Below are 57,671 nucleotides of genomic sequence, written 5' to 3'. Positions count from 1 at the left end.
CGCCAAATAACTTGTCCATGCCGCGGGTTAGCGCATCTTTTTTCTCGCCATGGCCTTTTAACAGCAATGCCGACAATGCCGGGCTCAGCGTTAACGAGTTAATCGCCGAGATAAAGGTGGAAATGGTAATCGTTAGCGCAAACTGTTTGTAAAACTGCCCGGTTAAACCCGACATAAAGGCAGTAGGAATAAACACCGCCGCCAGTACCAGCGTAGTGGCAACGATAGGCCCGGTGACTTCTTTCATCGCTTTTTGCGTTGCGGCGATCGGCGATAAACCTTCACTGATATTGCGCTCAACGTTTTCCACCACCACTATGGCGTCATCCACTACGATACCGATGGCCAATACCAAACCAAACAGCGATAAGGCGTTTAACGAGAAGCCCAGCATATGCATAAAGGCAAAAGTACCGACCAGTGACACCGGCACTGCCACCAACGGAATAATAGAAGCGCGCCAGGTTTGTAAAAACAGCACTACCACCAGCACCACTAACAGCACGGCTTCGAGCAGGGTTTTTACTACCGCTTCAATAGAGCCGCGCACAAATACTGTCGGGTCGTACACGATGTCGTAGGTTAAACCTTCCGGGAAGCTTTTTGACAATTCGGCCATTTTCGCCCGTACATTGTCAGAAATTTGGATGGCATTAGAACCGGAGGCCTGAAAAATAGGAATAGCCACGGCGTCTTTATTATTCAGCAAGGAACGCAGCGCATAGGTAGAAGCACCCAGCTCTACGCGGGCAACATCTTTTAACCGGCTGATTTCGCCGTTGCCACCCACCTTAATAATAATATCTTCAAACTCTTCTACCGCGGCAAGGCGGCCTTTCACGTTGATCAATAATTGAAAATCAGCGTCACCGCTTGGCTGCGCGCCCAAACTACCGGCTGCGGCCTGCTGGTTTTGCTCGCGAATGGCAGCAGTAATTTGCGCCGGCGATAAGCCCAGCGCCGCCACTTTATTCGGGTCCAGCCAAATACGCATACTGTAATCGCCGGCGCCGAATAACCGCACCGCACCAACACCTTCAATCCGTGCCAGCTCATCTTTTACGTTTAGCGAGGCATAGTTAGACAGGTACAGCATGTCGTAACGCTGGTCCGGCGAGGTTAAATGCACCACCATGGTGAGATCCGGTGATGATTTCTCGGTAACCACGCCTAAACGTTGCACTTCCTGCGGCAGCCGTGGCATAGCGCGGTCTACCCGTGCCTGCACCTGGGTTTGCGCTAAGTCAACGTCAGTGCCAATGGCAAAAGTAACGGTTAATGTCATGCGGCCATCAGAGGTGGCCTGAGAAGACATATACAACATGTCTTCCACGCCATTAATTTCCTGCTCCAGTGGCGAGGCCACCGTTTCAGCAATGACTTTCGGGTTAGCGCCAGGATAGTTCGCGGTAACCACCACTGTTGGTGGCACCACTTCCGGGTATTCAGTAATCGGCAGTTGCCATACTGCTATCGCACCGGTAATAAAAAACAGCAGTGAGATAACAGCGGCGAATATCGGCCGACGGATAAAAAATTGTGAGAACATGATGCTTCCTTAACCGCGTCCCGGCGTTTTGCCGGCTTTGACTGTTGCTGTTGCGCTGTCTGCCTGAGCCGTCAGCGCAGTGCTGGTTTGATCCAGCAGTTGTTGCTCTTTACGTAAGCTGGCTAATTGTTCTGCACTGGCCATATCGACCAGTTTGGGTTCAATCTGCATATTCGGCATCACGCGTTGCAGGCCGTTAACGACAATTTTGTCGCTCGCCGCCAGGCCGTCGGTAACAATGCGTAAGCCGTTAACTTTTTCACCCAGCTTCACCGCACGGTACTCCAGCTGATTATTGCTGTTTACCAGCAGCACAAACTTGTTGTTCAGATCAGTACCTATGGCTTTTTCATCAATCAAAATGCCGTCGTATGAATCGCTGCCCACTATTCTGATGCGGGCAAATAGCCCTGGTAACAGGTTGTTGTCACTGTTGGCAAAACTGGCGCGAATACGGATAGTGCCGGTTTGCGCATCAATGCGGTTGTCAACAAAGTCGACACTGCCAACATGCGGGTAGCTGTTGTCGTCGGCCAGCGCCATATACACCGGGTTAGCTGCAGCGTCACGGGTATCAGCGCGTTTACCGGCTTCGCTCAACCGGGCGTACTTCAGGTAGCTTTGCTCGTCTACATCAAAGTAGGCGTACATTTTTTCCGTCGACACCAGACTGGTTAACTGGCTTTGACCGGCATTAACAAAGTTACCGGCGGTAACCTGCGCATAAGACACGCGGCCGCTGATGGGTGCGGTAATGCGGGTGTAGCTTAAATCCAGTTCAGCGCGCTGCAGTGCCGCTTGCACCGAGGCTACCGTAGCGGCAGTTTGCTGCTTACGTGCCAACCGGCTGTCCAGTATTTCGGCGGAAATGGCGCGTGCACTGCTGAGCTTTTCTGCGCGGTTGTATTCGTTGTCTGCCTGTACTGCGGCGCTTTGCGCACTTTGCAGTTCAGCTTTCAGCCGTGCCACTTCGGCAGCAAACGGCCGTGGGTCAATTTGCACCAACAAATCGCCTTTGCTTACCAGCGCACCTTCGCTAAAGTGCACCTGCTCGATATAACCGGAAACACGCGGCACCAGATTGACAGTTTGCGGCGCCTGCAAGCGGCCGGTAAACTCATCCCATTCAGTAATACGTTCATGAACAACCTGCGCCACACTTACCGCAGGGGCCGCCGGCGCTTGCGCCTGGCCTGCTGCTTCCGGATTGCCGCAAGCAGCCAGCACCAGGGCAGCTACGCTTGCTAACATAAAAGTTCTTACCGTGTTTTTCCTGCTCATGACGCTGCTCTCCACGTTTTTGCTAAAAGTTGCTAAAAAAACTTGTTTATTCTGTACCGCCCGGTAAATATATAGGACGACAAAAAACTGTCAACCGATTTCTGTACCGATCGGTAAATTAATTTAATTCTACGACAGAAGAATTTGTTCTAAGGCTGAAACAGCACTATTGCAGTGCCGACGACTTCACTAAGCCAGACGATTTCACTAAGCTAACAGAGGCTACTGTCAAGCTATGTCAGCATTGTACGGCGCCACACTACCGGGTTTAATGCCGGATACCGGCGCATTCTTGCCTGAAACTCCGAAGCTGCGGCGTGGCCACAGCTTTACTGAACCATCGCAAGCGCTTAAGGGTCTTAGCTGATGTCAGTGGCAAGATATCTGTACTCAGCGGTAAATAACCCTTACTGGACAAGGGGTCTTTTGCTGTTTACTATATGAGCAAGTTTTAATGCAGGAGCTGAACAATGTCAGCAGTAAATTGTACTCCAAATGTTGGCCGCCCCCGCGCTTTCGATATCGACACCGCGCTGGAAAAAGCGTTGGAAGTGTTTTGGCGCAAAGGCTATGACGGCACATCCTTATCCGATCTGACTGAAGCCATGGGCATTAATAAACCCAGCTTGTATGCCGCCTTTGGTAACAAAGAGCAGCTGTTTTTAAAAGCCATTGAAATGTATGAGAGCCGGCCCTGCTCGTTCTTTTTGCCGGCGCTGGAAAAACCCACCGCCTATCAGGTAGCCGAGCATATGCTGCATGGCGCAGCAATGAACATGGCCGACACTAACCATCCGCAAGGCTGTGTCGTAGTGCAGGGCGCGCTGTCGTGTAGTGAAGCAGCAGCCACGGTAAAAGAGGCGCTGATTAACCGCCGCGTAGAAGGCGAACAAAAACTCTGTGCCCGGTTTGAGCGGGCAAAACAGGAAGGCGATTTGCCCGCCAGTGCCGATGCTGAAACCCTCGCCCGGTACCTGGGTACGGTATTGCAAGGCATGGCCGTTCAGGCTAATAACGGCGCAAGCTCTGAGCAATTACGCCAGGTGGCCGAAATGACGCTGCAGGCTTTTCCGCGCGCCGGCTAAGCCGGTGCCGCCTGCCTTAAACTCCATACTTATTGCCTGATCCTCCAAAGCAGTGCTGCAGTAATAGGCAAAGCCACAGCGGCTGCCTATACTGCGCTTATCCACTGTGCCAGGGGCCATTATGACCGACGAACGCGAACTTCTGCGCCAGCAAATGCTGCAGCCTTTACTGACTGAACTCACCACCACCGGTGTCAGCAATTCTGTGATTCCGGGTGTGCGGCTGTTTCGCAGCAATGCGCCTACCTCTGCCACCCCCACCATATACGAGCCAACGCTTTGCCTGTTACTGCAAGGGAGTAAGCAGTTGCTGCTGGGTGACGAGCTGTTGTTGTACAGCCAACTGCAATACCTGCTGGTACCTGTGATGCTGCCGGTCAGCGGAAAAATTTTAAAGGCCAGCAGCGCCGAGCCCTATATTGGTATGAGCATTAACCTCGACTTACGCGAACTGACAGACTTAGTGATCGATCTGGGCGATAAAGTACCACGCCAACCGGCGCCGGCGCGCGGCATCAGTGTTGGCGACGCAGACCCGGCCTTACTGTCGGTGTTTCAGCGCATATTACAGCTATTGCGTCAGCCGGACGATATAGCGGTGTTGCTGCCATTGTTAAAACGTGAGCTGTTGTACCGTCTGCTGCTTGGCCCGGTAGGCGGCCATCTGCGCGAATTTACCCTGCTCGACAGCCAGGCCAACCGCATCAGCAAAGTCATAGAGTTGTTGCGTGAGCGCTACAATCAGCCGCTGCGGATCAAAGAACTGGCTGATGCAGCGCATTTAAGTGAATCGGCGTTGTTTCAGAGCTTTAAGGCCGTTACCTCTATGTCGCCGTTGCAGTTTCAAAAGCAACTGCGGCTAAATGAAGCACGGCGTATTATGCTGTACGAAGGTTTAGAAGCCGCCACCGCCAGCTATAAGGTAGGCTATGAAAGCCCGTCGCAGTTTAGCCGCGAGTACAGCCGCTTATTTGGCGCGCCACCGAAAGCCGATGTGGCGCGTTTTCGCCAGACGCTGTAAATTTTCTGTTCAGGCTACTGTTTTAACGGCGCACAAGGCTTTATGATCAGCGCCTCTGTTGCTGCCGGTCGCACCCACTATGCCATCCACTATGAAAAATACTCTGCTTTATCTGGTTACGGTTTTAATCTGGGGCTCAACCTGGTTCGCCATTGAGTTTCAGCTGGGTGAAGTGGCAGTAGAAGTGTCCTTACTGTACCGTTTTGCGCTGTCGGCTGTGCTGATGTGGCTGTATTGTGTATGGCGCCGCTTGCCAATGCGCTTTAGTGCCAAAGATCATGGCTTTATTGCGCTGCTGGCGCTGTTTAACTTTGCGCTGAACTACATTCTGATTTATCAGGCGCAGCAGTATTTAACCTCCGCCATGACCGCCATTGCCTTTACCACTATGTTGCTGATGAATATCGTTAATACCCGGCTGTTTTTCGGCAAGCCGGTGGCCAAGCGCATTTATTTCGGTGCCTTAATGGGCATTGCCGGCATAGTCGTGCTGTTTTACCCCGACTTAGACGGGCTGGATTTCACCAATGCCAGCTTAATTGGCTTAGTGCTGGTGCTGGGCAGCGCCCTTAGCGCATCGCTGGGCAATATGGCCAGTGTACGTAACTCACGCGCCGGTTTGCCCATTACCCAGGTTAACGCCTGGGGTATGCTGTATGGCGCCATTGGCCTGACATTGCTGGTACTGCTTAGCGGCACCCCGTTTACCTTCAGCAGCTCACCGGCTTACATCATTTCGTTGCTGTACTTAGCGGTGTTTGGCTCGGTTATCGCCTTTGCTACCTATTTTGCCTTGTTAAAAGGCATGGGGCCGGAAAAAGCCAGCTACACCATAGTGCTGTTTCCGCTGGTAGCAGTGGTGCTAAGTACCTTGTTTGAAGACTTTGCCTGGAGCGGCTACACCTTCGCCGGCTTTGCTCTGGTGCTGGCCGGTAATGCGCTGGTGTTAACCCCCTTTGCTAAAATTAAAGCGCTGCTGTTTAAAAGCAAGGTTCAGCCTCAAGTGCTGGCGCCGTAACCGCACGCGGTATTTAGCGGCGCTGACATCAGGTTGCGCCGCTGAATAGCCGGGCGCTGCCTATTTAGTGCAGCTGCGCCAACAAGGTTTCTTCTTCCATTTGCTTGATCATAAAACCGACCCGCTCGAAAAAAGCCCCGCGGCCGTGATCCGGGATCGGCTCGGCCAAAGGGATATCCGCCGTCATTGGGTTCACCGGCCGGTTGTTAACATGCAGCTCATAATGTAAGTGGGCACCTGTCACGCGGCCGCTGGCGCCGGATAGCGCAATGCGCTGGCCACGCTCTACCCGCTGGCCTTTACGCACCAGGCTCTTACTCAGGTGCAAATAGCGGCTTTTGTATTGGCCATGGTGCTGAATTTCAACGTAACGCCCGGCAAACGGATGCTTTTCTACCCGGATCACCGTGCCTTCAGCTGCGGCCAGTACCGCTGTGCCAATAGGAGTAGCGAAATCGGTGCCATTGTGTGGCTGCACCCTGCCGCTAACCGGGTGCAAACGGCGCGGATTAAAACTATCACTGATGCGAAACTTACGCTCTAATGGCAGCCGCATAAAAGCGCGTTCTAAACTTTCGCCATTAGCATCATAATACTGGCCGTTGTCATGCAAAAATGCACTCAGCTGTTGCCGCTGGTTAAACAGCCGTACGCCGTCAATACGGCTTTGGCCGGTGGCTTCAGCCCCGACATAATTGTCGCTACGCACCACCTGAAAACGGGCGCCGGCACGAATGTCGCGGGAAAAATTAAGCCGATCCCGAAACAACTGATGCACCGTAGCAATTTCGACATCGCTCAGGCCGGCCTGTTTTGCCGAAGCATAAAAGCTGCCGCTGATAGCGCCAACCAGGGTGGTACTGTGCCACTCACCTGCATTTAACAGTTCTTGGTAACTAAACTCGCCGCCGTCTTCGCGTTGATACAGCACCCGGTTGCCGGCATGCACAAACAGTTCCATGGCCTGTAGTTGCTGGTTGTCGTCCAGCTGAAATGTCAGCCGGTGCCCGGGCCGCAATACATCCAGCGCCAATAATGATTGATCAGCGGCCATCACTTGCTGCATTTGCTGCTGGCTAAAGCCCTGGCCGGAAAAAATGCCACTTAAGCTATCGCCCGGTGCAATGGCGTAGTGCCGTACCCGATCATCTTGGGATGGCACTTTCAGCCCTGCCACCAGTACGTGCTGCCATTGTTGGATCTGGTGCTTTACGTTATCTGCCTGCTGCCACCCTTCTGTTATCAAAATGGGCAATACTACGGCAGAGGCCGGTGTGGTGTTATGTCGCGGGCCAGGCCACAACATAATAACGCCAGACAGCAGCAAAAGTAGCAGCATCGCGCGGCGGTGCATCAGAGGAAGACTCGCAGCAAGCTGCGATACAGTTATGGCCATGGGGTAGTATTCCATCCTGGTTTAATAGTGGTTTAACCGGCTTGTGTTGCTAACCGCAGAAGAAGGCCGCCTGTGCTACTGCAGTTGCAAGTAAGGTGCTGGATCTTGTTGCCGGCCATGTAACAGTATTTCAAAGTGCAGATGTGGCCCGGTTACCCGGCCTGTAGTGCCCACTGTTCCTATTGGCTCGCCGGCTTGCACAGTCTGGCCGGCAACAATATGAAAATCATTCAGATGGGCGTACAGCGTTTGATAGCCATGACCATGGTCAATTAACACCACCTTGCCATACCTGCTGTTCAGGCTGCTATCATCGGCAATTAACACTTTGCCTTTTTGGCTTGCGCTAATAGTTGTCCCCGCTGCAGCACCAAAATCCACGCCCTGATGCGGCCGGTTTTGCCGGAACGGATGTTTTTCCGCATAAAAAGACGTTACCGGCTGCTTGCCAACAGGCAACAGCCATTGTTGCGGCGGCTCGCTGTAACTAAGCGCAGAGCTGCTCAGCTGCAGTGAAAACACAGCGCCGGCAAACAGCATACTGATACGCCATCTTTGTCCGCCAGACAGCCGCGGCGCGGGTTGAAATAACTGCAGCAAACGTTGCCGGTAAAAGTTCATGTCGGCATTGTCATGAATAAACCCTGCTGTTAGCGCGGATAAATGCCCGGCCTGGCTCTGCTTTAAACTACTCAGTAATGTCTGAGCATACAGGGCCGCCAGCTCCGGTTGTTTTGCTAACACCACTTGATCAACCGCCAGTTCAATACTGCGGATAAACGCTTGCTCTAGTTGCCGCAGCGCCGGGCTAAACCAAAAAAAGGCGACCAGAATGCGCATTATTAATAATTGCTGCGGATCACGCCTGTGCAGGTGCACCAGTTCATGCGCTAACAAGAGGTGACGTTGCTGTACTGACAGTTGCCAGATATAGGCTGGCAGCACCAATACCAGGCGGCTCCAGCCGGCAATAAAAGGCGAGATAGCAGCCTGAGTTTGGCGGATCTCAATATGTTGCGGTACCAATGCCAACTGCGTCGGGCTTAACAAGGTTGCCGCGTTTAGTGGCTCGGTCAGCGTTATCAGCTGTTGTAACCGCTGCCATTGCTGCGCCACCCGCCACAACTGCCACAGGCTGATCATTAATACCAACCCTATTAGCATGCGCCAAAACGACTGCATAACCGCCAGCGGCCGGCTAAGGTTGGGGTGTGCCGGTTGTGCGGCCAGGGTTTGCATTGAATAAACGGTATCTTGTAGCAAGGCAGACGGAATAGTCCAGTACTGGCCCAACTGCGGTAGTGGCAGCAACGGCAAAAAACATAAACCCAGCACACACCAGTAAAACGTTGGCCATTGCTGCAAGCCCGGAATTCTTTTCAGTAACACCTTGCAGACCAGCCACAGCAGCGCAGCCCAGACACTACACAGTAGCAGCGATATCAATAGTTGCTGCGCCATCTCAGGCGTCCTTATCGTGTAATGGTTTGGCTGCGGCTAACTGCTGCAGCAGCTTTTCTAAATCGGCTATTTCACTGGCATTGATCACTTTGCTGTTGGCAAACATCGCCACCGGTAACGGGCCTTTTATTTCAAACACCCGGTTGGCAAAATCCTGCACATAAGCGGCCAGCGTCGGCATTTTGTCCAGCAAAGCGCGATAACGGTTTTTATTGCCCTGGCTGTCACAGGCGATAAAGCCTTTAGCGCACATGCGTTCCAGGGTTTTGCGGGTAGAGGAATAACCCCAACCCAGCATAGGTGCCAGGTCATCATGCAGCTCGCGCGCTGTCAGCGGTTGCTTTAACCAAAGTAACTTAAGAATTTCCAGTTCCGGCGCCGTAGGTTGCTGCATAAGATTGCTGTAAGCTAAAAATCAATACGCCTAGGGTGCGACAAATGTCGCAGTTTATTTTCCGGCTGGCTGTGTCGTCAGTTAAGCAGTTAGTTTCAACCCCACTACTCCGGCCAAAATCAGCCCGAAGCACAACAGCTGCGTGGCGCTGATGCTCTGGCCGAAAAAGTAATGCTTAATAACGCTGATAGACAACACACCCACCGCCAGCCAAACTAAATAGGCATGGCTGGCCGGTATCTGTTTCAGTGATATGCCAAACAGCACCAGGCTGCTGGTCATACACAGTACCGCGAAGATCACATACGGAATTTTGCTGAACGACGCCGACTTTTCAATGCCGATAAGCCAACCGGCCTCCAGCACGCCAGCAATAATTAACAGTAACCAGTACACAGATACACCCCATCTTATCCAGGGGCCGTCCCCGATAGAGATAGAGCGGTGAGGTCGTCCTCACATCAGCAGAATGGTAAAACCGGCGCAGTTTGGCAAAGTTTACCCCTAACTTCAAGCTTTGAACTGCAGAAGCAGGCCGGATTAAGTTAACGTCGTTCTAAAACTCTTGCCGTACGCGCAAAAACCGCGCAAAACGCGGTAAGCCATGTTTGGTCAGGCCGTTATAGCGGTAAGTCACCACAGCACCAATTTGTGGCGGTGCCCGGCGCAATTCGTCGGTTAAACCACTGCCAATGGCAAACTCTTTACCTTCCGGCGTTTTAACCACTAAAGCCCCCACCATACCCTGATATTTACCCTTACCCGGCCGGTAACCAATCACTTGTGCTTCGGTATCCTGATAGGTTTTTAGTTTGAGTAAATCACTGCTGCGGCCGGTTTTATATAACGCATCCTGATGATGCAACATTAAGCCCTCGGCACCATTGCTTTCCAGCTCGCTAAGTTTGGCCTGCAATGCTGCCTGATCAACAACACGGAACTGCGGTACCAGGGTTAAATAATGGCTGTTGTGCTGCTGCACCAGGGTTTGCATCGCGCGGATACGCTCAGTAAAACTGCCCGCGGCATCCGGTAATTCAAACAGGTAATAACGGATATGCTGCCATTCGCTATCCACCGGCGTAGTTTTACTGACAATACTTAAGGTATCAGCAAACTTATTCCGCCCCAGCCACAGCTCGCCATCCAGCTTTTGGCCGGGGAAATCCGCCACAAACCACTTTGGTGCCGCAATAACATTACCGCCGCGCGAAATTAACTGCTTACCATCCCAAAAGGCGCGCACACCATCGAGCTTCTCACTGACCCAATACTGCTGTACCTCAATATTGTCGGAGTACAGCTGCGCCAGTAACAACTCAGGTTTAGTCGCCGCTGTTATATAAAAACAGCAGAGCAACAACAATGCACTTAACACTTTAATCATTATTTGGCATCTTTTTGTTTAAAACAAAAAGTATAGTGACCCGCCCTGTTTCAGCAAGTTAGTGGCTAAGCTACTGAAAATGCTCAGACAGTGCCTGCAAAAAGCGGTATTCATTTAATCCGGCGCGGTTAAGCGGTTTGGCTTGTGCGCTCCACATCGCTACCACCAGCTTTGCATCCGGGTCGACAAACAGATACTGTCCAAAAATACCCTCTGCGGCATAACTTCTGCCGTGCAGCGGCCAAAACATATAGCCGTAATCAACTGCCTTGCCGCCGATAACCTGGCGACGGCTGGCTTCCGCCATCCAGCCTTGCGGCAATACCCGCTCGCTGCTATTTGCCGTGCTGTTGCGATCTGCGCTGGTGCTGTTATTTGCGGCGTTAATTACGCCGTCATTCAGCCAAAATAAGCCCAGGCGGGCGTAATCACGCAAGGTGGCCGATAAACCGCTGCCACCTATTTCCAGGCCATCGGGCGCTTGCAGCCACCAGTTGGCATCGGCTTCCATGCCCAGCTTCGACCAGATTTTTTCTGACAAATACTGTGCTACCGGCTTACCGCTAGCGGCTTGCACCAAAGCCCCTGCCAGTTGAGTTTCACCGGTACTGTAGTTCCACACTGTGCCGGGCTTGGCGGCGCGCGGCAATGCTGCCATCAGAGCCAGAATAGCGCCCGGCTGCTGGCTTATTTGCGCCTCCAGCATGCGCCGTCTGTCTGATGCGGCATCAGTGTAAGTTTCGTTCCAGGCCACGCCGGAGCTCATCTGCAGCAGCTGTTTAACCGTTACGCCATCATAAACGGTGCCCTTAAAGCGCGGCAGATAGTTCACAATAGGGTCATCAATACTGTTGATATGGCCGTCGTGTATCGCAGCGCCAATTAAGGTGGCGGTAATGGATTTAACCACCGACATCGACATCCAGCGCGTATGTTCGTTATTACCCAGCAGGTATTTTTCAAACACAACTTCGCCGTGGTGGATAATCAGCAGGCCGCTAACGCGGTTCATCGACAGCACGTCGTATAAATCATAGCTCTTGCCATCAACCTGGTAAGAGAATTCCCGCAATGGCTGTTTACTCAGCGGCAAAGTACTTACCGTCTTGCCACGCGCTACGCTGCGGGTGGGGAACAGCCGGTCGATATTGCGAAAAGTATTCACCTGGATATCCGGGTACAGTTTGCCATCGTACAGCTGGCGTACTGTGCCGATGTCCTCATTGGCATGGCGATAGGGTGTTTGCGCTGTGTTGTCTGGTTGCGCTAAGCCGGCAGGGCTGTTTAATGCCAACAATATGGCTACGGTGAAGGCTGTTCTAAATTGACAGAAATACATAGGGCCTGATTCCTTTTTCAGATAGTGTTAACCGTAGCACTACAAAGGCGATTTAAAAAATGCCTAACCCCTTTGCTTTGTTAATTAAGGATCGCTCTTAAATAGCCGGCGCCAAGTTGCTGCATTTGCTGTTCAACCCAAGCTACGCGCTGGCGCAGGTAAGGCGTTAAATTGCGGGCGTCGCGGCTGCGCGGGCCAGGCAGTAACACCGCCAGTCGCGCGGCTTCATTAACGGTGAGCCTGCCGGCCGGTTTGCCAAAATAATGCCGGCTGGCCGCTTCCACGCCGTAAATGCCTTTGCCAAATTCAGCGATATTTACATACACCTCTAAAATACGTTTTTTGCCCCAAATCGCTTCCAAACTTACGGCAAACATCGCTTCCAGGCCTTTACGCACCAGGCTGCGGCCCGGCCACAGCAGCAGGTTTTTCGCCGTTTGCTGGCTAATGGTACTGGCACCGCGCAAGCCATCGCCATCATCAAATCGCTCAAGCGCGTTGCGAATTTCGGCCATATCAACACCAAAATGCTCAGGAAAACGCTGATCTTCCGAGGCCACCATTGCAAGCGCCACATGGGATGGCAGCGTATCAATGCTGACCCACTGTTGCGTAACCGGATAAGGGCTTTGCAGCATAAAGGCAGATGTTGGCGGCGGTACAAAACGCAGCACCAGTAAAAGAGCCGATAGCGATAGCAGCAGTAGCAGCACAGAGCGCCAGATGACAAACCAGGTCCAACCGAAAAAACCGCGCTCACGCTGTGTCATTTAGTCTCTCTTGTCAGATTTAAGCCGTTGTCGAACGGCCTGGAGTATAGGAAATTGCGCGGCCATAACAATTGGCTCTGCTTCTTGGCGCCTCAGCTTGGCGGCACGTCCTCGATCAATTCCCTGTGCACACATACTGCCGTACTCTTGGGACGAACCGGCTTGCCTCTGCCCTCAAGGTGCGCCCGCGTAAAGGCTGCCCCGAACAGCAGGATCATGGAAGAATAGTTTACCCAAAGCAGCAGCAGTGCCAGCGAACCGGCGGCGCCATAGGCCGATGCCGTCGCAGTATAGGCCAGGTAGATGGCGATCAGGGAACGGCCGGCCGTAAACAACACTGCGGTGATAAAGGCACCGGGCAGCACGTCCCGCCAGGACAGCACTACGTCGGGCAGTATCTTGAACATTGCCGCGAACAATAACGTGATCACCAGCAGCGACAGCACTAATTCCATCCCCACCATCGTCCATCCCGGAACCGGCAGCCATTCCTCAGCGAATGCCATTATGCTGCGCAAGGCTACAGACAATAACAGCGAAACCAACAGAATAAAGCCGATGGCCAGGATGATGGTCAGCGACAGCAAACGGCTCTTGATAAAGATCCACAGGTTGCTTCTGGCTGGACGAGGCGCAACATCCCAGATCTGATTCAGCGACTGCTGCATTTGCGCAAAAACCGTGGTGGCACCCACTATGGTGGCAATAATCCCAATCAACGCCGGCCAGATGCCACTCTGGTCAATCTGCGAATTGCTCACTGCCGTCTGCACCACCCCAGCAGCTTCCGCACCCAGCGCTCCTTCGAGCTGCGCAAACAGTTGCCCCTGAACCGCGCTCTCGCCTATCACCAGCCCGACCAGCGCAACAACCACTACCAGAATCGGCGCAATAGAAAAAACCGTGAAGAACGCCAGCGCGGCGGCGTAAATAAAAGCCTGGCTGGCCAACCAATGCCGCAGCGCGGCGCCCAAAATACTCAGCCAATGCCTCACCACAGCGGGGAGTTTGTTGTAAATCTTGCTAACCATAGTCGAAAATACCTCTGCCTTGCAGTCAATGTCGCGCTGTTACACCCAGTATAGGCGTTATAGGATAGCAAGGAATTTGCAGCTTAAATGTTACTTATCCTGTTGCTCAGGTATCGATGGCCGCAAGTAAGTCCGCTTTGCCTGATAATGTATTGCGAAATAAGCCGCCAGCATTGAGGTTAAAAACAGCCGGCAGACACCCGGCTAACTTCGCTGTCGGCTACATTAAAAAACAGCACATGGCCTGCCGCGACTTCGGCCACGGCGAAAAAGGTAATAAATGCCGAGTCTGTCCGTTCCGGGATCTGCTCTGTCAGCTGATAAAAGCGCATTTCACGGTTATCTTTGGTTATCACCCTGAGCTTTTTTACCTGCATAAACTCTGTATTTATGTATTCCCCGCCGCCGGGGTTGTACGGCAGTTGCATAAACTCTATCTGCTGATAGCCACTGGCATCGGCAAAATACAGGTTACCTACTTCATCAGTCTGCATGCTGTAACTCTCACCCATCTGCCACCGGCAACCGATAAAATCTACGGCGTTATGCTTAAGCACTGGCGCAGCAGGCAGCGGCTGTGACAACAACACAAACAAGATTAAAACCAGATACCGCATAACACTCCTACTCTTAAACTTGTCCGCGGATTACAAATTACTAGGGGCAGCTAAAATTAAACCGAAGTTTATCAGCTATTTAATGTTTTTTAGCTAACTTCTTTTCTCCACCTACCTGCACCTGGTTGTAAAGCGGATTAAAGCCCGCTAATGTTTGCCGCATTAAATTTGCCGCGGCGGAGTCTCTGCAATATCCCGCCCAACACTAAGGCGCCGGTTATGACCCTGGTTAAAGGTTTTCGCTATTTTTCATTTGTCAGTTTGGCTGCCGTGCTGGCCGGTTGCAGCACAGCAACGCTAACGCCGCCCGCCCCACCAGCCAGTGACTGGGTAAACAGCTGTACCGACTGGGATAAGTGGGACAAAGCCGGGCCGCCGTATCAAATTTATGGCAACAGTTACTATGTCGGTACCTGTGGCATCAGCGCTATTCTGATCACCGGTGCTGACGGCCATATTCTGATCGATGGCGCCACCGCAGCCGGTGCAGAGGTCATCGCCGCTAATATCCGTACGCTTGGCTTTTCACTAAGTGATGTAAAACTGCTGCTGCAAAGCCATGAGCACTTTGACCATGTTGCCGGTTTAGCGCAGTTGCAGCAACTAAGCGGCGCAAAGCTGCTGGCATCGCCTGCCGCAGCGCCGGTGTTAAGCAGCGGCGTGGTAGCTGCGGCCGATCCGCAAGCCGGCATGCACGAGCCATTTGCAGCCGCCAGAGTGGATGGCCTGGTTACAGCAGGCCAGCAGGTTACCTTAGGCAAGCTAAGCCTGATGCCGGTAGCAACGCCCGGGCATACTCCGGGCGCATTAAGCTGGCAGTGGACCAGTTGCGAAGCGCAGCAGTGTCAGGTGCTGGTGTATGCCGACAGCTTATCGCCGGTTAGCAGCGACAGCTATCGTTTTAGCCAGCATCTTAGTTACTTAAAAGCTTACCGCGCAGGGCTGGATAAACTGGCAGCGCTGGAGTGCCAAATTCTGCTTACGCCCCACCCGTCGGCCAGTGATATGCGCACGCGGCTACAAAGCAGTACGGGTTTAACCGATGCCAACGGCTGTGTGATGTATTCACAAGCAGTAAAGCAGCGGCTGCAAAAGCGTTTAACAGAAGAAACAGCACAGTAAGGTCGTAGCTGCGGCCCCATATTCTGCTGCATTACCCTATGTTTCTATCACTACAGGTTCATAGCGGGTATTTGCCCTGCCTTAAGGCAAGGGTTACACTGCTTTGCATAAGCTACACAGCTTGAACAGCGGAGCCCGGGTTGAATTTATCGCCGATACTACAGTTACTGCAACAACGCCTGCCCAATGTCATGGCGGTGTACGCTTTTGGCAGCCAGATAAACGGTACTGCCAACAAAAGCAGTGATTTAGATTTAGCTGTGCTGGTGCCAGGCTACGCCGATGTAATTGAGCTGTGGGACATTAGCAGTGATATTGCCGAACTGGCCAACTGCGAGGTCGATTTACTCGACTTTCGCGCCGCCTCTACCGTGATGCAATACCAAATTCTGACAAAGGGCGAGTGCTTATTTGCTATCGACAGCAGTGTCGGCGTTTATGAAGCCATGGTGTTATCACAAATGACCGCACTCAACGAAGCGCGGGCCGGCTTATTGCAGGATATCAGAGAAGAAGGTGCCGTTTATGGCCGTAAGTAATTCCACCCTGCCTGATGACGTACTACTGAATAAAGTCGCTACTATTGAGCGCTGCGTTTTGCGCGCACGGGATGAATACCAAAAAGACCCGCCAACCTTCGCTACCGATTTTACCCGTCAGGATGCAGCTATTCTGAATATTCAACGTGCTTGTGAAGCAGCACTGGATATGGGCCAACACCTGATCCGCAAGCACAAACTGGGTATACCGCAAAGTTCGCGTGATGTGTTTGCACTGCTCGCCACAGCCGATTTTTTACCAGCTGAATTAGCAGAAAAGATGAAGAAAATGGTCGGTTTCAGAAATATCGCGGTACACGAGTATCAGCGCTTACAGCTGGCGGTTACCGAGTATGTGATTACGCAGCGGTTAGATGACTTTAACCAGTACTGCCAGTTGCTGCTAGGCAAGGACCAATGACACTGCCCCTATTGATTCCTATTTTTTTTGCAAACCACTGAAATATAGCGAATTATCCCGATATACCTTTAATTGTCTCCGACCCCTTTTTCGTTTAATTGTCTCCGACCCCTTTTTCGTTTTTCGTATACTCCCTGTATGCCTAACGCCAGCCAGCATGCGCGGCTACGGAATAGAGACGAAGCCGCAATGTAGTAGACGTCGCCGTGACTGGCCTTGTTACATTCCCCACGTGCAGACCTCCAATTGATTGCGGCAGAAAGAGGTGTGATTGAATTCGAAAATAACACCCACGTCCGACGACTTACCTACCCACCCTATATCGAAGTGTTCTTGCGCCTCACAGTAATTCTGGAGAAGGTCAAGATTAAGAACGAACTCGGCAAGCGTTAAAGAATAATATGGCCCATCTGTATCAATAAAGAACCATCCTGGAATAATTGCCGGCTCGATACTAGCTTTGATAAAGCTGGTCATTTCAGCCATCGTGTCGAAGTACTTAAGATCCCAACCCTCAACTATGCCTCTAGTGGTAGTTTGTTGGTCCGCCTCCATATCCCATGTAGAGAAAGCTGCGTACTTTAGGCACTGCACGTCGTGACTGAATTCTACTTTCGAAAGCAAGCAAGAAAGCATAGGATCGACTGAGTCCAAAAGCTCGCGCCTCGCTCGCTTGTTCTTCACTTCTCGTAGCTTAGTTTCCAGCTTACTCATAATCTCTCAAGGGATGTAACAATTTAATAGAAGGTTCTCTGCCCGCAAGTTGCAGATAAAAAACTCAGAAGCAAAATTTTGTTTTAAACAGCTATTTAGTGCAGGCTTTCCTGTAAGACATAAATTATCAGGTCAGATAAAAACTAACCCTGATACCTCAGCATAATTTAATTTTGCTCTGACTCTATTGGTGTTAACAGCCAGCCGATCTCGGTAGCCTGGCACTTTCGTTTTAGCCCACCGGGCACTTCACGTTTTTCCAGGCAGTTAAGACTATAAACACTGCTGTAGAGTTTATGCATTTCCAGGCTATCAACAGAAAACGGCGGCCCTGCCAGCTGCGCTTGATCATACTCAAAGCAAATAACCAGTTGCGGCGCACCCTGGCTGATGGTTATCAGGTGTTGTGCATAGCGCTGTCGCATAGCGTCAGGCAAGGCTACCAGGGCAGCGCGGTCATATATAGCGGCAACCGCGCCCAGAGTGCTTTCTGACAACTGAAAAATATCGCCGACAAACACCTGCAGCTGTTCAGCTTGATAATGCAGCAAGTTACCCGCGCGACTAACGGTGGGTGTTAGCCCCAGCTCAGCAAACAGTTCTTGCACAGCCATTTCGCTTAACTCGGCGCCAACCACCGAATAACCCTGTGCCAGTAGCCAGTGTATATCGAGGCTTTTACCGCACAACGGCAGAAAAACAGTAGCGCCGGGTGCGAGTGCCAGCTGATTAAACCAACTTATCAACAAAGGATTGGCGGCTGCCTGATGAAAGGCAATTTCTCTTTTTTGCCACTTTTCCTGCCAGAAATCCGGGTCCACGCGCCCTCCTTTTAGTTTGCTGTGGATAGATGGGGCCAGTAACGTTGATATTTCTGTTAGCCACTTTTGCCTACAGCAAATCAATGTCACTGACCCTATTGATTTATATGCCCTTCACCAGCACCGACGTTTTTCTTGATCCTACAGACCTCTTATCAGGGTCATAGAAGGTTTCTACCAACTCGAACCCGGCTTTTCGCATCATGCCAGCGGAGGCCAAATTTTCTTCGTGTCGCTCAATATAGACTTTACGGCACTGTTCTTCACGCGCGATACCTACACACTTATTCAATAGCTTGCTGCCAATTCCCTTACCACTAAGCGTTAGGCTAACTACCACATCACCGATATAGGCAATTGATGATAACTCAGAGTATTTACTTAATTTCGCAGGACATGCGCTTTTTAAAATCAGCACAGCAAAACCCAGGATTGCGTTTTCCCCGGCCAGAACGGCTAATGCTTTTTTTTCGCGAATGAGGTCGAATTGTTGGTTAATACTCTCCTCCGTGATGTAATTCCACTCGTTAGCACCCTCTGTCAGCAGAAGCTCTCTCATTTGTTTAAAATCATCGTCATTCAGAGGTCTGCAATGTATTTTCATGTTCCACCAGTTTTATTTTGTGGCAAGTTGCGGCGTACAGCGTCTGGCATTAATCAACTTTAATAACTCCACCGTAGCTGTGGCGTCATCCAGCGCGCGGTGGTGATTGGTTAGTTTAATCTCAAACTCTTCGCACAGCTTACCCAGGCTATAAGATGCCAGCCCCGGGTAATAACGACGCATATTAACTACGGTACACAGCTGCGGCATATCAAAGGGCTGTTCAAGCCTGGCAAATTCGGCGCGGATAAAGCCGTAATCAAACTTGGCGTTGTGCGCGACAAACACCGCGCCTTGCAGGAATTCGGCGAGCTTGCCGGCTATATCGGCAAAGCTCGGTGCATCAGCCACCATGGCGCTGTTGATACCGGTTAGCCGGGTAATAAAAGACGGAATATAACGGCCCGGGTTTAACAGCGTACTAAAGGTGCCCAGCACTTCACCGGCCTGCACTTTAACCGCACCGATTTCGATAACGCGATCTGTGCCGGCTTTGCCGCCGGTGGTTTCGACATCCAGCACTACATATAAACGGTTGGGGTCGACTATCCACTGCAGTTTTTCTATCCGCGCGTTAAAGCCGGCATTTTGCAGCGCTAACAGCCGCGCTAACTGATGGCGCTGTATTTTATCGCCCGGTGCTTTTACTTCGATAAACGCAAGTTGCTGGTCTTTAATCAGCAGTAAATCCGGGTAGCCACTGCTATGGCGGGAAAAATCCTGCGCCATGGCGCGCAGTATTGGCGCTAAGCTACTTACGCCATTTGTTTCAGGCGCATATTGCAGCAGTGGCAGTAACTGCTGTGCCAAATCACTATGCCAGTAAAACAAGCTATTGGCTTTGCCGTAATGCGTAGTTAAGGCGCTCAGCAGCGTGCTGGCGGCAGTTGGCGCTGCCAGTTGGTTTAGCTTGTGCTCTATCTCGCTTTCAAACTGCTGATAAAAGCCGCCGCTGGCTAAATTGCGTGGCCGCCGTTCAAACGGGTTATGCAGGGCGCTGTCGCTATGCTCAAACAGCTCATGCCAAAACCACAGGCCAAACAGTGCCAGCCAGAGGTTATTCTCGGCGTGAAATACCGTATAACCCCGGGCGGCATAATGCGCCATTAAGCCTTGCTCAGCTTTACCCAAATACAGCTCGTCGACACCGACCAACGGCGCGTCATGTAGTAATTGCGTAAGCTGCGAGCGGCGCTTATGCCCGGGTTTAGCGCCACTGCTGTGATCTGCAAATTTGCGCCGGTAAAAATCTTCGGCAAACAGCCATTCTTCATCGCAGCCGGGGTCATCCAATAACTGTTGTAGATATTGCCGGCACAGTTGCTCGTCGCCTGTTTGGGCGTAAAGCCGGGCAAGCCGCTCACTGGCCGGAAAGCCATTGCTGTGCTGATAAAAGCAGATCGCAACATCATTAAGTTGGTATTGTTCGGCCAGTTTACCAAGGCTGTAACAGCGCTCGCTGCGCTTGAGTAACAAGGCGTTATCGTCCGGCACCGGCCAGGCAGCCACAGCGTCCTGCCACTGGCTAAGCAGCGCTGCGGCGTTATCCGGCTGTTTTTTTAACTGCTTGCCCAGCTCAATAATCACCGGCTTGGCTTTGGCCAGTTGATACGCCAGCTGTGCCTGCGCCGGTTCAGTGAAGCGCGGGCTAAACTGCTGTTTAAACTGGCCGGTCTGGCGGATGCCTAAGTCACGCAGGGTAAATAACGACAAATTGGCTTCGATACGGCCAAAATAGAGGAAATAAATATAGTTAAGTGCATCCTGGCGGCGCAGCGCGACATAGCGCTGCGGCAGTTTACTAATCAGCGCCAGCCAGTTTACCGGCAGCTTTAACGCCGTGCCCAGTAACTGCGGTTTGGTTTGGCTTTTTCTCGCGCTGACCGCATCGGGCAAGCCCTGCTGTACCAGCTCGGCTTGTGCCAGCTGCAGCAATTGCCACAGCGTGTCTTTGGTTAGTCGTAACCAAAAATCGGCCAGATCAGCCTCTGTTAACGGCGCGATAAAACCGGCTTGGGTTAACTCATCCAGCAGCGGCGTAGTGGCGCCGATTTCAGCATAATGAAGCTCAGTATCAGCAAATACGCTGCCTTTGCGGTTAAGCATGCGCACCAGCAGTTGCCGGCCAGGCTCACTTAGCGCATTAAAATCGCGGATAAAGCCGCTGCTATCGGCGCTTAATACGCCCTGATAATGCTGCGTAACAAACTGCAGCAGCTCGTTAAAGTGCTGCAGGTAGTAACCGCTGTCGAGTTCCGCGCGAGGCTGAGGCATCCGTCAGCCGCTAAGCCATCACGGTGCTGATCAAATAACCGGTATAGCCGATAAACACTGCCAGCAACAGGCCGCCTTCTACACGGTTAATCCGGCCCTGCTTTTTATAGCCGTAGCCCATAACAAACAGCGCTGCCGTCAGTACGGCCATCAGCGTCCAGTCGCGGGTTAACACCACCGAATCCACTGCCATCGGCTCTATCATGGCGGCAATACCGACTACCGCCAGCGTATTAAACAGGTTGGAGCCGATAATATTACCCAGCGCAATATCGTGCTCGCCTTTTTTAATCGCAATCAGCGATGAGGCCAGCTCCGGCAGCGAAGTACCAATGGCCACTACGGTTAAGCCGATCACCAGGTCGCTTACACCCAAGCCCTGAGCAATAAACACCGCACCGTATACCAGCATACGTGAGGCAATAATTAACAATACCAGCCCCACCACTAACCAGATAATGGCCTGCTTTAACGTCATTTTTGGCTGAGCGGCCAGGTCTTCGTCCATTTCAGTGGCCAGCGCATCCTGCGGGTTACGCATACCCTGCCAGATTGACCAGGCCATCAGCGCAAAAAACAGCCCCAGCAAACACCAGGCGTCGAAGCTGTTTAACTGATGATCAAACAGCAACCAGCCGGCAAATAAGGTAACCAGCATTAAAATCGGCAGCTCTTTGCGCAGTACCTGCGAGTGCACGGCAATGGGGCTAAGCAGCGCTACCAGACCAAGAATAAGCGCAATATTAGTAATGTTAGAGCCGTAGGCATTACCCAGCGCCAGCGCCGGATTACCATCAGCCGCGGCCATCGCCGACACCACCATTTCCGGTGCTGAAGTACCAAAACCAACAATGATCATACCAATTAACAGTGGCGGCATACCGGCGTAACGGGCGGTGGCGGCGGCACCATCGACAAAACGGTCAGCACTCCATACCAACAGTGCCAAACCGGCAATTAATGCGACTACGGCCAATAACATAGGGTAATTCCTGTCTGCGTGATTTTACTCTGCTCAGCATAGCATGCGGCTATTTTGCCGCGAAGCGGCCGCACGGCCTTTTTGAAACTAAAGTTGAACCGGGTTAAGCTGCGGCAATATTGCTGACGGAGCTCCCTATGACCACCTTAATTACCATTTTAGCTCTGCTGTTTGCCGCGCTGTTTATTCTGGTTACGCTGGCAGAAAAATATGGCAGCCGCGACGAGGAAAAAACCGCTAAACTCAGCCGCTACATTATGCCACTGGTGGCCTTACTGGTGCTGGCACAGGTGATTAAGTTTGCCTTTTTCTCTGATTAAGCCTGTTTCCGGCGCAGCACCGCGACCAGCAAGGCCGGTAAAAATGTCAGGCTGATCAGGGTAGAAAACAGCAAACCGCAGAGCACAATAATACCCACGCCGCGATACAGCTCGGTACCCTCGCCCGGAATCAGTACCAGCGGTGCCAGGCCAAAAATGGTGGTGGCAGTCGACATTAATATTGGCCGCAGCCTGGTGGCCACCGCCTGCAATACCGCATCGGTTACCGCCATATGGCCGGCTTGCAGGTTACGCCGGCTTTGGTCGACGATTAAAATCGGGTTATTCACCACAGTACCAAGCAAGATTAAAAACCCCAGCATGGTGATCATATCAAACGGCTGATGAAAACCGCCCAAACCAACCAGCGCCAGCGCACTGCTGATACCATTAACCGTAGCCAGGCCCACTAAGGCGCCGGCCAACCCCAGCGGCACCGTAGCCAGAATAAACAACGGATAGCCCCAGTGGCTGAAAATGGCCACCAACAGCAGGTAAATCAGTACGATAGCAATAATAAAATTGCTGCCCAGTGCCGCCCGGGTTTCATCCAGTTGATCCGAGGCGCCGGTAATGTCCAGCGTAACGTCGCTGCCTATAGCGCCGTCGCGTTGCAACTGCGGCACCAGTTGCTGCTGTACTATGGCCACAGCCGTTTCCAGCGCCACCGAGCGCGGCGGAATAATATACAGCGTCACGGTACGGCGGCCATCTACGCGGCGCAGGGTGTCACTGTCGGCCACTTCTGCCAGCTCTGCCAGGCTGCTGAGCGGCAACACAGCACCATTGGGGGTTAACACCGGCGTATGTGCCAACTGCGCCAGGCTTTGCTGCGCGCCGGCATTACTGAACAGAAAAATATCCACTTTGTCATCAGCAAGGAAAAACTCATCGACAAAGGCACCGTCACTTAGCGCTGATACGGCAAAGCCAAAGTCGGCGGCACTGAAATCCAGCTCGGCCAGACGTTGCCAGCGCGGGCGGATCTCGACCAATGGCTGATCCAGTGATAACGACGCCGGCTGCGAGCTTAACTGTGGCTTGTCAAACAGTTGGCCTGCCGCCACGTAAGCGGCATCGGCGGTGGCATACAGGCTGGCTAAATCCGGTCCGGAAATATCCAGCGCCACCGCGCGGGTACCGCCATCATTGCTGCTGATAATAGAGCCGCGCGACGAGAACGCCCGCATGCCCGGATACTGGCGGAATAATGCGGTCATCGCGTCCATCATGGCGCTGATATCCTGCGGCCGATTCGGTTCGCTCAGCACACGGATCCGCCCCACCGACACGCTGAGCGAGTAATACTTAAGCGACGGCATGGCAGTTTCACCACGGTCAAACTGCGCCGGGTCGGCATCTACCTGTGCCGTTAAATACGCCTTAATTTCTTCGGCGATAGCGGCCATTTCCGACAAGTTATAGCCAGGCGGCGCTATCATCGACGAAAACGCTTTCGGCTCTTCGCCCTCGGGCAAATATTCGGCCGGTGGCAACAGGTACCAGCCGGCGCCGAGGGTTAATAACACAGTAAGCGCCAGCGTTAGCCGCCGCGCAGCGCCTTTGCTGATAATGGCCTGTACCAGGCGTAAAATGGCGCCGGGCGGCGCAGCTGTGTTGTGGTTATCCGGGCTGTCATTCTGCATGCTCTGATTGTGCAAGCTGTCATGCTGCATAGCGGCGCTTTGGCCAAAGCCCAGTTTGGCAATGGCGGCCGGCACCACAAATACCGCCACTAACATAGAGGCGATAATGGCCGCGGCAATGGCAATAGCAATATCGGAATACAGTTGCCCGGCTTCCTGCTCGACAAACAAAATCGGCATAAACACCAGCACCGTAGTAAGGGTAGAGGCCAATACTGCCGGCCACACATCACGCACCCCGGCAATGGCGCCTTCTATACGGTCCAGCCCGCGGCGGCGCGCCTGCTCTATGCTTTCCAGCACCACTATGGTGTTGTCCATTGTCATGCCGATGGCAAAGGCAATGCCGGCCAGCGAAATAACATTAATAGTACGGCCAAACGCCAGCAAACCTAAAAACGCCGCTATGGTACAAATGGGTACGCCAATAACGCCGACCAGGGTAGCGCGGCCGGAGCGCAAAAACAGATACATTACTAACGTGGCCAGCATGGCGCCCAGTGCCAGGTTGGTCCAGACATTGGCAATAGAGTCTTCGACGTAGCGCACGTCGTCACTGATCAGCGTCAGCTTCAGGCCGTTACCGGCCAGCATATCCTGATTCATCTGCGCCACGACCAGCATCATCTGCTGCTTAATGTCGATAACATTGGAGCCGGGCTCACGCCGCACCGATAAGCCCAGGGTGCGCTCGCCATCGGCAAACGACAAATCGCGTACCTCAAAGTGATCCAGCACCAGACTGGCGACGTCTTTCAGCCGCACCTGGCTATCGCCCTGCTGGGTCAGGATCAGATTTTCCAGCTCGTCGATATGGTCAAAACGGCCGACCATTCTAAGCAGATAACGCCGTTTGCCGCTGTCGATATCACCGGCCGAGGTATCACGGTTACGGGCGCGGATAGCATCGCGCACATCCGTCAGACTAATGCCGCGCTGGGCCAGTTTGGCCGGGTCGACAAGGATCTGAATTTGCCGCTCGGCGCCGCCGCTGACGCCAACTTCAGACACCCCGGGAACCCGCTCCATGCGCGGCCGGACATAGTCTTCGGCGTAATCACGCAGCATATCCATATCCAGCTTAAGCGGGTTCCCTTGCACCGGCATCAGGCGAAAATACATAAAGGCATTATTAGAGAACGAGCTGCTGAATAAACGCGGTTGGTCGACGTTTTCCGGATAAGCCGGTACCTGGCTTAGCGCATTGCTGACGCGGATCAAGGCTTCGGTAACATCTACACCGAACGGGAACTCCAGCTCTATTTCTGCCGAGCCGGTGCCGGCGCGCGATACCATACGTTTTAAATTCGGCAAGGTGCGCAGGTAGCGCTCCTGCTCAATCAGAATTTCTTTTTCCACATCCTGCGGCGTGGCGCCGGGCCAACCGGTAACCACACTGATGGTACGTACTTCCAGGTCAGGGATCATCTGCACCGGAATGCGCAGCGCCGCCACTATGCCCAGCACGCAAATAATCAATACCGCTACGGTAAGAATGGTGCCACGGCGAATACCGGCTTCCAGCATGGCTTACTCCTTATTGCTGCGCGTTGCGCCGCTGTCTTCGTTCAGCACCCGCACCGCCTGGCCGTCACGCAGAGTTTCATTACCTCGTACCACCACCGGTTGCTGTTTTGGTAAGCCGGATAAAATTTCCACGCCCTGCTCATTGCTGCGGCCCAGGGTGACATTGTGGCGCCAGGCTTTATCGTCGCGCACGGCAAAGACACTGAAGTTACCATCCGGGTGGCGCAGTAACGCATCCGGCGGCACCACTAAAGCGCTGGCGTCATCGCGTTCAAAGTACAGGGTGGCGCGGGCAGATGTGCCCGGCAACAGCGTTACGCTGCTGTCTTGTATGGCCAGTCTGGCCAGGAAGCTGCGCGCTGCGGCATCGCCCACCGGCACAGTGGCCAGCAGGTTGGCGCTGAGCTTCTCGCCCGGCAGTAAATCAGACTGTACTGCGATGCGGCGCAAAGTAGGTAAGGCGGCGAAATATTCCTGCGGCACCTGCACATCCAGCAGCAGCGGGCTTAAACTAACCAGTTGCAACACCGGAGTGCCCAGCGCAATCCACTCACCGACATCGGTGTAGCGCCTGGCAATAACGCCGGCAAAGGGCGCGGTAAGGGTATGCCGGGCGAGCACTTCCTGTTGCTGTGCCGCCGCAGCCTGTGCCTGTTGCAATGCAGCGTCGGCTTGCGCCAGTCCGGCACGGCGCAGCGCCAGCTCCGTTTGCGGAAACAGTTGCTGTTTAGTCAGTTGTTCGGCTTCGCCAACCAGCCGTAGTTGCTCGCTTTGCAGTACCTGCGCCGCAGCTAATGCAGCCTTGCGCTGCGCCAGTTCATGTTGCGCCAGGCTGGTGTCCAGTTGCAGCAACGGCTGGCCTTTGCTTACCGTGCTGCCGGCGTCAACTAACAGTTCGGCCACTAAGCCGGCGGTGCGGCTGGATAAACCGGCATCTTGCTGTGCGGTAAGGCTGCCACTAAGCACCAATTGCTGCGATAAGCCTTTCTCCTGCGGCATAGTTACCCGTACCGGCACCGGCTGTTGTGCCTGCAATGCCATTGCAACCATAGTGCCCAATAAAGCTGCTGCTATCCGCCAACGCATAATACTTCCCTAACTAAATAAGAACTGTTCTTGTTAAGCTAAGGAGTATGACGCAAAGCGCGCTGTAGATCACTTTTTTCTGTGTTATTACCAGCTTAGCGGGTTAAGCCGGTAAAAGCGGCTTAGTTGCTGATACAGCTGCGGGTGCTGCTGCGACAATTGTTGCGGCTGTTCAAAGAACACTTCGCTGATAACAGCAAAAAATTCAGCCGGGTTGGTGGCGCCATAGTGATCAAACAAACCGCTCTGGCTATTTTGCGCCTGGCGTTGCAGCGCAGTAAACTCTGCCGCCATAACACCGGACCATTGCTGATAATCGCTGCTGCGCTCCAGCAAGGGCGCACCGTTGGCAATGCCTTTTTCCTGATCCAGCTGATGGGCAAATTCATGGATCACTACATTGCGGCCATCACGGGGGTTAGCGGCCCCCTCCAGCGTATCGGCCCAACTTAAGATCACTTTGCCCAGGCCCCAGGACTCACCGGATAACACGCGGCGCTGCTCATGCATTACGCCGGCGGCATCGGCCTGATTGCCGCTGACAATAAAGGCAGACGGATACAACAGAATTTGTTGCAGTTTCGGGTAGTAATAATCCGGCCGGTTCAGCAGTAACAGGCAAGCCTGGGCTGCTATGGTTACGCGCATTTCATCGGTTACCGTTAAGCCATCACAGCCGATAAACTGCTTTTCGGCAATAAATACCTGGATATGTTTTTTCAGCTGCAGCTGTAAATCGGCCGGTAAGGCACGAAAGTACGGCAAGCGGCGTTTTAAAATATCGCGCCAGGCGGCCGGGAACGGCTTAGCCATTAGCTGCCGGCGTTTATAACGTTGCCGATAAGGTGCAGATAACACCAGCGCGATGATCGCTGCGCCCAATAACAGGGTAATAAAGATAGCCAAGCTTCACCTCAGGCGTTAAGCGCAGTATGCTGCCAACAGTATGGTTTGAACTTAATGCGGTGCCTACAGGCGTTTTTCAAGCACGCTGTGCAGCGGCCGGTGTAACAACCGAACTTTGCCGCCCCACTCTGCTCTAACGGCAGTAATCATTAAAGGAAGTGCGATGTTTCAGTTATTTAAAACGCTGCTGGATAAAGTAAACGACGGCCTGGCTGCAGCGCCGGCCGGCCAAACCACCTATGGCCTGAGCGAAGCTGAGCTGGCCTGCGTGTCGTTAATGTTGATGGTGGCACATGCCGACTTTGCCAGTGCAGAGGAGGAACTGGCGTTAGCGCGGCAGTATGTAAAGCGTGAGTTTGCTTTGTCTGACGCCGATGCCGGCGCTGTGGTAGCGTTAGCGGATAAACAGGCAACAGACGCTATTTCGCTGCACCAATTTACCGTGCAGTTAAAACAGCTGAGTTATGCTGCCAGATTGGCTTTACTGGATAGTTTATGGCAACAGGCTTATGCCGACGGAGTGCTGGACCCGAATGAAGAGGCTATGCTGCGCAAAATTGCCGATTTACTGTTTATCCGCCACAGTGACTATATTCAGGCCAAGCTGGCGGTGTGTGGATAACGTTACTCCCCGACACAACATTACTAACCGACGACGAACCGGCTTGCAACCGGCTAATCTTCCCGCTTACGTAACACTTCGCCTTCAATAACACTGCGCGGCTGCTCTGCGCCGGGTTCACCGGCAGCGCCGGCTTGCTGGCGTTGCTGCCAGGCTTTAACTTTAGCGCGGTGCCGGAACAGCAGAATAGGAATTAAAATCCAGCTTAGCAGCAGCATAAATACCAGAATAGCCGCCCCGGCCAACAGCATAAGCCCCAGAATTAACCAGGCCAGCAGGCGTTGCAGCGGGCCGGCATTTTGCTGCCGGGCAAACTGCTGTTGCCACTGACTGCTTTGCTGTTTAAATGATGAAAACATAATTACCTCAATTCAGATACTATGCTATTAGTCTGGTCGATCGGGGCTAAGTTCAAGCCCCGGGCCAGGTTATTATTGATTACTGCTATACTTTGCCCAACCGCTAACCGACTTCATCCGCTAATGGCCGCTTATGCTTAATGTGCTTCTCTTCAGTAGCTGGCTACTGTTGTCTCAAACCGCGGGGCATAGTCCGCTATTGCTTGGCACCAGTATTCCCGCCACGACCGAAAGCAGCAATCATAAGCAAATGCATTGCATTATGCAGCAGATCGGGCAGCCGTATCAGTTGCTGTCGATGCCATGGCGCAGGGCCAAACAAGAAGTGAAAATGGGCCGGATTGACGGCTATTTTACCGCTATTCCGAATGACGATATGCAGGGTTATGCGCAGTTATCGGCGCCGCTGTTTTTGGAAAACTGGTACTGGTTTTGGCACCAGCGCCATGCCGGCCCGCACAGCCAAACTAAAATCCGCTATGGTGCCATTCTTGGCAGCCATCAGGCCGACTGGTTTAACGCCAAAGATTATAAACCGGAGCTGGAAGTGGGTGATATTGCCCAGTTAGTGCAGTTGCTGGCAATAGGCCGTATTGATGTGATCGTAGCCGACCTGGATGATTTTAACCACGCAGTGCAGCGGTTAAAGCTACCGCCGCAGCAGTACCGCCAGGCATTTTTACGTTATGTGCCGCTGGGGGTGTATTTTTCCATGGCGCGGTTACAACAACGGCCCGGCTTTATGCAACATTTTAATGCCGGCGTACATCTGTGCGCGCCAGCCCCTTTTGCCTTACCTGAAACAGAACAGCAGCATATAGTGGCATTGCTACTGGCCAACTTGCTGGATTTAAGCCGCAACCCGCAGCTACGTAGTGCAGTTTTGCAACAAAACGAGCGCGCTGCCAGCCTGGCATCGGTGATGCAGGCCGACGCGCAGTGGCAGCACCAGGTGCAACACAACGGCGCCGCCGGCAGCATGGCACAACAGCTGCTAAACAGCGCAGTTTCTGCCGTGTTGCGTAGCTGGCAGGCCAATTATGCTGACACTGTGACAGAGGTTATTTTAATGGATAACCAGGGCGCCAACGTCGCCATCAGCGATATAACCACCGACTACTGGCAGGGCGATGAAATGCAGTTTCTTGGTGTGTTTGCCCAACAGCATGACTACTTTATTGATGTGGTGGAGTATGACCAGTCTACCCAAGGTTTTCAGGTAAAACTGAGTGTACCGCTGACCGACGACAACGGCCATCATATCGGCGCGCTCAGCATCGGCGTTGATGTAGAGCGCGCCCTGTCACAGGACTGACTATTCTGTTTTATTACTGACGGCCCAGCGCACTATGTCGCCCCAGGACGGCTCTTTGCCATACATTTGCATGCCACGCAAAAACACCCGGCCGGCAACGCGGCGCATCCAGTACACGGTCGCCAGCAGTAATAACAGTGACAACAGCGGTTGCCACCAGGGCACGGTTACCATCGCCATTTTTACCGGCATGGCGGCAAAAGAGGTTAACGGCACAAAACTGAGTACTGTCATGCCCCAACCGGCCGGGCTGTCGATCACCATAAAGGTAAACACCATCGGCAACCAGGTAATCATCATCACCGCACTTTTGCCGCTGTTATTCGGGTCGTCAATTGAGGCGGCTATCGCGCCCATAAAGCTGGCGCACAGCACTACACCCAGCAGGGCAAACGGAATAAGCCACAACACTACGCCGATATTAATCCAGCTTAAATCAACGGCTTTTTTCGCAAACAGGCTTACCACGGCAAACGCCAGCAGCATGACCAGCCCGGATGTCACCATGGCTTTGAGCGCACTGAAACTGTGGCCCAATACTTTGCCGTCCATCCACTGCTGCGGTGTCACTATGGCGTACAGCTGCTCGGTAACCCGTTGTTGTTTCTCACCGGTAATGCTGACTAACACCTGGCCAAAGGCGGTGCTTAAGCCAACAAACAATAAAATTAACGCCCCCAGTGCGATCATTTTCTCCGGCGTATCTTTACCTTTGTAGTTTTGATCCAGATAGCGCGTGCTGATGGTTACCGGCTGCTCCAACTGGTCTAATTGCGTGGTGCTGAGCCCCATTTTCGCCGCCGACAGCTGGCGGTAATGTTGCTGTAATGTCGTTTCTAACTGCGCCAGCCACTTTTTGCCGGTAAGAGTATGCAGCACCAATTCGTCCTGATCGAAGCTAACCACGGCATGCCAGGACTGGTCGCTACGCATTTGTGCCAGTTGTTCAGTAAAGCTGATACCCGGCCGCTGAAACTGAAACTGCTCTGTATTGGCTATTTCCAGTTGTGCCGGCACGGCAATGCGGTATTGTTGCCGGCTTTCATCGGTAAAAAAGCTCCATAACGCTACGGCAGCCATCACCCCCAGCATCAGCAAATACGAGATCAGTTGCTGCTTCCACTTAAAAAAGCGTAAAAACTCCCACTTAGCTACGATTAAGCTTTGCCGCGACATCATGCTGCCACCTCCGGTTTGTGCTTCGCCATAGCCGCCAGATACAGTTGGTGCAAATCCGGCGTTTGCATCTCCACCAGTGTCAGCTCGACCTGCTGCAGCAGCTGTTTCAGGCAATCAGACACACTGACATCATCGGCAAGGGTGAGTAAAAAATGTTGCGCCTGCAGCGCTTCAACGCTTAATACAGCGTCCAATTGCTGCAATTGCTCTGCACTGACCGCATTGACAGTGCCTATTTTCATCCGCCGCTGGCCTTGGCTTTGTTGTTGAATATGTTGCAAAGTACCGGCCAACACCGCCCTGCCCTGTGCCATCAGCAACATATGGTCGGCCAGCTTTTCTACCATCGCCATTTGGTGCGCGCTTAAAATAACCGTCATACCTTTGGCTTTCAGTTGTTTTAAAAACAGCACTACCTTTTCCTGGTTAATCGGATCAAGCCCGGAGAACGGTTCGTCCAGAATCACCAGCGCCGGCTGATGCAATACCGCGGCGATTAACTGTACTTTTTGCTGGTTGCCTTTGGATAACTGTTTCAGATCTTCGTGGCGCCGGTCGGTCAAATCAAAAATATCCAGCCAGTAGTCCATTTCTGACAGCGCTTTGCTTTTGCTTAAACCATGTAACTGCGCCAGATACAGCAGGTTTTTTTCGATGCTTTTGTCCGGATACAAACCGCGGTCTTCCGGCAAATAACCGAGTAAACGCCGTGGTACATGGTCGAAGTGTTCGTCCTGATAGCTGATCATAATGCTGCCGCTGTCCGGCTGCGTCATCCCCACCAACATGCGGATAATCGACGACTTACCGGCGCCGTTTGGCCCCAGCAAGGCGAAAATGTCCCCGCTGTTTATCTGAAAACTAACCTGTTGCACAGCCTGCACATTGGCATAGGCTTTACTTATCGCGGTAACAATTAACTGCATTTATGCTTCCTGCTTATTAACTCTGCATTAGCTTATCATTGCCAAAGCCGGCCACGCCAACGGCAAAGTGTGAGCAAATATGTAACCGGCCGGGTTAATAGCTTTTACCAAACGACAAATACACCGCGTCGGCATAATCAGACTGGCCCTGCTCGGCCATGCCGACACCGAAATACAACGGCCCCAGCGGGGTATCCCAACCCAAAAACAGGCTACCGGCCCACAGCCAGTCGGTAGCGTCGGCACCGCCGGAGGCGCCAAACACATCTTTACGCACGCGGCCCCGCTCCAGCGATGTGCCGAAATACAGCGGCGCATTGATAAAAGAAATGCTCTGCTCGTTCAGCCGGTACAGGTATACCAGGCTGCCAAACTGAATTTGGCTGCCAAACAACGACTCTGCCGGGTAACCGGATAAATTTAAAAAGCCGCCGAGGCTGAATTGCTCCAATGCAAAGCCGGTGTCGTGTTGCGGGTTGTAGTGATCAAAGCGCCAGCGGGTACGCAGCGTATGCTGCTGCCAGCTTTTTGCCGCCAGTAATTCAGTACTGCTGCTGGTGCTGTTTAACCGGCCACCCAATACCTTGTCGGTTAAAAAGCGGTAACTGCTGGCTAACCGGATGCCGCGGGTAGGAAAACTACGGCTGTTTAACGTGTCCCAAATCAGTTCTGCCTGAGGGCCGTTGCGGCGGTAATCTATTTGATCCGTCATCAGGTCCCCGGCGTACAGGGCCGGTAGCTGGTATTCGCCGTCGCGCCAGATCCAGCCCAGTTGTAACCTGGCATGATCAGAGATATTCCAGCCACTGCTGAGCTGCAATTCATGTTCAATATTTTTCAGCTCACCGGCAGAGCGTTGCATGGTGTCCTGCAATGCTTGTATATCGCGCCGGTGTTGATAGCTGGCGCTGCTATAAAGCCCGCTGTTCGACCACGGCCAATACAGCTCAGTGTGCAAATACTTGTTACTGCCCAGCGCCAGCTCGGAATGCCATTCGGCGCCCCATGGCGATAAGTTAGTGCGGGTATAAGCCGCCGCCAGCTGATACTGATGGTTGTTACGAAAATCATCTTCAAACATCAGCCTGAAGTTCAGATAAGCCGGGCCCCAGCTTTTTTCTTCTGCCTTAACACTGAGCAAGGTGCTGCCGTCTTCTTCTACCGTAAGTTGCTGGCTAACCCGTTCAAAGGTATCCAGGCCATATAATTGCCGCAGGCCGCGACGAATACTGCGCTCAGTGTAAAGATCTCCGGGCTTAAGCTGCAGCCGGTCAAACAGTAACTGATCAGCAAGCCGGGAATTATTTTGCAGTTGCAGCCGCTCTATTGCTATCGCCGGCTTGGCGGCTTGATCAAAGCTGGCAAACCAGTCGCTGTACACTTTATGCGGTTGACTAAAATCGGCCAGCGCCTGCACAAAGCGGATAGCGCTTTGCCGACCGGACGCTACGGCGATATCAATACGGTCAAAATCCAACGTGCCTATATCTACCAAATCCGGCTGCAGTAGCAGGTCGCGGTCGGTTAGCAATTGCAATTGCTGCTGCACCCCGGCGCGCACTAAGAAGCCGGTGAGTTGTTCGGTAACGCTGAATGCCGACTCCATCTGCTCCCGCCGCAGCAGCGGTGAGTCAATACTTACCGCAATAATACGGTCTACGCCAAGCTCACGCGCCACACTGATTGGCAGGTTATTTACCACGCCGCCATCTACCAGCAGCTTGCCGTTTAATTCCAGCGGCCGTACTACGCCCGGAATGGTCATTGATGCCTGCACCGCTTGTACCAGGCTGCCGTTGCTCAGCACCACTTGCTGTTGCGTCAGTAAGTCGGTGGCGACAGCGCGAAACGGCACCGGCAAGTCATTAAAATGCTTCAGATCGGCATAGATACCAAAGGTGCCGTGTAATATCTCAGCCAGCGCCTGGCCATTTAAAATGCCTTTGGGCAGCTTTACGCCATCTTCTGACACGCCAAGATCGGTATTTACCGGGAAGTCATCACTGATTTGTTTGCGCCGCAGCGGCATTTCGTCGCGATACACGCGGTCGCGAAAACCGGCGGCCCAGGGCGTACGCTGCAACCGCTGCGCAATTTGCTCTGCGCTGTGACCACTGGCATAAAGTCCGCCGATAAAGGCACCAATACTGGTGCCTACCACTAAATCAATCGGAATTTGCTGCCGTTCCAGCTGTTCAATCACGCCCAAATGCGCGCCGCCACGGGCGCCGCCACCGCCCAGCACCAGCGCAACACAATCACGGTTCTGTGCTCTTGCCTGTTGGCATACATCATCTGCCAGCGCTACGCTGCTGCATACCAGGCCGGCAGCCAGCACGGTATTTAAGATCCCTGTCTTCATTTACTGTCAGTCCGTCTTATTGTTGTGCCGCCGGCGTTCAATTGTATTTGAGCCTACCCGGCGTTATTGCTATTGTTAACCACATCTTCCGCTAAGGTCTGCCACATTATGCCTGTTTCTTTGCGCTGTGCACTGTTGTTATACGGTATCTAGCCTATGCGGTTTAAGTCGTTACGCGGCAAACTCATTTTTATTCTGCTGTTAATGTTAAGTTTACTGGCGTTGGCGACCGGCTTTGCTACCTTAACCACACTAAAACGTGACAGTGAATTACAAGCGCAGCATATGCTGAACGTGTCGGCTAAAGTATTACGCCAGGCCCTGGATACCCGTGCCGAACAGTTGAGTAACAGTGTGCGTATTCTGGCAGCCGATTTTGGCTTTCGCCGCGCCGTGGCCACCGCTGAACAGGAAACCATAGAGTCGGTGTTGCACAACCATGGTAACCGTATCAATGCCAGCCTGACATTGCTGCTGGCACCGGACGGCACTCTGCTGGCCAGCTCGTCGCCAACGCTGAATATGGCCGATATTACGCCACTGTTTCAACAAGCCGCTGCCGGCAATGACCAGCCGGTGGCCGCTATTGTCAGCCTGAACGGCCAGCCATATCAGCTGGTACTGGCGCCGGTAAAAGCACCGAACCTGATTGCCCATGTTGGTATGGGCTTTCCGCTTGATGGCCCGCTGGCGCAGCAGATAAAAGGCATTACCGGGCTGGATATCAGTTTTACCGGCATTCGCGATGGCCGGCATCATGTCGGCAATTCCACACTGAGTTCAGCGCACCGGCAGCAGTTACCCGACTTACTCAGCGCGCTTATCGCACAACCCGACACAGTACAAAGCAGCCCGCAACAAGATTACGTCTCTGTCGCTCTGCCATTGGATCAACAGCAGCAACTGTGGGCGGTACAGCATTTGTCAAATCAGCGCTGGCTCAGCAGCTACCGGCAACTGCGCAGCCAGCTGTTTTACATCTTTGGCGCCGCCTTATCGTTATCGCTGGTAGTGGCATTTATTTTTGCCCGCAGCATTACACGGCCGATGCAGGCATTAAGCCAATTTGCCCGGCATATCGGCCAGGGCTTTGCCGCCGCCGCGCCGCCAGGCGGTGATGATGAAGTGGGTTTACTCAGCCGCACCCTCAGCACTATGCAACAGGATATTCAGCAACGTGAGCAACAATTGCTGTTTAACGCCGAGCATGACTCTGTTACCGGCCTGTATAACCGCACCGCCATTGAGCGCCTGTTACAGCAATGGTTGGATAGCTGTGACGGTAGCTTACTGCAGTTAAATATTCAGCAATTTAAAAGCATCAATGACGTGCTGGGTTTCAGCAACGGCGACTTACTGTTACAACAATTGGCACAGCGCCTGCAGCGCCTGGTACCGGCACCACTGTTGTTAGCCAGGCCAGGTGGCGATGAATTTATTTTGTTGTATCCGCACACTTTGCTGACAGAGCAGGTACAACAACTGATAAAACCCTTGCTTAACAGTTATAAACTGCAGCACTCCAGCATTAATTTGAAGCTATATGCCGGCATTTATAATTTTGCTGCCGGCCAGCTCAGTGTAAATGATGCCCTGCGCCGCGTGGATATTGCGCTGGAAAACGCGCGGCAAATGCCGGATGGCATCGCTTTTTATCAACAAGGCCAGGACGAAAGCCATCAACGCGAGTTGGGGTTAATCCGTGATCTACCCCAGGCACTGCACAATGGTCAGTTTTTTGTCGTGTATCAGGCCAAAGTGAATATTCAACAGCCGGGGTGTAGCAGTGCAGAGGCCTTAATCCGCTGGCAGCATCCGCAACTTGGCCTGGTACCGCCGGACCAATTTATCAAACTGGCCGAACATTCCGGCAATATCGGCTTGATCAGCCAATGGATGCTGCAGCATGTGATTGCCCGGGCAGCCCATTGGTGGCAAAGCACGACTCCGCTGCAACTGGCGGTAAACTTGTCGGTGTTTGATCTGTTGAACCCGCAATTGGCCGACGACATTGCCGCGCTGTTACAACAGCATCAGCTACCGGCAGCAGCATTGGCGCTGGAGGTAACGGAAAGTGCAGTAATGGAAGATGCCGACACCGTTATTGCCCAGCTGCACCGGCTGCGCAACCTGGGTATTACGCTGTCGATAGATGATTTTGGTACCGGCCAGTCGTCGCTGGCGTATTTAAAACAGCTGCCGGTGCATGAAGTGAAAATAGACCGCGCTTTTGTCAAAGATATTGAGCATAACAACAACGATGCACTAATTGTCAGAGCGACTACGCAGCTGGCACACAGCCTGGGGTTTTCGGTCACCGCTGAAGGCCTGGAAAATCAGGCCGGGTTGCAACAACTGTTAGACTGCGGCTGTGACAAAGTACAGGGTTATTACTTCGCTAAACCGATGACTGCAACGCAACTGGACGCCTGGCTGGCGCGGTTACCGCAACAACTTCAGCTTTGGTTTAGCGGCGCCCCGGCATAGCAATAATAAGCGCCGCTGTTAACTCGCTTTGCTAAGCTTTGCAGCTAATTTGCGGCTTAACGGCGCAAAAATAAACACCAGTGGGAAAGCACAGGCATGAGCATACAGATAGGCTTTTAACCAGGCGCTGAAAAAGGCGTCAAACCAGCCCAAATTAATAAAGGTCAGAATGCCGGACATCAGAAAAGCCATAAAACCGGACATAATAAAAGCAAACAGCACCGGCTGAAAACGCGCTGGAAACATAGGCAAACTCCTGAACTGGTCAATAGTGCTGCAACCCCTTAACGGCAGACTATGCGACTTTAGCATGAATTATTTGTGCAATGGTTTACGCGGCGCCAAAGCGCTGGTATAACGCGGCAAGACATTGCTTTTGCACCTTATTTGGATACAAAACTTACTACGGAACGAAATAATGCACGCTATGGTTTTTCTTGACGCCGCTACCCTGGGCGATGCTGATTTATCCGCCTTGCAGCAGCCTGACCTGCAGCTGGTGTGTTATCCGCATACCGGCAAAGAACAGATCCTGCCGAGGTTGCAACACGCCACTATCGCGATAGTGAACAAGGTTGAACTCAGCGCGGCCATCTTGCAACAACTGCCGGCGCTGAAACTGATATGTGTCGCCGCCACCGGGGTGAACAATGTTGACCTGGAGGCTGCAGCAGCGTTAGGCATTACTGTATGCAATGTCAGAGGTTACGCCGATACTGCTGTGCCGCAACATGTGTTTGCGCTGCTATTGCAACTGACCAACAAGGTGCAACAGTATCAACAGGCTGTGCAGCGTGGCGAATGGCAGCATAGCCCGCACTTTTGTTTATTAGACTACCCGGTAACCGAGCTGGCCGGCAAGTGCTTTGTGGTAATCGGTTATGGTGCCCTGGGTAAAGCCAGCGCTAAACTGGCGGCCGCCTTTGGTATGCAAGTGATCATTGCCGAGCAACCGGGCGTAGCAGAGTGTCGGCCCGGCCGGGTGGCTTTTACTGCGGCGTTAGCCATGGCCGATGTTATTTCCCTGCACTGCCCGCTAAATGACAGCACGCGGCATTTGTTTAACACTGAGACATTTGCCGGCGTAAAACCCGGCGCTTTGCTGCTTAACACCGCCCGTGGCGGCCTGGTTGATGCCACCGCTTTGCTGACAGCGTTGCAAAGCGGGCAATTGGGCGGCGCCGCTCTGGATGTGCTGGAGCAGGAGCCGCCGGCGCCGGATGACATACTGTGCAGCGCTGCGCTACCAAACCTGATTGTCACGCCGCATATGGCCTGGGCCAGTGCTGAAGCGCGCCGGCGAATGGTGCTGCAATTGGCCGGTAATGTGCAGGCCTTTCTCAGTGGCCAACCGCAACATAAGGTGTAGCCGTGTTACCCAATACCGGCTACACTGCGGCAAAAAACCTGACCACTGCTACTATGCTGCTACGTCTTATCATTGCGCTGCTATTTTTGCCCTGCAGTTTAGCTGCAGAGCCTTTAGCACAACGGCTGGAACATGCGTCCAGCCATGCCGAGCAAGTCAGCAACCTGTTACTGTCGCAGCCGGCTGATACGCTGAGCGCTGAAGACTGGCTGGTATTGACCGAAGCCCAGCTGCGTCTGCGCAATAAAGATGCCGCTATGGATGCCGTCAGCCGGGCGCTGGCGTCAACGCAAGACAGCTATTTGCGGGCGCACGCTTACCTGCTGAAGGCACAAATCTATGGCATTTTATACCGCGATACCGTCATTGCTATTACTCAGTTGGAACAGGCTGAACAGTTAGTACAACACGCAGAAGATATGCAGGGCCGTGACCTGTACAGTGATGTGTTGCAAAACTTTGCTCAGGCATACAATCAACTGGGCGATATACCACAGGCCATTCCGTATGCGCAGCGTAGCCTGCAACTGGCGCAACAAACCCAACAACCAGCCGCTGAACTTAAAGCCCGCATTACGCTGGGGCGCTTAACGCTGCAAAATAATGCCTACAGCCAGGCTTATCAGCATTTAAATCAAGCCATGATACTGGCTACCGCCTTACAGGATGACGAAGCGCTGGCATCGATCCATCTTCGCCTTGGCATGGCCTACCGTAAAATTGCAGACCATGACCAGGCCTTGCAGCACCTGTTGCAGGCAAAACAACGTTATCATCAGCTACAGCGCCACTCCAGCTATACCTATACGCTGATTTATATTGCTGAAACCTACCTGGAAGACAGCAGTACCGCCATCCGGGCCGACAGTTTTTTACAAGAAGCGCTGACACTGGCGCGACAACAAGATGATTTATTGCGCGTCGGCATTGCGTTGCAGGGCCTGGGCCGGCTGGCTGAATTACAACAACAACCAGAGCAGGCCAGGCAGTACTTCAGCGATGCGCTGCAGTTGTTTCGCCAGCAAAATATTCAAACCTATCTGCAGGAAAGCAGTATCGCCCTGGCCGGATTGTTGTTTAAACAACAACAATTTGCTCAGGCAGCAGAGCTGTTGCACGAGATCACGCCGCAGATGGAGCAGGCCGCGGCCTACCTGAAATTTCGCTATAACGAATTGGCGGCGCAGTTGGCGGCACAGCGCGGTGACTGGCAACAAGGTTACAGCTATATGCAACTGGCCGGCGAGTTGCGTTTTGAGCAGTTTAGCGAGCAAAATAAAGTACAGCTGGACATGATCAATAACGGCCTGGTGCAGGTTGCTACCGCCGCGCAACATCAAACCGAAATGCAACAACAACAGCAGCTGAATCAACAGCAGGGCGCCACTATCAAGTGGTTACAAGCGGCGCTGCTGTTACTGTGTCTCAGCTTTGGCACTGCACTGCTGTGGTACCGCCGCAAACCGGCCGGCAGCGCGCAGCCTTTGCTTTCGCCTGGCTGGAATTCTTTTTGCCAGCGCTTGCAACAACACAGTGCCAAAACCAACCTGACATTAATGGCGTTTTCTGCCGCCAACAGCCAACAGCTGAAACTGCAGTTTGGTGAACAACGGCTGCACCTGGCCACGCACAGTTTTTTACAACAGCTGCCGGCCGACGACATACTGGCCAGTTGCATATTCGACGACGTGATCTGGCTGGCCGTGAATGCTACAGCCGCAGAAGGCGCAGTGCTGCAACAGCAATTGGCGCAACAGTTACAGCAGCAGCTGCCGCACGCGGCCGCTTTGCAACAACTGGTCAGTTTGCGTTTAACCTTACAGGAGCTGTTGGACAAGCCATGGCAGGTATCAGAACTCAGTGCGCTGCGTGAGGCACTGTGGCTGTGCTGGTCGCTGGCTGCAGCACAAGATGCCATTGATAACTGCCGCTTATTGCTGTTGAACAGCAAGCAGCCGGGCGCCTGTGAGTGGCGCAGTAATATGGTGCGGCAGGATTTACTGAATGCGATCCGGCTTGGCAGCATCATCCTCAGTTGCAATAACGAGCGGTTGCCGGCCACCATTGGCGATACGCTAAGCTAAGTGCTGCCGGCGTGCTTGCCGGCCAACAATTAAGCCAGGCCACTGAATAGCTGCAAGGACGGTGGCAGATTAAAGCTGACAGCTTTGCGCTGCAGCGGACAGGTAAAAGTTAAACTAACGGCCTGCAGCGCCAAGCCGGCAGCGTCTTTATTGCCTTTGCCATATTGCGGATCGCCCATAACCGGGTGCCCTGCGGCCTCAAAGTGGCGGCGGATCTGATGCTTACGACCGGTGACAAGTGCAATACTCAGCCAGCTTTGCTGCAGCTGCGCATCATACTGCAACAAATTGAACCGGGTCAGGCAAGGCTTACCATCCAGCGGTAAGGCAATGTCGCCCTGCTGTAATAAACTGTCACTCAGCTGGCCTTTAACGCGGATATGATACTGTTTACTGATTTTGTGCTCTGTAATCAGTTTACTCAGCGCGGCGGCGGCGGTTTTAGTATGCGCCAGCAACACCAGGCCACTGGCTTCACGATCCAGCCGGTGCAGTAAAAACACCTGACGCTTAGCGGCAAAGTGCTGCTCTGCAAAACGCATTAACGACAGATGATCGCCCCACTCGTTACCCTGTGACAACATACCGGCGGGTTTAAACCAGACACTGTACTGCTGCTGATCACTGAGCAGCAGCGCGTCTGCGCATTGACGCTGCAGCAAATCGTCATCGTAATGCAGCTGCAGTTGCTGCCCGGCCTGCAACGCTGTTTGCGCGCGACGCAAGCGCTTTTGTGGTTTGCCACTGAGTAGCACCGCACCTTTGCTCATGGCATCTTTTAACCGGCCTTTGGACAGTTCCGGTACATGTTTGCTAAGCAAATCAATGGCATTCTCGCCACCTGCCGCCACTAAAGTGCGTACTACCTTCATTGCTTTACACATCCTTTACGTTGGGGTTCAGCCAAAATTCATGCCGTCAGCCTGTAATAGTAACAAAGCAAACGGAGATATCGTTATGAAAAATATTATTATCTGGGCCCTTAGCTACACGTTGTTACTGGCTACGCTGCCGGCGCAGGCTGCAGACAGCCGCACGACTGAACGGCATGGCAACAACGCGGCCACCGGCCTGAAAAGCCACAAGCCGCAAATGGTCAGTGTGCAGGGTTACCAAAGCCATGTTTGGTTTCACAGTGTCGATGTGTTTCTCAGTGGCGATTTGAATAATAATGGTTACTACCACCGGCTGGAAGTGGAACTGGATGCCGACACCTCAGAGCGTTACCAGCAGGTGTTTGCTGAGTTCAGCCTGTTGCCCACTTACGGTGGCGAACGGATTTTTTATACCAGTAGCGTGTTTGAGTTGTACCGCGACAGTGCAGACGACTGGCTGGCGATAGATACCGTATTAGAAAACCGCTTTGCTGCCGATGAGTACCTGCTGACCATCCGCTTGTTTGACGCCGCCACCGGCTACCTGCTGGCCGAGATCTCCGGCTTCGATGATATTAATCTGGATCTGTTGCCGCTGGAAGATTACGGTCGTGACAGCTATGTCGACAGCAGCACCACGGTGGAGGTATCGGGCGGCAGCGCTGGTATCTTACTGTTACTGGCATTATGCTTAGTGTTATGGCAACGCCGTTATGTTACCGGAACCCGATGAAACCACTGATATTGCTCAGCGTTGTAATGGGCGTTATGTTAAGCACGCCGGCATTGCCGGCCACAGCGCTGCGCTTTAGTGCTCAGCAGCAGTCGCAGCAGCTGCAGTTTAATTATCAGTTTGACTTTAACGGCCAGCCGCAACAGCTGCAGTTTGCGATCAGCAATAGCACCCTGGCCGGACACTTTCGCCAGTTTCGCAGTTTTCAACCGGCGTTACTGCAACAGTATTTGTGGCAGGATTTGCGGGCGCATGCTGCACAGTATCCTAATGTCAGGTTAAAGCGCTTGCCACAGCACAGCGGCTTGCGCTACCAAATCCGCACTACCGATGCAGAGTTGCAGCAAAAACTCAGCATTGAGCTACAGCAACTCAGCGCACAACGCACAGACTTTTATTTACAACGTGACTACTATTACCGGCATACCATGTTATTTGGTCAGCAGTATATTATTCCTGATCATCAGCGTCTGATGACCGACAGCCTGACCGACTTGCTGCCGCTGGCACAGGCGCTGCACGCCAAACTGGCCAATACCCCCAGCCGTGATTCATTGGCTTACATCAGCAGTTGGTTGCAGCAAATACCCTATCAGGATTTGTCTGACCGCAGCGAGGCCGCCGGCACCAGCTTTAGCCCGCCACTGAAAATGCTGCAGGAAAACCGTGGTGACTGCGACAGTAAAGCCGTATTGCTGGCGGCCCTGCTGCGCATGTTACTGCCTGATGTTAAACTGGCGATGATTTACCTGCCACAACATGCCATGTTGGCCGTGCAACTACCGGCAAAAGCGGATGATATGACGGTGACCATTGAAGGCCGCGAGTATCTGCTGGTAGACCCGACCGGCCCGGCACAACTGGCACCGGGTAGCATCAGCCCGCAATACCAACTGTACAGCCGCAATAATCAGTTTTCTTACCGCTTACTCTGAAGGTTTATCTTTTTGCTGCAACTGACAGATATGGTCAAAAATATCCTGCCAGCCATTTGGGACATGGCGTACACCATGCGATTGGCCGTTTGCCAGCCGCTCCAAATGCACTGTCAGCCGATGTACGGCAGACAAAGTACGGCGGCGAAAGCGATACTGTAACGCCAGCAGCAGCATGCCAAGCAACGCCGCATAGCTGCACCAATGCCAAAGGAAATCTTTTACCCCGGCAGCAAATAAGCTGGTTTTAGGTTCCAGCAAAGCCAACGACCAGGGCATAGTGTTCAGTCGTTGTATTTGCAACATATGCTCAGTCGTGGTTTGCGGCGGCTGCGCTGTGGAGTGGCTGATAAGGTTGCCGGCTTGATCCAGCAACATAAAATCGATATCGCTGTGTTGCTTATACATCGGCGCTAACATCGGCTCCAGCGATAAGGCAAACAGAAAACTGCCCAACCTGCGCTCGTCAGTATACAAGGGTAATAACACCGCCGCTTGTTGCGGCATAAACTCTGCGTAAAATACCATACCGCGGTCATAGCCGTTTTCTTTGCTGTTAACAGCGCGCTTATGCCACTGCAGCAGGTGATCGGCCATATAATCTGACCATTTCAACTGGCCGTTGTAAGCTACCCCCCGCTCTGACAAATAATAAACACCAACAACAGAGGGCAAGGCGTCAGAGGCCATGTCGAAGTACGGCTGCAGGTGCATCAACATTTGCAGTTCTGCCGTTAGCGCGCTGTCATCGGAGCTAAGTGGCAGTTGCTGCGTTTGCTCAGTGTCTAAATCCAGCAGCAGTATGCTGTCTCCGGTCTCTGTCGCCGGCAAGGCCAACTTAAGCTGCGCCGCATTAACCACAGCAGTGCTATACGCCAGCACAGGCGCAAACTGACTGTCCAGTTGCGAACTGACGGCGGTCAGCCGGGCTCTGGTTTGTAACACTTTATCATCAACACTGCGCAGGTAATGCAAGGTTGCGGCAAAGGTTGACAGCAGCACCACCAGGATCAATCCGAGCAAACCGGTTCTGCGATATTCAGTATAGGAAGGGTTATGCATGCAACTCCTTTGCATGTCCATATGGACGGCTGGCGGCTGAGAACAGCATAAAGCCTGGCTGATTTATTCTATTAGTCAACCAGGCTTTGGCGGTAACGCTATTGCTTATAAATTCGCTTCGGCAAAAGAGGCTAACCGGCTGCGCACCACACCATTCAGGTTTATGGTGGTACTGCCTTCAAAGTTCTTAAACCGTTCGACAATATACGTTAACCCGGATGTTACAGCTGTTAAATAGTTGCTGTCAATTTGCGATAGATTACCGGAACAAATCAGCTTGGTGCCTTCACCACAACGGGTAATAATGGTTTTCAGCTGTGCCGCACTTAAGTTTTGACATTCATCCAGGATAACAATGGCATTTTGAATGCTGCGCCCGCGCATAAAGTTAACCGACTTAAACTGAATATTGGCCTTTTCCATAATGTAATTGACGCTGGCATGCGGATGCTCATCAGTTTTATGCAACACTTCCAACGAATCGGTAATGGCGGCTAACCAGGGCGCCATTTTCTCTTCTTCAGTGCCCGGCAAAAAGCCGATAGACTCGGCAATTTCCGGGGTATTGCGGGTAACAATCACCTTATCGTACATGCCTTTTTCTATCACCAGCTCCAACGCTGCCGCCAGCGCTATCAGCGTTTTACCGCAACCGGCCGGACCGGTCAGGATCACCAGGTCCATTTGCGGGTCGAGCAAGGCCTGCATTGCCATGGCCTGATAGATATTTTTCGGATGAATACCCCAAGCATGGCGGTGCATTAAGCGCTCATAGCCAAAATCGAGAATACGGATTTCTTTGTCGGTAATGGCCACCACCTTGCCGGCAAAGCCTTCCACTTCATCAATCAGATATTCGTTAATATAAGCATTAGGTAGTACGCTGCGGTTAACAAAATGATAGGTTTCGCGACCTTCGTTTTCACTGCGACACTCCCCCACCTGGCTCCAGAAGTCGCCGGGGAATTTGTAGTAGCCTTTATATAGAAAGCGTACATCGTCTATCAGCTGATCAGTACGGTAATCCTCTACCAGCTTTAACCCGGCACCTTTGGCTTTAAGCCGCATATTGATATCTTTGGTGACCAGGATCACTTTGGTCGGGCTTTTCTCCCGCTGCAGATACAAGGCAGTGTTGATGATCAGATGATCGTTTTCACCACCGGGCAGACCCGGAATTTCGTCAGTAATATGGTGGTCATTAACGATAAACAAATGCCCGCCCTGCTTCTGCTCGCCCTGACGCGGCATAGCTACGCCTTGCAGCATCTGATCCGGAGAAGCATCTTTTAACACATCTTCCAACGCACGAATGGCAACACGGGCGTCACGGCTGACGTCTTTGTTGCGGTCTTTAATATGATCAAGTTCTTCCAGTACCGTCATCGGGATAACAACGTCATGTTCTTGGAAGTTAAGGAAGGCAAAAGGTTCGTGCAGCAGGATGTTGGTGTCGAGAACGTAAATTTTCTTTTCTTTGCTTTTTCTTCGCGCCATACGGGGCTCCTCTTCGCCTGACACCGGCCGCTTACCGGTGTCATAAAATAAGCATAGTGCAACTGTCACACTTTGCTCAGCCATTAACTAAAATTTACAACAAGCTCAGGTACTAACCACTGTGCCAGGCCTGTGTGGCAAACTTATGACAGGCAATAAGGTTATATTTGTGACTAATTCAAGGTGCAGTACCGCCTGTTCCCTGGTACCATAGCGCCCCATTTTAGCTGATAGGGTACAAGATGAAGTTTGCTCCGGGACAACGTTGGATCAGTGATACAGAATCCGATTTAGGTTTAGGCACTATAGTCGCGCTGGAAGGCCGGCATTTAACCTTATTGTTTCCGGCCAGCGGAGAAACCCGGCTATATGCCCAGGCCGAAGCGCCGTTAACCCGGGTGCAGTTTAATGTTGGTGATGAAATTGCCAGCGCCGACGGTTTTAAGCTGCTGGTAAGCGCAGTAAAAGAGCAACACGGCATTTTACTTTACTGCGGCACGCGATTAGACGACGAAAGCTATGTTGAACTGCGTGAAACCTTCCTCGATCACTTTATCAGCTTTAACCAGCCGCAAGACCGGCTGTTTGCCGGCCAGATTGACCGCTTTGACTGGTTTACCCTGCGTTATCAGGCCTGGCAGCATTTGCATCAACAGCAACAAAACCCGCTGCGCGGCTTATCCGGCCCCCGCGTCAGTTTAATTCCGCATCAGTTGCACATTGCCAATGAAGTAGCGCAGCGCTATGCGCCACGCGTGCTGCTGGCCGATGAAGTCGGTCTGGGTAAAACCATTGAAGCCGGCTTTATTATTCACCAGCAGCTGATCAGCGGCCTGGCCAGCCGGGTATTAATAGTGGTGCCTGAATCATTGCAGCACCAATGGTTGGTGGAAATGCTGCGCCGCTTTAACCTGCACTTTGCCGTTTTTGATCAGGAGCGCTGTGAGCAGTCACTGCTGGACAGCGATAACCCGTTCGATACCGAACAACTGGTGTTATGCAGCTTAGCCTTTTTAAAGAACCAGCCACGCTGGCAGCAAATGGCAGTGCAAAGCCAATGGGATTTACTGGTAGTAGACGAAGCCCACCACTTACAATGGAGCGAACAAACCCCCAGCGAAGAGTATCAGCGGGTAAGCGAGCTGGCCGCCAATACTGCCGGCGTTATTCTGCTTACCGCCACGCCGGACCAACTGGGGCACGAAAGCCACTTTGCCAGGTTAAAACTGCTCGACCCGGCGCGCTTTCACAGCTACGACGCCTTTTTGCAGGAAGAGCAAGGCTATCAACATATTGCTGCTATTGCCAAACCTCTGCTGCAGCAACGCAGCCTGACTAATACCGAAGCGACAGCGCTGCAACAGGCACTGCGCGAAACAGATATCAGCACTGAACTGGCCCTGCTGTGCAACGACCAGGCAGACACTGACGCGCTGGCACAGGCGCGGCAGCATGTGCTGGCGCAATTGCTCGACCGCCACGGCACCGGCCGCATTTTATTCCGTAACAGCCGCGCCGGCGTCAAAGGTTTTCCCAAGCGCCATGCGCATATCACGCCACTGCCACTGCCGGAGCAATACCACAATGCGCTGAAAGTGCACTTTAACCTGAACCCGGCGCTGACAGAGCAACAACGTATCAGCGCTAACTTGTTTCCGGAGCAGGTGTTTCAGCAACTCGATGCGCAGAGTAACTGGTGGCAGTTTGACCCAAGGGTGGAGCATTTACTCAGCCTGCTGAAAAGCCACAAACAGGACAAGTTCTTACTGATTTGTGCCCGGGCAGAAACCGCCATTGCACTGGAAGAGGCCGTGCGGGTACGCGAAGGCATCCGCGCCGCAGTATTCCATGAGGGTATGAGTATTCTGGAGCGCGATAAAGCCGCCGCGTACTTTGCCCAGGAAGAATACAGCGCGCAGTTATTACTGTGTTCTGAAATCGGCAGCGAAGGGCGTAACTTCCAGTTTGCCCATCATCTGGTACTGTTTGATTTACCGCTGAACCCGGATTTGCTGGAACAACGTATCGGCCGGTTAGACCGTATCGGCCAACAAGCCGATATTCAACTTCACCTGCCGCATTTTGCCGATCATGCCCAACAAGTGCTGCTGCAGTGGTATCAACAAGGCCTGGATGCCTTAGAGCATACCTGCCAAACCGGCCGCAATGTATTTGAGCGCTTTGCAGCGCAGTTGCTGCCATTGTTAGCTCAGCAAAGCGTTGATCAGGCTGCGCTGCAGCAACTAATCAGCCAAAGCCGCGAGCTGAACCAACAGTTAAAGCAACAATTAGAGCAGGGCCGCGATCAGTTACTGGAAATTAACTCCGGCGGCGGTACAGCCGCAAAACAGTTGGCCGCACAGCTGGCAGAGCAGGATAACGACACCGCACTACCTATGCTGATGTTTAAAGCCTGGGATATGCTGGGCATTAATCAGGAAGACCGCAGCGACACCAGTATTATTCTGTCGCCGTCGGAGCATATGCAGTGCAGCAGCTATCCGGGCTTACAGGATGATGCCGTTACCGTTACCTTTGACCGCGCCACCGCGCTGGCCGAAGAAGACATACAACTGCTGAGCTGGGACCACCCTATGGTGCGCGGCACCCTGGATATTCTGACTACGGAGCCGCATGGCAGCAGCTCGGTGGCCATCCTGGCGAATAAAGCACTGCCGGTTGGCAGTTACTTGCTGGAGTTTAACTTTATTGTTGAAGCCAGTGCACCGGCAGCACTGCAAATAAATCGCTATTTACCGGCAACACCGATCCGGCTGTTACTGGATAAGAGTGCCAATAATCTGTCGGCTAAAGTCAGTTTTGAGCAGTTAAATAAACAACTTAAACCGGTTGGCCGGCAAACCGGCAGCAAACTGGCCGGCGCTTTGCAAACCACCATTCATCCGTTAATTGCCAAGGCAACAAGCTTTGCCGAAAGCCAGTTAGCGGCTATTTTGCAGGCGGCGCAACAACGCGCAGCAAGCAGCTTAGGTGAACAGCAACAACGTTTAACTGCGCTGCGCTTATACAACCCGTCGGTGCGCCAGGATGAAATAGACGCCCTGGCTCAACAACAGTTACAGCTGGCAGAATACATCAGTAAAGCCAGATTAAAACTGGATGCTATCCGTCTGATCGTCGTGAGCCACGACTGATAATGCTGCTGCACTACACACCACCGCTGTCGCCCTATCTGGATATCCTGTATCAGGATGAAGCTCTGGTGGTGTTTAATAAGCCCAGCGGCTTGCTGACGGTGCCAGGAAAAGCGCCGGAGCATAAAGACAGCCTGGAATACCGTGCAAGGCTGGTTTGGCCGGGTATACGCCTGGTGCACAGGCTGGACATGGCCACTTCCGGCGTGGTGGTAATGGCACTGAGCGCGGACAGCCAGCGCGAACTTAACCGCCAGTTTCAACAGCGCGAAACAGAAAAGCACTATATTGCCCGGGTCAGCGGCCATATCGTTGCCGATTGTGGCAGTATCGATATGCCGCTAATTTGTGACTGGCCCAACCGGCCAAAGCAAAAAGTTTGCTATGAACACGGTAAACCCTCGCTGACGCATTATCAGGTGTTAAGCCGTGACAGCAGCGGCAGCCGCGTCAGGCTAACGCCGGTTACCGGCCGCTCGCATCAGCTCAGAGTGCATCTGCAATGGTTAGGCCATGCCATCCTCGGCGATAAGTTCTACGCTGATCTTCCTGCCCTACAGGCGGCCGACCGCTTACAGCTGCACGCCGAAAAACTCAGTTTGCAACATCCGTCCGCTAACCGCCGGATGGAATTTATTTCAACCTGTCCGTTCTAAGTATAAAAATCCGCTTTCTTATTAACCTAAGGTTCATCTGACAGGTGTAACATTATTAAATAATGTTATTACCGCTATCAAATGTACTACATTTTAAATGTCGCAATTTAACATGCCGCACAAAATAATGTGGCAGTTATGTTGTCGGGTCACCCTAAGGAGATATGGATGAAACTTAACAAAACGTTTTTAGCCGTTGCTGCAACATTGCCGTTATTAAGTACCAATGTGTTTGCTGATGCAGTAACTGCAGCTGATTTAAAAGAACGCGTATTCGGTTCACTGTTTGGTGAGTATTACATGCCGGATACCGATAAAACAGAATCTGCCGCCTGGAATTATATGGAGAAAGATTGGGGCTACGGTGTTGAGTTAGGTTATTACCTGACAGAAAACTGGGCACTGCGCGCAGAATACGCCCGGATGGAGATGCAATCTAAACTTGACGGTACCAATGTTGATGGCAACCGCTACGGTATTGATGCACTTTATCATTTAGGTAATATGCCATCTGTGTATTTGGTCGGTGGTTTAAAGCGCATGGATGCCGGACAAAGCACTACCGCATTCAATCTGGGTTTGGGTTACAAACATTTCTTCAATCAGAATTTTGCGTTGTTTGCTGAAGCCAACCGCTATCAGGGTATTGATGAAAGTTACGGCGATGCAGGTATTAAACTGGGTATGACCTACCTGTTTGGTACTGCCGCAGCCAAAGCAGCGCCAACTCCGGCTCCGGCACCTGCCCCTGTAAGAGCGCAACCGGTAGCTCCGGTAGCTGTGGCCGATACTGACAGCGATGGCGTACCGGATAATATCGATAAATGTGCCGGCACTCCGGCGGTACATAAAGTAGATGCGTCCGGCTGTACTGTCTATGTTGAGAAAATGGCCGCCGTTGGCGATATTGATATTGAAGTGCGCTTCCCGTTCGATTCTGCTGTAGTCGGTGCGGAACAACGGGCAGATGTAGACAATCTGGGCGCCTTTATGCAGCGCTTTACCGAGTCTACCGTGATGATTGAAGGTCATGCCTCTAATACCGGTAACCCGGCGTATAACATGCGCTTATCTGAGCGCCGTGCCAATGCAGTGGCTGACATTCTGAAGAACAACTTCGACGTTGATCCTTCACGCATCAGTGCTGTTGGCTATGGTGTTACCAGACCACGTGTTGAAGGTAATACCTCTGAAGCTCATGCGGCTAACCAGCGCATAGAAGCCAAAGTGACTGCGAAAATTAAAGAACCTGTTTTACGCTGATTAAAGTTTATGCAAAAAAAAGCCGCTGTATATCAGCGGCTTTTTTATTTTCGTCAAACCCGGAGTGAAAACACTCTGCGCGGGATAAAAAAGCTGTGCTAGCATGTCGATCCGGTGCGCAATGTTACTGCCACCAGTTGTACTGCTTGTCTGTTAATTTTACCCGCTACGCCGCTACAAGGAGCGCGCAACGGCATGCAGGGTTCAGGAGTTTGTTATGCCTAAATTTTATCGCCCGCTGGGTGTATTGTGTATCGCCGGTTTTACCGCAGCCTTTACCACCACAGCACAGCCGGCCCCAACCGTATCATTAAGCGCTAACTCGCATGTGTGTAATGCCGAAGCTGAGGTGGCCCGCCTGGCGGCTAATGAGCAACTGCAGGAAATGGCACGTGCTTTGGTTGAATTTAAAGCCACTAAGTACTGCTTTATCCTGCCGGCGGCGGCAACAGTAACAGTGCTGCAACAGCAACCGGGCTATATCAAGTTCGATTACAAATCGCAGGTACTATACACCTTTGATAAATATGTACTGCCTGGCGCGTTAACTGCGCAGACCAACTAAAGTTTCGCTGCTAAGTGCCGATAGCTGGTTATCATTGTGTAATGAGCACCTGCTATGCGGCATCTGTTTTATCTTTGTTTGCTATTTCACAGCCTGCTGCTGGCATCGTTTCACAGTACGGCAGTGTCATTATCTGCTGAGCAAGCCTTTGTCGCCGATCTAACCCGGCAAATTACCGCCGATGAACTGGTAGAACTACCGCTGCAACAACAGAGTTTTTTGTTACTGCGCCGAGAGGCCATGACCAGTTATACCAAAGGCACGGCAATTTTGCTGCCGGATGGCAGCGAACATGCAGCAAGTCCGAAGCATATTGATACCTTGCGCCAACAACTGAATGACTACGGCTGGCATACCCTGGCCCTGATGCCTCCGACCATGCCGGCAGATATCGTCGCAGATGACGTGTTGGCAGACTATCAACAACAGTTGGTTGCACGGCTTAATGCGGCACAGCAATTGGCGCAGCAAACCCCCGGTGTGACGATTATTATTGCTCAGGGTAGCAGCGCGGCGCTGTTAAACCAGTTGTACGCCTCACAACAGTTAACTGAACCGGCTGCCTTTATCATGTTAGGTGCATACTTGACCGATACCGCACTTAACCGCCAGATCGCCAAAGCGCTTGCCACACATCAGGTACCAACCCTGGATATCAGTCATCAGCAGGATAATAATCAGGTGCTCAGCCAGCTGCGCTTGCGCCGGCAATTAGTGAATAAACATATGAAGCCGGTATATCGCCAACGCCACCTCAGTGGCTCCGGCTACAACAGTGATGTGCAGCAATGGGTAGTGCAGGAAATCTACGGTTGGCTAACCTCGGTCGGGCTATAAGCCACTCCACTAACTGCGGCTGCGCCGCTGTTTAATTAACTCATAGGCAGCCTGAATATCCTGAGTGCGCCGCTTAGCCAGCTCCAGCATTTCTGCCGGCACCCCCTGCGCCATTAATTTATCAGGGTGATGCTGCGACATCAGTTTACGATAAGCCTTTTTCAATTCAGCATCTGTTATCGCCTCCGTCACGCCAAGCGATTTGTATGCGTCGGTCAGGTTATCCGCCTGATTACCGCTATGGTTGCGACCGGAGAAACGGTTTTGCGCTTGATATGCCTGTAGTAACATATCCAGTTGCAGCGCACTGAAATTCAGGTAACCGGCAACCTGTTGCAGTAAGCTGAATTGTGCGTTAGTCATTTGGCCGTTAACGCAGGCAATACTGAGCTGAATTTCAAGGAATAATTGCAGAACGTCTTTGCGTCGCCGGTACGTTTGATAAAAACGCTGTAACTGCGGCCGCAGTGGAAAATTTACCGCTTTACCGTCACGAAAGGCCGCCTGAGCCTCTTTTTGCTGGCCGGCGCTCAGGCCCAGTTGGGCCATATACTGCGTGGCCTGCTGAATATGCGCTGACGTTACTACCCCGGTAGCCTTGGCTATATGCCCCATAGTGGCAAAGGTCGTGTAGCGAAACAGCCCTTGTTCATCTGTGGTTTCAGTAAAGAGCCCGCTAAAGCCGCCGTTCATTTCAAACTGTTGTTTAAAGGCACGATCGAACCAATGGCCGATTAATACACCAATAATCAACCCCGGCATTTTAAGCAATGCCAAACCAAATAACGCGCCGAGAATTTTACCCCACACAATTTTACCCTTACGCTGCCGCTAAAGCCTGAACCAACTCAGGCAAAACCCGTCTACTGTCATGCTGGCTGCACTATATCGGATTAGCAGGAATTCTAAAATTGATTTATCATAGCCAGTCTGCTGTTTGTATAACGATATTCAACCTAAAGTAAGGCAAGAGTGGCTGCATGAAGCATGGGTTCGCTGGAGTATGTTTTTTTCTGATGGTGGCGGCCTGCCCTTTGGCTTTTGCACAAGATCACGCGGCAGCAATGTGCTATCTACCCAGCCCCCTACCTGTCGCACTGGATGGCCTGGATGCTGATGACCCCTCCGTGCGCATTACCTCTGATCAGGTTAACCTGACCGATAACCAGCAAGCTGCGTTTAGCGGCAACGTACAAATTGGCTACCGCGACACCCTGTTATTGGCGCCCAGAGCGAACTTCAGCAGCGCTAAGCAGAGTATGGATGCAGACGGTGGTATTGATTACTTTAACGATGCCCTGCAGGTTAGTGCCAGCCGCTTCAGCGCCGATTTGCAGCAAAACAGCGCCAACCTGAACGACGCCAGTTATCAATTCCGGCAGCAAGCGGGCCGCGGTTATGCCGCTGAGTTAACTGCGTCCAAGCAACAAGTGGTACTGAGTAATGCATTGTTTACCACCTGTCCGACAGCAGACAACAGCTGGGCGCTGCATGCCAGCGAAATTAATATTGAGGCCGATGAGGGCTGGGGCGAAGCCCGTCATGCAGTGTTTAAAATTAAAGACATTCCGGTGTTGTACCTGCCCTACCTGACTTTTCCGGTGAATGAACAACGCCGTAGCGGCTTATTGCTGCCCAAGTTTGGCAGCTCGCAAAAACTGGGCATCGATATTGAGCAACCCTACTACTTTAACCTGGCCGAAAATTACGATTTAACCCTGACGCCGCGTTATATGAGTAAACGCGGCAGCCAGCTTAAATCTGAGTTTCGTTATTTGACTGAACAGCATCAGGGTAATTTTCAGTTGGAATACCTGCATTCCGACAATGATAAAGCGGATAATTTCGGCAGCCGCTACCTGAGCCACTTGAGTCATTTAACTGATTTTACTTCCGAAGTGCGCGCCTCTATCGACTTTACTGATATCAGTGATGATGCTTATCTGAGCGAGTTAGGTTCAGACTACAGCAATCAAAGCGACACTCAACTGTTACGCGAAGCAACAGTAAGCTATTTCGGCGAGCAGGTTAATTCACACCTGAGAGTGCAAGGTTTTGAAATTTTGGGTAATTATGACAAAGCTTACAGTGCCTTGCCTGAAATCAGCGTAGCCTCTGCCAAGCCGCTGGCACTGCTGCCCGGTGTCAATTTTGCCTGGCAGGCGCAATATGCCCATTTTCGCAATGACAGTGCCAATGTCACTGATGCCGACCGTATCCATCTTGAACCCGGTATCGAAATACCCTTTATTACGCCGGCGCTGGAGCTGACGGCACAAGCCAGTTTACTTTACACCTATTATCAGCAAAGCCTTAGCGACAACAGCGGTGCCTTAACATCGACAGCCAGCCGCACAGTACCGAAAGTCCGCCTGCACTCGAAGTTAAACCTGGAGCGGGAGTATGACTGGTTTGGCGAAAGTGGCCTGCAAACTTTCGAACCGCAAGTGCAATATTTGTATATACCCTATCGTGATCAAACTGCTATCGGGCTATATGACACTACCCGGTTGCAGGATGACTATTATGGCTTATTCCGCATTAACCGCTACTCCGGGCTGGATCGCATTAACGAAGCCAATCAGCTCACCGTAGGTTGGACAACGCGGTTTTACGATAACGTGGATAACGAACTGTTCCGCTTTAGCCTGGGGCAAATTTTCTTTCTGGCTGACCCCACCATTCAACAGGATGAACCGGACGATTTAAGTTCTGCAGAATCCATGCTGGCGGCCGAGCTGATCTGGCACTGGTATCGAAAATGGTATTTCAGCAGCGCCTTACAATATGATATCGACAGCGAGCAGGTCATAAAAAGCAATGCTTCATTGGATTACCGGGCCAGTGACAAAAGTATCTTTCAGTTGAACCATAGATACAGCCGTGCAGTCTCAGGTCTGCAGATCCAGCAACTGGGCATGCTGGGCACGGTGCCGGTAGCAGACAACTGGCAGCTGGTTGGCGCTTACTATCGTGATGTCACGAATCATCGTATGATAGATGCCAGCTTCGGTGTGCAATATCAGTCTTGTTGTTGGGCTGTACGCCTGGTGGCCAAACGCCAACTGCTGACCGATCTTGAATTGCCGATAGGTGATTTCACCCTGGCAAGTCAGTTAGACACCAGTATAGGTCTGCAGTTTGTGCTTAAAGGCTTTGGCGACAGTGCCGGTTTTGGCGTGTCTGATATGCTGTCCAATGGTATCTTTACCTATCGACGGCCGTATTTACTTACTAATTAATGCAGGAATTTATGAAGTTATCTCAAATTATCGCGACCGCACTTTTATGTTGCGCCAGTGTACAAGCCGCAGCGGCTGAACGCGAAATTGACAGAGTGGCCGCCGTTGTTGATAACAGCGTAGTGCTGCAAAGTGACGTGGACGATGTTGTTAACCGGGTTAAACGTAATGCAGCGGCACAGCAGCAAACCCTGCCGTCAGACTCAGCTTTACGTACCCAAGCCATAGAGCGGCTTATTCTCACCAGCTTACAGCTGCAAATGGCGCAGCGCATGGGTATGCAAATCAGTGATGCCCAGTTAGATGATACTATCCGCAATATTTCGCAAGGCGAAAACCTGTCACTGGAAGCATTCCGGCAGCAGGTGGTAGCAGAGGAAGGTGACTACGAGCGCTTTCGCGAACGGCTACGTGAAGAAATGATTACCGGCGAAGTGGTGCGAGCCAACGTGCAGCGCAGGGTTTATATCAGCCCGCAAGAAGTTGACAGCGTACTCAAGCTGATGGAAGAGCAAGGCGCCAGCAACGAACAATACAATCTGGGCCATATTTTAATTGCGATCCCAAGCCAGGCGACAACAGACGATATCAATGCCGCGAAAGAGCGCGCGGATAAAGTAATGGAACTACTGCGTGACGGTAGCGACTTTAAACGCATCGCTATTGCCTCTTCTTCCGGCTCCAATGCGCTGGAAGGCGGTGATTTAGGTTGGATGAATATTAATGAAATGCCAACGCTGTTCTCCGAAGCCATTCGTGGCCGTAAAAAGACCGATATGATTGGCCCTTTACGTTCCGGTGCCGGCTTTCATATTCTAACTATCTTTGATATTCGCGGTGAAAACGTGGCCGATATCAATGAAGTTAAATCACGCCATATTCTGATCAAGCCGTCGATTATTCTCAGTGAAGAACGCGCCCGCAGCATGCTGGCAGAGTTTGTTACCAAACTCAGAGCAGGTGAAGCTGATTTCGCTGAGCTGGCCAAACAACACTCTGAAGACCCGGGTTCCAAGCTGAATGGCGGCGATTTAGGCTGGAGTGAGCCCGGAGTCTTTGTACCGGCGTTCAGAGATACCCTTAATCGTTTGCAGCCAAATGAAATAAGCGAGCCGTTTCGTACCGAACATGGTTGGCATATTGCCCAGGTGTTGGACAAGCGCACCGTAGATGCTACGGCAGATAAAAAACGTGAACAGGTTTACCGCATGATATTTAACCGCCGCTACAACGAGGAAGCCAACAACTTCCTGCGTGAGCTGCGTACCGAAGCCTATATTGAAGTAATGGCAGAAGACTGATGACATTGCGTCTCGGCATTACTCCCGGCGAACCGGCAGGCATAGGGCCGGATCTGGTTATCGCCCTGGCGCAACAGGAATGGCCGGTTGAGCTGGTGGTGTGCGCTAATGCAGCCTTACTAACCGACCGCGCGGCGCAACTTAATTTGCCGCTGCGCCTGGTGCCTTATAACCCGGCACTGCCGGCAGCTCCGCAGCGTGCCGGCACCCTGACCCTGGTAGACTTTGAGCTGGCAGAGCCGGTTGTTACCGGCCAATTAAACGCCGCTAACGGCCATTACGTGGTAGACACCTTGCGTTTCGCCGGTGAAAAATCGATGAGCGGTGACTTTGCCGCCATTGTCACCGGTCCTGTGCATAAAGGTATTATTAATCAGGCCGGTATTCCGTTTAGCGGCCACACCGAGTTTTTTGCCCTGCAATCTAATACGCCTTATGTAGTGATGATGCTGGCAACAGAAGGCCTGCGGGTTGCCCTGGCCACCACGCATATTCCGCTGGCCTATGTGGCGAAAGCCATCACCCGCGAGCGTCTGCTGAAAGTTATCAGTATCCTGCATCAGGATTTACAACAAAAATTTGCTATTGCGCGGCCGAAAATTTACGTCTGTGGCTTAAACCCGCATGCCGGCGAAGACGGCCATCTTGGCCGCGAAGAGCTGGATATTATCATTCCGGCCCTGAACGAGTTGCGCGCTCAGGGCATGACACTGATAGGCCCGTTACCGGCCGATACACTGTTTCAACCTAAGTATCTGAATGATGCTGATGCGGTGCTGGCGATGTACCATGACCAGGGCTTGCCGGTACTCAAACACATGGGGTTTGGCCGTTCGGTCAATATCAGCTTGGGTTTACCGCTGATCCGCACCTCGGTCGACCACGGCACTGCGCTGGACTTAGCCGGCAGCGGCAAAGCTGATGCCGGCAGCCTGTTCCATGCCGTTAACCAAGCCATTAGTTTGGCCACTAAAACGACGACTCTTAATGACTGATAACGTACACCAGGGCCACCGCGCCCGCAAACGCTTTGGCCAGAACTTCCTGCACGATCCTCAGGTAATTGGCCGTATTGTTAAAGCCATTGCTCCTAAGCCAGATGATATCCTGGTAGAAATTGGCCCGGGTTTAGGCGCGCTGACAGAGCCTGTCGCCGAAGCCGCCGGCCATTTAACTGTGATAGAGCTTGACAGAGATCTGGCGGAGCGTTTGCAGCAACATCCGCAACTGGCGGATAGGCTCACCATTCATCAGGCGGATGCGATGAAGTTTGACTTCACCAGCCTGACCAGCAGCACGAAAAAACTGAAGGTCTTTGGCAATCTGCCGTATAACATTTCAACGCCGCTGCTATTCCATCTGTTTCAATATGCTGATTTAATTGAAAATATGCATTTCATGCTGCAAAAAGAAGTGGTACAACGCATGACGGCTGTGCATGGCAGTAAAGCCTTTGGCCGCTTAAGTGTGATGACGCAGTACTATTGCACAGCGATGCCGGTGGTGGAAGTGGGGCCGGGCGCATTTAAACCGGCA

51 protein-coding genes (2 of these 51 only partly in view) are annotated in these 57,671 nt (G+C 52.4%); 23 read left to right on the top strand and 28 right to left on the bottom strand.

Features of this window, described 5'->3' with window-relative positions; all coding sequences use genetic code 11:
- Both ACTZWV_RS02320 and ACTZWV_RS02315 read right to left on the bottom strand, forming a co-directional pair.
- Positions 1–1,552, bottom strand: partial view of an efflux RND transporter permease subunit gene (locus ACTZWV_RS02320; protein WP_444785638.1) — the 5' end (the start) only. Its footprint begins 1,646 nt before the window's first position; only the first 1,552 of its 3,198 coding nucleotides appear in the window; it begins with the start codon at positions 1,550–1,552; the stop codon falls past the left edge of the window.
- A 6-nt stretch (positions 1,553–1,558) separates the two neighbouring features.
- Positions 1,559–2,800 (bottom strand): efflux RND transporter periplasmic adaptor subunit, encoded by a 1,242-nt coding sequence (locus ACTZWV_RS02315; protein ID WP_444784988.1) that lies wholly within the window; start codon positions 2,798–2,800, stop codon positions 1,559–1,561.
- Between the two features lie 500 nt (positions 2,801–3,300).
- On the opposite strand from ACTZWV_RS02315, the gene ACTZWV_RS02310 reads away from it, so the two are divergent.
- The 3 genes from ACTZWV_RS02310 to ACTZWV_RS02300 all read left to right on the top strand — a co-directional run bounded on the left by ACTZWV_RS02310 (position 3,301) and on the right by ACTZWV_RS02300 (position 5,954).
- A complete protein-coding gene (locus tag ACTZWV_RS02310; protein WP_444784987.1) occupies positions 3,301–3,915 on the top strand; it encodes a TetR/AcrR family transcriptional regulator in 615 nt (204 codons plus the stop codon).
- Between the two features lie 121 nt (positions 3,916–4,036).
- A complete protein-coding gene (locus ACTZWV_RS02305) occupies positions 4,037–4,936 on the top strand; it encodes an AraC family transcriptional regulator (RefSeq protein WP_444784986.1) in 900 nt (299 codons plus the stop codon).
- Positions 4,937–5,027: 91 nt separating this feature from the next.
- Complete coding sequence (locus ACTZWV_RS02300; protein WP_444784985.1) at positions 5,028–5,954, top strand: DMT family transporter; 927 nt, start codon at positions 5,028–5,030, stop codon at positions 5,952–5,954.
- A gap of 64 nt (positions 5,955–6,018) precedes the next feature.
- Here the strand turns inward: ACTZWV_RS02300 and ACTZWV_RS02295 are convergent, their stop codons facing one another.
- From ACTZWV_RS02295 to ACTZWV_RS02255, 9 genes are all read right to left on the bottom strand, one after another.
- A complete protein-coding gene (locus ACTZWV_RS02295; protein ID WP_444784984.1) occupies positions 6,019–7,260 on the bottom strand; it encodes a peptidoglycan DD-metalloendopeptidase family protein in 1,242 nt (413 codons plus the stop codon).
- A gap of 165 nt (positions 7,261–7,425) precedes the next feature.
- Positions 7,426–8,811 carry a peptidoglycan DD-metalloendopeptidase family protein gene (locus tag ACTZWV_RS02290; protein WP_444784983.1) on the bottom strand — a complete coding sequence of 462 codons (1,386 nt, stop codon included), beginning with the start codon at positions 8,809–8,811 and terminating at the stop codon, positions 7,426–7,428.
- A 1-nt stretch (position 8,812) separates the two neighbouring features.
- Complete coding sequence (locus tag ACTZWV_RS02285) at positions 8,813–9,205, bottom strand: BlaI/MecI/CopY family transcriptional regulator (protein WP_444784982.1); 393 nt, start codon at positions 9,203–9,205, stop codon at positions 8,813–8,815.
- Positions 9,206–9,286: 81 nt separating this feature from the next.
- Entirely contained in the window at positions 9,287–9,601 is a 315-nt protein-coding gene (locus ACTZWV_RS02280; RefSeq protein ID WP_444784981.1) for a DMT family transporter, read from the bottom strand.
- 160 nt (positions 9,602–9,761) lie between these two features.
- Positions 9,762–10,592 (bottom strand): DNA ligase, encoded by an 831-nt coding sequence (locus ACTZWV_RS02275; RefSeq protein WP_444784980.1) that lies wholly within the window; start codon positions 10,590–10,592, stop codon positions 9,762–9,764.
- Between the two features lie 70 nt (positions 10,593–10,662).
- Entirely contained in the window at positions 10,663–11,931 is a 1,269-nt protein-coding gene (locus ACTZWV_RS02270) for a serine hydrolase domain-containing protein (protein WP_444784979.1), read from the bottom strand.
- 80 nt (positions 11,932–12,011) lie between these two features.
- Positions 12,012–12,701 carry a monofunctional biosynthetic peptidoglycan transglycosylase gene (mtgA, locus tag ACTZWV_RS02265; protein WP_444784978.1) on the bottom strand — a complete coding sequence of 230 codons (690 nt, stop codon included), beginning with the start codon at positions 12,699–12,701 and terminating at the stop codon, positions 12,012–12,014.
- 92 nt (positions 12,702–12,793) lie between these two features.
- Entirely contained in the window at positions 12,794–13,732 is a 939-nt protein-coding gene (locus ACTZWV_RS02260; RefSeq protein WP_444784977.1) for a YihY/virulence factor BrkB family protein, read from the bottom strand.
- A 179-nt stretch (positions 13,733–13,911) separates the two neighbouring features.
- Positions 13,912–14,349 (bottom strand): hypothetical protein, encoded by a 438-nt coding sequence (locus tag ACTZWV_RS02255; protein ID WP_444784976.1) that lies wholly within the window; start codon positions 14,347–14,349, stop codon positions 13,912–13,914.
- Between the two features lie 219 nt (positions 14,350–14,568).
- On the opposite strand from ACTZWV_RS02255, the gene bla reads away from it, so the two are divergent.
- The 3 genes from bla (at position 14,569) to hepT (ending at position 16,431) form a co-directional block, all read left to right on the top strand.
- Positions 14,569–15,471 (top strand): subclass B3 metallo-beta-lactamase, encoded by a 903-nt coding sequence (gene bla / locus ACTZWV_RS02250; protein ID WP_444784975.1) that lies wholly within the window; start codon positions 14,569–14,571, stop codon positions 15,469–15,471.
- Positions 15,472–15,611: 140 nt separating this feature from the next.
- The gene (gene mntA, locus ACTZWV_RS02245; RefSeq protein WP_444784974.1) at positions 15,612–16,010 is read left to right on the top strand and encodes a type VII toxin-antitoxin system MntA family adenylyltransferase antitoxin; all 399 of its coding nucleotides are present in this window, start codon (positions 15,612–15,614) and stop codon (positions 16,008–16,010) included.
- Positions 15,997–16,431: a type VII toxin-antitoxin system HepT family RNase toxin gene (gene hepT, locus ACTZWV_RS02240; RefSeq protein ID WP_444784973.1), complete on the top strand. Its 435-nt coding sequence runs from the start codon at positions 15,997–15,999 to the stop codon at positions 16,429–16,431. Before mntA ends, hepT begins: the two co-directional genes overlap by 14 nt.
- Positions 16,432–16,650: 219 nt before the next feature.
- On the opposite strand, the gene ACTZWV_RS02235 is transcribed toward hepT, so the two are convergent.
- The 5 genes from ACTZWV_RS02235 to ACTZWV_RS02215 form a co-directional block, all read right to left on the bottom strand.
- Positions 16,651–17,145 (bottom strand): hypothetical protein, encoded by a 495-nt coding sequence (locus tag ACTZWV_RS02235; protein WP_444784972.1) that lies wholly within the window; start codon positions 17,143–17,145, stop codon positions 16,651–16,653.
- 167 nt (positions 17,146–17,312) lie between these two features.
- The gene (gene tmpT / locus ACTZWV_RS02230; protein ID WP_444784971.1) at positions 17,313–17,966 is read right to left on the bottom strand and encodes a thiopurine S-methyltransferase; all 654 of its coding nucleotides are present in this window, start codon (positions 17,964–17,966) and stop codon (positions 17,313–17,315) included.
- A gap of 103 nt (positions 17,967–18,069) precedes the next feature.
- Positions 18,070–18,570 (bottom strand): GNAT family N-acetyltransferase, encoded by a 501-nt coding sequence (locus ACTZWV_RS02225; protein WP_444784970.1) that lies wholly within the window; start codon positions 18,568–18,570, stop codon positions 18,070–18,072.
- A gap of 12 nt (positions 18,571–18,582) precedes the next feature.
- Positions 18,583–20,844 (bottom strand): exonuclease domain-containing protein, encoded by a 2,262-nt coding sequence (locus ACTZWV_RS02220; protein ID WP_444784969.1) that lies wholly within the window; start codon positions 20,842–20,844, stop codon positions 18,583–18,585.
- Positions 20,845–20,854: 10 nt separating this feature from the next.
- A complete protein-coding gene (locus tag ACTZWV_RS02215) occupies positions 20,855–21,826 on the bottom strand; it encodes a calcium/sodium antiporter (RefSeq protein ID WP_444784968.1) in 972 nt (323 codons plus the stop codon).
- Between the two features lie 137 nt (positions 21,827–21,963).
- Between ACTZWV_RS02215 and ACTZWV_RS02210 the strand changes: the two genes are divergently transcribed.
- Positions 21,964–22,146: a hypothetical protein gene (locus ACTZWV_RS02210; RefSeq protein WP_444784967.1), complete on the top strand. Its 183-nt coding sequence runs from the start codon at positions 21,964–21,966 to the stop codon at positions 22,144–22,146.
- Here ACTZWV_RS02210 and ACTZWV_RS02205 read toward each other — a convergent pair.
- From ACTZWV_RS02205 to ACTZWV_RS02195, 3 genes are all read right to left on the bottom strand, one after another.
- Positions 22,143–25,319, bottom strand: a complete 3,177-nt coding sequence (locus ACTZWV_RS02205; RefSeq protein WP_444784966.1) for an efflux RND transporter permease subunit — start codon at positions 25,317–25,319, stop codon at positions 22,143–22,145. The genes ACTZWV_RS02210 and ACTZWV_RS02205 overlap by 4 nt on opposite strands.
- Positions 25,320–25,322: 3 nt before the next feature.
- Positions 25,323–26,405 (bottom strand): efflux RND transporter periplasmic adaptor subunit, encoded by a 1,083-nt coding sequence (locus ACTZWV_RS02200; RefSeq protein WP_444784965.1) that lies wholly within the window; start codon positions 26,403–26,405, stop codon positions 25,323–25,325.
- A gap of 87 nt (positions 26,406–26,492) precedes the next feature.
- A complete protein-coding gene (locus ACTZWV_RS02195) occupies positions 26,493–27,311 on the bottom strand; it encodes a zinc-dependent peptidase (RefSeq protein ID WP_444784964.1) in 819 nt (272 codons plus the stop codon).
- Positions 27,312–27,474: 163 nt separating this feature from the next.
- On the opposite strand from ACTZWV_RS02195, the gene ACTZWV_RS02190 reads away from it, so the two are divergent.
- Entirely contained in the window at positions 27,475–27,933 is a 459-nt protein-coding gene (locus ACTZWV_RS02190) for a tellurite resistance TerB family protein (RefSeq protein ID WP_444784963.1), read from the top strand.
- Between the two features lie 53 nt (positions 27,934–27,986).
- Here the strand turns inward: ACTZWV_RS02190 and ACTZWV_RS02185 are convergent, their stop codons facing one another.
- Positions 27,987–28,292 (bottom strand): hypothetical protein, encoded by a 306-nt coding sequence (locus ACTZWV_RS02185; protein ID WP_444784962.1) that lies wholly within the window; start codon positions 28,290–28,292, stop codon positions 27,987–27,989.
- Between the two features lie 262 nt (positions 28,293–28,554).
- Here ACTZWV_RS02185 and ACTZWV_RS02180 point away from each other — a divergent pair, with 262 nt between their 5' ends.
- Positions 28,555–29,607: a hypothetical protein gene (locus ACTZWV_RS02180; RefSeq protein WP_444784961.1), complete on the top strand. Its 1,053-nt coding sequence runs from the start codon at positions 28,555–28,557 to the stop codon at positions 29,605–29,607.
- Here ACTZWV_RS02180 and ACTZWV_RS02175 read toward each other — a convergent pair whose 3' ends face one another.
- The 3 genes from ACTZWV_RS02175 to ACTZWV_RS02165 form a co-directional block, all read right to left on the bottom strand.
- Positions 29,608–30,786: an ABC transporter permease gene (locus tag ACTZWV_RS02175; RefSeq protein ID WP_444784960.1), complete on the bottom strand. Its 1,179-nt coding sequence runs from the start codon at positions 30,784–30,786 to the stop codon at positions 29,608–29,610.
- On the bottom strand, positions 30,783–31,712 hold the full coding sequence (locus tag ACTZWV_RS02170) for an ABC transporter ATP-binding protein (RefSeq protein WP_444784959.1): 930 nt from the start codon (positions 31,710–31,712) through the stop codon (positions 30,783–30,785). Before ACTZWV_RS02170 ends, ACTZWV_RS02175 begins: the two co-directional genes overlap by 4 nt.
- Before the next feature lie 94 nt (positions 31,713–31,806).
- Positions 31,807–34,074 (bottom strand): patatin-like phospholipase family protein, encoded by a 2,268-nt coding sequence (locus ACTZWV_RS02165; protein ID WP_444784958.1) that lies wholly within the window; start codon positions 34,072–34,074, stop codon positions 31,807–31,809.
- Positions 34,075–34,230: 156 nt separating this feature from the next.
- Between ACTZWV_RS02165 and ACTZWV_RS02160 the strand changes: the two genes are divergently transcribed.
- Positions 34,231–36,561, top strand: a complete 2,331-nt coding sequence (locus ACTZWV_RS02160) for a putative bifunctional diguanylate cyclase/phosphodiesterase (protein WP_444784957.1) — start codon at positions 34,231–34,233, stop codon at positions 36,559–36,561.
- An 18-nt stretch (positions 36,562–36,579) separates the two neighbouring features.
- Here ACTZWV_RS02160 and ACTZWV_RS02155 read toward each other — a convergent pair whose 3' ends face one another.
- Positions 36,580–36,807: a DUF2798 domain-containing protein gene (locus tag ACTZWV_RS02155; RefSeq protein ID WP_444784956.1), complete on the bottom strand. Its 228-nt coding sequence runs from the start codon at positions 36,805–36,807 to the stop codon at positions 36,580–36,582.
- Between the two features lie 172 nt (positions 36,808–36,979).
- Here ACTZWV_RS02155 and ACTZWV_RS02150 point away from each other — a divergent pair, with 172 nt between their 5' ends.
- Positions 36,980–37,930, top strand: a complete 951-nt coding sequence (locus ACTZWV_RS02150; RefSeq protein ID WP_444784955.1) for a D-2-hydroxyacid dehydrogenase — start codon at positions 36,980–36,982, stop codon at positions 37,928–37,930.
- Positions 37,931–37,932: 2 nt separating this feature from the next.
- Positions 37,933–40,014, top strand: a complete 2,082-nt coding sequence (locus ACTZWV_RS02145; protein ID WP_444784954.1) for a tetratricopeptide repeat protein — start codon at positions 37,933–37,935, stop codon at positions 40,012–40,014.
- Positions 40,015–40,043: 29 nt separating this feature from the next.
- Here the strand turns inward: ACTZWV_RS02145 and ACTZWV_RS02140 are convergent, their stop codons facing one another.
- On the bottom strand, positions 40,044–40,886 hold the full coding sequence (locus ACTZWV_RS02140) for an RluA family pseudouridine synthase (RefSeq protein ID WP_444784953.1): 843 nt from the start codon (positions 40,884–40,886) through the stop codon (positions 40,044–40,046).
- An 85-nt stretch (positions 40,887–40,971) separates the two neighbouring features.
- Here ACTZWV_RS02140 and ACTZWV_RS02135 point away from each other — a divergent pair, with 85 nt between their 5' ends.
- A complete protein-coding gene (locus tag ACTZWV_RS02135; RefSeq protein ID WP_444784952.1) occupies positions 40,972–41,622 on the top strand; it encodes a choice-of-anchor H family protein in 651 nt (216 codons plus the stop codon).
- Positions 41,619–42,557, top strand: a complete 939-nt coding sequence (locus ACTZWV_RS02130; RefSeq protein ID WP_444784951.1) for a hypothetical protein — start codon at positions 41,619–41,621, stop codon at positions 42,555–42,557. Before ACTZWV_RS02135 ends, ACTZWV_RS02130 begins: the two co-directional genes overlap by 4 nt.
- On the opposite strand, the gene ACTZWV_RS02125 is transcribed toward ACTZWV_RS02130, so the two are convergent.
- Both ACTZWV_RS02125 and ACTZWV_RS02120 read right to left on the bottom strand, forming a co-directional pair.
- Positions 42,549–43,619, bottom strand: a complete 1,071-nt coding sequence (locus ACTZWV_RS02125) for a hypothetical protein (protein WP_444784950.1) — start codon at positions 43,617–43,619, stop codon at positions 42,549–42,551. The two genes, ACTZWV_RS02130 and ACTZWV_RS02125, sit on opposite strands and share 9 nt — an antisense overlap.
- Before the next feature lie 105 nt (positions 43,620–43,724).
- On the bottom strand, positions 43,725–45,116 hold the full coding sequence (locus ACTZWV_RS02120) for a PhoH family protein (protein WP_444784949.1): 1,392 nt from the start codon (positions 45,114–45,116) through the stop codon (positions 43,725–43,727).
- Between the two features lie 242 nt (positions 45,117–45,358).
- Here ACTZWV_RS02120 and rapA point away from each other — a divergent pair, with 242 nt between their 5' ends.
- The 5 genes from rapA (at position 45,359) to ACTZWV_RS02095 (ending at position 51,592) form a co-directional block, all read left to right on the top strand.
- Entirely contained in the window at positions 45,359–48,271 is a 2,913-nt protein-coding gene (gene rapA, locus ACTZWV_RS02115; protein ID WP_444784948.1) for an RNA polymerase-associated protein RapA, read from the top strand.
- A gap of 2 nt (positions 48,272–48,273) precedes the next feature.
- Complete coding sequence (locus ACTZWV_RS02110; RefSeq protein WP_444784947.1) at positions 48,274–48,927, top strand: pseudouridine synthase; 654 nt, start codon at positions 48,274–48,276, stop codon at positions 48,925–48,927.
- 168 nt (positions 48,928–49,095) lie between these two features.
- Positions 49,096–50,190: an OmpA family protein gene (locus tag ACTZWV_RS02105; protein WP_444784946.1), complete on the top strand. Its 1,095-nt coding sequence runs from the start codon at positions 49,096–49,098 to the stop codon at positions 50,188–50,190.
- A gap of 217 nt (positions 50,191–50,407) precedes the next feature.
- On the top strand, positions 50,408–50,755 hold the full coding sequence (locus ACTZWV_RS02100) for a hypothetical protein (protein WP_444784945.1): 348 nt from the start codon (positions 50,408–50,410) through the stop codon (positions 50,753–50,755).
- 54 nt (positions 50,756–50,809) lie between these two features.
- Positions 50,810–51,592, top strand: coding sequence for a DUF3530 family protein (locus tag ACTZWV_RS02095; RefSeq protein ID WP_444784944.1), 783 nt, complete (start codon positions 50,810–50,812; stop codon positions 51,590–51,592).
- 9 nt (positions 51,593–51,601) lie between these two features.
- Here the strand turns inward: ACTZWV_RS02095 and djlA are convergent, their stop codons facing one another.
- Positions 51,602–52,402 carry a co-chaperone DjlA gene (gene djlA, locus ACTZWV_RS02090; protein WP_444784943.1) on the bottom strand — a complete coding sequence of 267 codons (801 nt, stop codon included), beginning with the start codon at positions 52,400–52,402 and terminating at the stop codon, positions 51,602–51,604.
- A gap of 254 nt (positions 52,403–52,656) precedes the next feature.
- Between djlA and ACTZWV_RS02085 the strand changes: the two genes are divergently transcribed.
- The 4 genes in view from ACTZWV_RS02085 to rsmA are tightly spaced (at most 11 nt apart) and all read left to right on the top strand, a layout consistent with a single transcriptional unit that may run on beyond the window.
- On the top strand, positions 52,657–54,834 hold the full coding sequence (locus ACTZWV_RS02085; RefSeq protein WP_444784942.1) for an LPS-assembly protein LptD: 2,178 nt from the start codon (positions 52,657–52,659) through the stop codon (positions 54,832–54,834).
- Positions 54,835–54,845: 11 nt separating this feature from the next.
- The gene (gene surA / locus ACTZWV_RS02080; protein WP_444784941.1) at positions 54,846–56,135 is read left to right on the top strand and encodes a peptidylprolyl isomerase SurA; all 1,290 of its coding nucleotides are present in this window, start codon (positions 54,846–54,848) and stop codon (positions 56,133–56,135) included.
- Positions 56,135–57,130: a 4-hydroxythreonine-4-phosphate dehydrogenase PdxA gene (gene pdxA, locus ACTZWV_RS02075; RefSeq protein WP_444784940.1), complete on the top strand. Its 996-nt coding sequence runs from the start codon at positions 56,135–56,137 to the stop codon at positions 57,128–57,130. Before surA ends, pdxA begins: the two co-directional genes overlap by 1 nt.
- Positions 57,123–57,671: the 5' portion of a 16S rRNA (adenine(1518)-N(6)/adenine(1519)-N(6))-dimethyltransferase RsmA gene (gene rsmA / locus ACTZWV_RS02070; protein WP_444784939.1), read on the top strand. The gene runs 264 nt beyond the window's last position; the window shows 549 of its 813 coding nt (coding positions 1–549); its start codon is at positions 57,123–57,125; its stop codon lies off the right edge, out of view. The genes pdxA and rsmA overlap by 8 nt, the downstream gene beginning before the upstream one ends.

Source organism: Rheinheimera sp. NSM (genome assembly GCF_052380015.1).
In the GTDB taxonomy this organism is placed as follows: Bacteria; Pseudomonadota; Gammaproteobacteria; order Enterobacterales; family Alteromonadaceae; genus Alishewanella.
Note: the sequence above shows the minus strand (reverse complement) of the source record. Positions and strands in the feature narration are given on the sequence as shown.

What these genes read in the sequence shown, in the direction of transcription:
- ACTZWV_RS02315 (WP_444784988.1), bottom strand. Translation starts at nt 2,800, where the DNA reads ATGTTAGCAAGCGTAGCTGCCCTGGTGCTGGCTGCTTGCGGCAATCCG.
- ACTZWV_RS02310 (WP_444784987.1), top strand. Translation starts at nt 3,301, where the DNA reads ATGTCAGCAGTAAATTGTACTCCAAATGTTGGCCGCCCCCGCGCTTTC.
- ACTZWV_RS02305 (WP_444784986.1), top strand. Translation starts at nt 4,037, where the DNA reads ATGACCGACGAACGCGAACTTCTGCGCCAGCAAATGCTGCAGCCTTTA.
- ACTZWV_RS02300 (WP_444784985.1), top strand. Translation starts at nt 5,028, where the DNA reads ATGAAAAATACTCTGCTTTATCTGGTTACGGTTTTAATCTGGGGCTCA.
- ACTZWV_RS02295 (WP_444784984.1), bottom strand. Translation starts at nt 7,260, where the DNA reads ATGTTGTGGCCTGGCCCGCGACATAACACCACACCGGCCTCTGCCGTA.
- ACTZWV_RS02290 (WP_444784983.1), bottom strand. Translation starts at nt 8,811, where the DNA reads ATGGCGCAGCAACTATTGATATCGCTGCTACTGTGTAGTGTCTGGGCT.
- ACTZWV_RS02285 (WP_444784982.1), bottom strand. Translation starts at nt 9,205, where the DNA reads ATGCAGCAACCTACGGCGCCGGAACTGGAAATTCTTAAGTTACTTTGG.
- ACTZWV_RS02275 (WP_444784980.1), bottom strand. Translation starts at nt 10,592, where the DNA reads ATGATTAAAGTGTTAAGTGCATTGTTGTTGCTCTGCTGTTTTTATATA.
- ACTZWV_RS02270 (WP_444784979.1), bottom strand. Translation starts at nt 11,931, where the DNA reads ATGTATTTCTGTCAATTTAGAACAGCCTTCACCGTAGCCATATTGTTG.
- mtgA (WP_444784978.1), bottom strand. Translation starts at nt 12,701, where the DNA reads ATGACACAGCGTGAGCGCGGTTTTTTCGGTTGGACCTGGTTTGTCATC.
- ACTZWV_RS02260 (WP_444784977.1), bottom strand. Translation starts at nt 13,732, where the DNA reads ATGGTTAGCAAGATTTACAACAAACTCCCCGCTGTGGTGAGGCATTGG.
- ACTZWV_RS02255 (WP_444784976.1), bottom strand. Translation starts at nt 14,349, where the DNA reads ATGCGGTATCTGGTTTTAATCTTGTTTGTGTTGTTGTCACAGCCGCTG.
- bla (WP_444784975.1), top strand. Translation starts at nt 14,569, where the DNA reads ATGACCCTGGTTAAAGGTTTTCGCTATTTTTCATTTGTCAGTTTGGCT.
- hepT (WP_444784973.1), top strand. Translation starts at nt 15,997, where the DNA reads ATGGCCGTAAGTAATTCCACCCTGCCTGATGACGTACTACTGAATAAA.
- ACTZWV_RS02235 (WP_444784972.1), bottom strand. Translation starts at nt 17,145, where the DNA reads ATGAGTAAGCTGGAAACTAAGCTACGAGAAGTGAAGAACAAGCGAGCG.
- ACTZWV_RS02225 (WP_444784970.1), bottom strand. Translation starts at nt 18,570, where the DNA reads ATGAAAATACATTGCAGACCTCTGAATGACGATGATTTTAAACAAATG.
- ACTZWV_RS02220 (WP_444784969.1), bottom strand. Translation starts at nt 20,844, where the DNA reads ATGCCTCAGCCTCGCGCGGAACTCGACAGCGGTTACTACCTGCAGCAC.
- ACTZWV_RS02215 (WP_444784968.1), bottom strand. Translation starts at nt 21,826, where the DNA reads ATGTTATTGGCCGTAGTCGCATTAATTGCCGGTTTGGCACTGTTGGTA.
- ACTZWV_RS02210 (WP_444784967.1), top strand. Translation starts at nt 21,964, where the DNA reads ATGACCACCTTAATTACCATTTTAGCTCTGCTGTTTGCCGCGCTGTTT.
- ACTZWV_RS02205 (WP_444784966.1), bottom strand. Translation starts at nt 25,319, where the DNA reads ATGCTGGAAGCCGGTATTCGCCGTGGCACCATTCTTACCGTAGCGGTA.
- ACTZWV_RS02200 (WP_444784965.1), bottom strand. Translation starts at nt 26,405, where the DNA reads ATGCGTTGGCGGATAGCAGCAGCTTTATTGGGCACTATGGTTGCAATG.
- ACTZWV_RS02190 (WP_444784963.1), top strand. Translation starts at nt 27,475, where the DNA reads ATGTTTCAGTTATTTAAAACGCTGCTGGATAAAGTAAACGACGGCCTG.
- ACTZWV_RS02185 (WP_444784962.1), bottom strand. Translation starts at nt 28,292, where the DNA reads ATGTTTTCATCATTTAAACAGCAAAGCAGTCAGTGGCAACAGCAGTTT.
- ACTZWV_RS02180 (WP_444784961.1), top strand. Translation starts at nt 28,555, where the DNA reads ATGCAGCAGATCGGGCAGCCGTATCAGTTGCTGTCGATGCCATGGCGC.
- ACTZWV_RS02175 (WP_444784960.1), bottom strand. Translation starts at nt 30,786, where the DNA reads ATGATGTCGCGGCAAAGCTTAATCGTAGCTAAGTGGGAGTTTTTACGC.
- ACTZWV_RS02170 (WP_444784959.1), bottom strand. Translation starts at nt 31,712, where the DNA reads ATGCAGTTAATTGTTACCGCGATAAGTAAAGCCTATGCCAATGTGCAG.
- ACTZWV_RS02165 (WP_444784958.1), bottom strand. Translation starts at nt 34,074, where the DNA reads ATGAAGACAGGGATCTTAAATACCGTGCTGGCTGCCGGCCTGGTATGC.
- ACTZWV_RS02160 (WP_444784957.1), top strand. Translation starts at nt 34,231, where the DNA reads ATGCGGTTTAAGTCGTTACGCGGCAAACTCATTTTTATTCTGCTGTTA.
- ACTZWV_RS02155 (WP_444784956.1), bottom strand. Translation starts at nt 36,807, where the DNA reads ATGTTTCCAGCGCGTTTTCAGCCGGTGCTGTTTGCTTTTATTATGTCC.
- ACTZWV_RS02150 (WP_444784955.1), top strand. Translation starts at nt 36,980, where the DNA reads ATGCACGCTATGGTTTTTCTTGACGCCGCTACCCTGGGCGATGCTGAT.
- ACTZWV_RS02140 (WP_444784953.1), bottom strand. Translation starts at nt 40,886, where the DNA reads ATGAAGGTAGTACGCACTTTAGTGGCGGCAGGTGGCGAGAATGCCATT.
- ACTZWV_RS02135 (WP_444784952.1), top strand. Translation starts at nt 40,972, where the DNA reads ATGAAAAATATTATTATCTGGGCCCTTAGCTACACGTTGTTACTGGCT.
- ACTZWV_RS02130 (WP_444784951.1), top strand. Translation starts at nt 41,619, where the DNA reads ATGAAACCACTGATATTGCTCAGCGTTGTAATGGGCGTTATGTTAAGC.
- ACTZWV_RS02125 (WP_444784950.1), bottom strand. Translation starts at nt 43,619, where the DNA reads ATGCATAACCCTTCCTATACTGAATATCGCAGAACCGGTTTGCTCGGA.
- ACTZWV_RS02120 (WP_444784949.1), bottom strand. Translation starts at nt 45,116, where the DNA reads ATGGCGCGAAGAAAAAGCAAAGAAAAGAAAATTTACGTTCTCGACACC.
- rapA (WP_444784948.1), top strand. Translation starts at nt 45,359, where the DNA reads ATGAAGTTTGCTCCGGGACAACGTTGGATCAGTGATACAGAATCCGAT.
- ACTZWV_RS02110 (WP_444784947.1), top strand. Translation starts at nt 48,274, where the DNA reads ATGCTGCTGCACTACACACCACCGCTGTCGCCCTATCTGGATATCCTG.
- ACTZWV_RS02105 (WP_444784946.1), top strand. Translation starts at nt 49,096, where the DNA reads ATGAAACTTAACAAAACGTTTTTAGCCGTTGCTGCAACATTGCCGTTA.
- ACTZWV_RS02100 (WP_444784945.1), top strand. Translation starts at nt 50,408, where the DNA reads ATGCCTAAATTTTATCGCCCGCTGGGTGTATTGTGTATCGCCGGTTTT.
- ACTZWV_RS02095 (WP_444784944.1), top strand. Translation starts at nt 50,810, where the DNA reads ATGCGGCATCTGTTTTATCTTTGTTTGCTATTTCACAGCCTGCTGCTG.
- ACTZWV_RS02085 (WP_444784942.1), top strand. Translation starts at nt 52,657, where the DNA reads ATGTGCTATCTACCCAGCCCCCTACCTGTCGCACTGGATGGCCTGGAT.
- surA (WP_444784941.1), top strand. Translation starts at nt 54,846, where the DNA reads ATGAAGTTATCTCAAATTATCGCGACCGCACTTTTATGTTGCGCCAGT.
- pdxA (WP_444784940.1), top strand. Translation starts at nt 56,135, where the DNA reads ATGACATTGCGTCTCGGCATTACTCCCGGCGAACCGGCAGGCATAGGG.